This is a genomic window from Aeromonas sp. 601039 (genome assembly GCF_049174415.1).
Taxonomy (GTDB): domain Bacteria; phylum Pseudomonadota; class Gammaproteobacteria; order Enterobacterales; family Aeromonadaceae; genus Aeromonas; species Aeromonas veronii_A.
The window spans coordinates 1-57,671 of record NZ_JAAKTL010000018.1; the positions used below are offsets into that span (position 1 = coordinate 1).

56 protein-coding genes (1 of these 56 running past the window's edge) are annotated in these 57,671 nt (G+C 57.3%); 52 read left to right on the forward strand and 4 right to left on the reverse strand.

Features of this window, described 5'->3' with window-relative positions; translation table 11 throughout:
• Positions 1–138 precede the first annotated feature (138 nt).
• Both G5195_RS14795 and G5195_RS14800 read right to left on the reverse strand, forming a co-directional pair.
• A complete protein-coding gene (locus G5195_RS14795) occupies positions 139–1,014 on the reverse strand; it encodes a patatin-like phospholipase family protein (RefSeq protein WP_100654262.1) in 876 nt (291 codons plus the stop codon).
• Positions 1,015–1,060: 46 nt separating this feature from the next.
• Positions 1,061–2,599, reverse strand: a complete 1,539-nt coding sequence (locus G5195_RS14800) for a sensor domain-containing diguanylate cyclase (protein WP_421222771.1) — start codon at positions 2,597–2,599, stop codon at positions 1,061–1,063.
• Between the two features lie 199 nt (positions 2,600–2,798).
• Here G5195_RS14800 and G5195_RS14805 point away from each other — a divergent pair, with 199 nt between their 5' ends.
• From G5195_RS14805 to G5195_RS15005, 41 genes are all read left to right on the forward strand, one after another.
• Entirely contained in the window at positions 2,799–3,848 is a 1,050-nt protein-coding gene (locus G5195_RS14805; protein ID WP_421222773.1) for an efflux RND transporter periplasmic adaptor subunit, read from the forward strand.
• Complete coding sequence (locus G5195_RS14810) at positions 3,848–6,952, forward strand: efflux RND transporter permease subunit (RefSeq protein WP_421222775.1); 3,105 nt, start codon at positions 3,848–3,850, stop codon at positions 6,950–6,952. The genes G5195_RS14805 and G5195_RS14810 overlap by 1 nt, the downstream gene beginning before the upstream one ends.
• A gap of 347 nt (positions 6,953–7,299) precedes the next feature.
• Complete coding sequence (fliE, locus tag G5195_RS14815; RefSeq protein ID WP_042011636.1) at positions 7,300–7,617, forward strand: flagellar hook-basal body complex protein FliE; 318 nt, start codon at positions 7,300–7,302, stop codon at positions 7,615–7,617.
• A gap of 45 nt (positions 7,618–7,662) precedes the next feature.
• Positions 7,663–9,369 (forward strand): flagellar basal-body MS-ring/collar protein FliF, encoded by a 1,707-nt coding sequence (fliF, locus tag G5195_RS14820; RefSeq protein WP_266134068.1) that lies wholly within the window; start codon positions 7,663–7,665, stop codon positions 9,367–9,369.
• Positions 9,362–10,423, forward strand: a complete 1,062-nt coding sequence (gene fliG / locus G5195_RS14825) for a flagellar motor switch protein FliG (protein ID WP_216951816.1) — start codon at positions 9,362–9,364, stop codon at positions 10,421–10,423. Before fliF ends, fliG begins: the two co-directional genes overlap by 8 nt.
• Positions 10,424–10,491: 68 nt before the next feature.
• Positions 10,492–11,316 carry a flagellar assembly protein FliH gene (gene fliH / locus G5195_RS14830; protein WP_421222777.1) on the forward strand — a complete coding sequence of 275 codons (825 nt, stop codon included), beginning with the start codon at positions 10,492–10,494 and terminating at the stop codon, positions 11,314–11,316.
• A gap of 52 nt (positions 11,317–11,368) precedes the next feature.
• The gene (gene fliI, locus G5195_RS14835; protein ID WP_421172543.1) at positions 11,369–12,700 is read left to right on the forward strand and encodes a flagellar protein export ATPase FliI; all 1,332 of its coding nucleotides are present in this window, start codon (positions 11,369–11,371) and stop codon (positions 12,698–12,700) included.
• A 27-nt stretch (positions 12,701–12,727) separates the two neighbouring features.
• On the forward strand, positions 12,728–13,168 hold the full coding sequence (gene fliJ / locus G5195_RS14840) for a flagellar export protein FliJ (protein WP_421222779.1): 441 nt from the start codon (positions 12,728–12,730) through the stop codon (positions 13,166–13,168).
• 67 nt (positions 13,169–13,235) lie between these two features.
• Entirely contained in the window at positions 13,236–15,170 is a 1,935-nt protein-coding gene (locus G5195_RS14845) for a flagellar hook-length control protein FliK (protein WP_421222781.1), read from the forward strand.
• A 57-nt stretch (positions 15,171–15,227) separates the two neighbouring features.
• On the forward strand, positions 15,228–15,743 hold the full coding sequence (fliL, locus tag G5195_RS14850; protein ID WP_227341088.1) for a flagellar basal body-associated protein FliL: 516 nt from the start codon (positions 15,228–15,230) through the stop codon (positions 15,741–15,743).
• A gap of 7 nt (positions 15,744–15,750) precedes the next feature.
• Complete coding sequence (gene fliM / locus G5195_RS14855; RefSeq protein WP_005343961.1) at positions 15,751–16,821, forward strand: flagellar motor switch protein FliM; 1,071 nt, start codon at positions 15,751–15,753, stop codon at positions 16,819–16,821.
• A 49-nt stretch (positions 16,822–16,870) separates the two neighbouring features.
• Positions 16,871–17,263 (forward strand): flagellar motor switch protein FliN, encoded by a 393-nt coding sequence (gene fliN / locus G5195_RS14860; RefSeq protein WP_005343964.1) that lies wholly within the window; start codon positions 16,871–16,873, stop codon positions 17,261–17,263.
• Entirely contained in the window at positions 17,260–17,640 is a 381-nt protein-coding gene (gene fliO, locus G5195_RS14865) for a flagellar biosynthetic protein FliO (RefSeq protein WP_216951810.1), read from the forward strand. Before fliN ends, fliO begins: the two co-directional genes overlap by 4 nt.
• The gene (fliP, locus tag G5195_RS14870; RefSeq protein WP_216951809.1) at positions 17,627–18,400 is read left to right on the forward strand and encodes a flagellar type III secretion system pore protein FliP; all 774 of its coding nucleotides are present in this window, start codon (positions 17,627–17,629) and stop codon (positions 18,398–18,400) included. The genes fliO and fliP overlap by 14 nt, the downstream gene beginning before the upstream one ends.
• A gap of 25 nt (positions 18,401–18,425) precedes the next feature.
• On the forward strand, positions 18,426–18,695 hold the full coding sequence (gene fliQ, locus G5195_RS14875; protein ID WP_005334727.1) for a flagellar biosynthesis protein FliQ: 270 nt from the start codon (positions 18,426–18,428) through the stop codon (positions 18,693–18,695).
• Positions 18,692–19,489 carry a flagellar biosynthetic protein FliR gene (fliR, locus tag G5195_RS14880; protein ID WP_216951808.1) on the forward strand — a complete coding sequence of 266 codons (798 nt, stop codon included), beginning with the start codon at positions 18,692–18,694 and terminating at the stop codon, positions 19,487–19,489. The genes fliQ and fliR overlap by 4 nt, the downstream gene beginning before the upstream one ends.
• The gene (flhB, locus tag G5195_RS14885; protein ID WP_216951807.1) at positions 19,482–20,612 is read left to right on the forward strand and encodes a flagellar biosynthesis protein FlhB; all 1,131 of its coding nucleotides are present in this window, start codon (positions 19,482–19,484) and stop codon (positions 20,610–20,612) included. Before fliR ends, flhB begins: the two co-directional genes overlap by 8 nt.
• Positions 20,613–20,719: 107 nt before the next feature.
• Complete coding sequence (gene flhA / locus G5195_RS14890) at positions 20,720–22,825, forward strand: flagellar biosynthesis protein FlhA (RefSeq protein ID WP_421222783.1); 2,106 nt, start codon at positions 20,720–20,722, stop codon at positions 22,823–22,825.
• 16 nt (positions 22,826–22,841) lie between these two features.
• On the forward strand, positions 22,842–24,266 hold the full coding sequence (flhF, locus tag G5195_RS14895) for a flagellar biosynthesis protein FlhF (RefSeq protein WP_421222785.1): 1,425 nt from the start codon (positions 22,842–22,844) through the stop codon (positions 24,264–24,266).
• A gap of 34 nt (positions 24,267–24,300) precedes the next feature.
• Positions 24,301–25,143, forward strand: a complete 843-nt coding sequence (locus G5195_RS14900; protein WP_408082997.1) for a MinD/ParA family protein — start codon at positions 24,301–24,303, stop codon at positions 25,141–25,143.
• Positions 25,136–25,855 (forward strand): RNA polymerase sigma factor FliA, encoded by a 720-nt coding sequence (locus tag G5195_RS14905; RefSeq protein ID WP_216951804.1) that lies wholly within the window; start codon positions 25,136–25,138, stop codon positions 25,853–25,855. Before G5195_RS14900 ends, G5195_RS14905 begins: the two co-directional genes overlap by 8 nt.
• A 111-nt stretch (positions 25,856–25,966) precedes the next feature.
• Complete coding sequence (gene cheY / locus G5195_RS14910; RefSeq protein ID WP_041234108.1) at positions 25,967–26,350, forward strand: chemotaxis response regulator CheY; 384 nt, start codon at positions 25,967–25,969, stop codon at positions 26,348–26,350.
• A 12-nt stretch (positions 26,351–26,362) separates the two neighbouring features.
• Positions 26,363–27,103 carry a protein phosphatase CheZ gene (locus G5195_RS14915; RefSeq protein WP_216951803.1) on the forward strand — a complete coding sequence of 247 codons (741 nt, stop codon included), beginning with the start codon at positions 26,363–26,365 and terminating at the stop codon, positions 27,101–27,103.
• Positions 27,104–27,114: 11 nt separating this feature from the next.
• Entirely contained in the window at positions 27,115–29,343 is a 2,229-nt protein-coding gene (locus tag G5195_RS14920; protein ID WP_216951802.1) for a chemotaxis protein CheA, read from the forward strand.
• 32 nt (positions 29,344–29,375) lie between these two features.
• Positions 29,376–30,491: a protein-glutamate methylesterase/protein-glutamine glutaminase gene (locus G5195_RS14925; protein WP_227341083.1), complete on the forward strand. Its 1,116-nt coding sequence runs from the start codon at positions 29,376–29,378 to the stop codon at positions 30,489–30,491.
• 2 nt (positions 30,492–30,493) lie between these two features.
• Positions 30,494–31,231, forward strand: a complete 738-nt coding sequence (locus G5195_RS14930; protein WP_227341082.1) for a flagellar motor protein — start codon at positions 30,494–30,496, stop codon at positions 31,229–31,231.
• Between the two features lie 2 nt (positions 31,232–31,233).
• Positions 31,234–32,154 (forward strand): flagellar motor protein MotB, encoded by a 921-nt coding sequence (locus G5195_RS14935; protein WP_216951800.1) that lies wholly within the window; start codon positions 31,234–31,236, stop codon positions 32,152–32,154.
• A 4-nt stretch (positions 32,155–32,158) separates the two neighbouring features.
• Positions 32,159–32,953, forward strand: a complete 795-nt coding sequence (locus G5195_RS14940) for a ParA family protein (protein WP_005334696.1) — start codon at positions 32,159–32,161, stop codon at positions 32,951–32,953.
• The gene (locus tag G5195_RS14945; RefSeq protein ID WP_421209526.1) at positions 32,950–33,822 is read left to right on the forward strand and encodes a chemotaxis protein CheW; all 873 of its coding nucleotides are present in this window, start codon (positions 32,950–32,952) and stop codon (positions 33,820–33,822) included. The genes G5195_RS14940 and G5195_RS14945 overlap by 4 nt, the downstream gene beginning before the upstream one ends.
• 69 nt (positions 33,823–33,891) lie before the next feature.
• Entirely contained in the window at positions 33,892–34,380 is a 489-nt protein-coding gene (locus tag G5195_RS14950) for a chemotaxis protein CheW (protein WP_005343991.1), read from the forward strand.
• Between the two features lie 28 nt (positions 34,381–34,408).
• Positions 34,409–34,786 (forward strand): DUF2802 domain-containing protein, encoded by a 378-nt coding sequence (locus G5195_RS14955; protein ID WP_168769852.1) that lies wholly within the window; start codon positions 34,409–34,411, stop codon positions 34,784–34,786.
• Between the two features lie 293 nt (positions 34,787–35,079).
• Positions 35,080–35,715, forward strand: coding sequence for a cytochrome c biogenesis heme-transporting ATPase CcmA (ccmA, locus tag G5195_RS14960; protein ID WP_216951798.1), 636 nt, complete (start codon positions 35,080–35,082; stop codon positions 35,713–35,715).
• 5 nt (positions 35,716–35,720) lie between these two features.
• Positions 35,721–36,389 (forward strand): heme exporter protein CcmB, encoded by a 669-nt coding sequence (gene ccmB, locus G5195_RS14965; RefSeq protein WP_421222789.1) that lies wholly within the window; start codon positions 35,721–35,723, stop codon positions 36,387–36,389.
• 171 nt (positions 36,390–36,560) lie between these two features.
• A complete protein-coding gene (locus G5195_RS14970; RefSeq protein WP_216951796.1) occupies positions 36,561–37,301 on the forward strand; it encodes a heme ABC transporter permease in 741 nt (246 codons plus the stop codon).
• A gap of 2 nt (positions 37,302–37,303) precedes the next feature.
• Positions 37,304–37,510, forward strand: a complete 207-nt coding sequence (gene ccmD / locus G5195_RS14975) for a heme exporter protein CcmD (RefSeq protein WP_216951795.1) — start codon at positions 37,304–37,306, stop codon at positions 37,508–37,510.
• A complete protein-coding gene (ccmE, locus tag G5195_RS14980) occupies positions 37,507–37,998 on the forward strand; it encodes a cytochrome c maturation protein CcmE (protein ID WP_005344003.1) in 492 nt (163 codons plus the stop codon). Before ccmD ends, ccmE begins: the two co-directional genes overlap by 4 nt.
• Positions 37,995–39,950, forward strand: a complete 1,956-nt coding sequence (locus tag G5195_RS14985) for a heme lyase CcmF/NrfE family subunit (protein ID WP_421222791.1) — start codon at positions 37,995–37,997, stop codon at positions 39,948–39,950. Before ccmE ends, G5195_RS14985 begins: the two co-directional genes overlap by 4 nt.
• The gene (locus G5195_RS14990; RefSeq protein ID WP_279505510.1) at positions 39,947–40,477 is read left to right on the forward strand and encodes a DsbE family thiol:disulfide interchange protein; all 531 of its coding nucleotides are present in this window, start codon (positions 39,947–39,949) and stop codon (positions 40,475–40,477) included. Before G5195_RS14985 ends, G5195_RS14990 begins: the two co-directional genes overlap by 4 nt.
• A gap of 11 nt (positions 40,478–40,488) precedes the next feature.
• Entirely contained in the window at positions 40,489–40,968 is a 480-nt protein-coding gene (locus G5195_RS14995; protein ID WP_227341076.1) for a cytochrome c-type biogenesis protein, read from the forward strand.
• Positions 40,965–42,233, forward strand: a complete 1,269-nt coding sequence (gene ccmI, locus G5195_RS15000; RefSeq protein ID WP_005344011.1) for a c-type cytochrome biogenesis protein CcmI — start codon at positions 40,965–40,967, stop codon at positions 42,231–42,233. Before G5195_RS14995 ends, ccmI begins: the two co-directional genes overlap by 4 nt.
• A gap of 86 nt (positions 42,234–42,319) precedes the next feature.
• Entirely contained in the window at positions 42,320–43,132 is an 813-nt protein-coding gene (locus G5195_RS15005) for an MlaA family lipoprotein (protein WP_005344013.1), read from the forward strand.
• Between the two features lie 113 nt (positions 43,133–43,245).
• Here G5195_RS15005 and sodB read toward each other — a convergent pair whose 3' ends face one another.
• Complete coding sequence (sodB, locus tag G5195_RS15010; protein ID WP_005344015.1) at positions 43,246–43,830, reverse strand: superoxide dismutase [Fe]; 585 nt, start codon at positions 43,828–43,830, stop codon at positions 43,246–43,248.
• A 288-nt stretch (positions 43,831–44,118) separates the two neighbouring features.
• Here sodB and G5195_RS15015 point away from each other — a divergent pair, with 288 nt between their 5' ends.
• From G5195_RS15015 to G5195_RS15040, 6 genes are all read left to right on the forward strand, one after another.
• Complete coding sequence (locus G5195_RS15015) at positions 44,119–44,463, forward strand: Grx4 family monothiol glutaredoxin (RefSeq protein WP_421222796.1); 345 nt, start codon at positions 44,119–44,121, stop codon at positions 44,461–44,463.
• Between the two features lie 360 nt (positions 44,464–44,823).
• Entirely contained in the window at positions 44,824–45,828 is a 1,005-nt protein-coding gene (tdcB, locus tag G5195_RS15020; RefSeq protein WP_421222798.1) for a bifunctional threonine ammonia-lyase/L-serine ammonia-lyase TdcB, read from the forward strand.
• Positions 45,829–45,839: 11 nt separating this feature from the next.
• Positions 45,840–47,171, forward strand: a complete 1,332-nt coding sequence (gene tdcC / locus G5195_RS15025) for a threonine/serine transporter TdcC (protein WP_236344694.1) — start codon at positions 45,840–45,842, stop codon at positions 47,169–47,171.
• Positions 47,172–47,377: 206 nt separating this feature from the next.
• Complete coding sequence (tdcD, locus tag G5195_RS15030) at positions 47,378–48,586, forward strand: propionate kinase (RefSeq protein ID WP_421222800.1); 1,209 nt, start codon at positions 47,378–47,380, stop codon at positions 48,584–48,586.
• A gap of 44 nt (positions 48,587–48,630) precedes the next feature.
• The gene (gene pflB / locus G5195_RS15035) at positions 48,631–50,925 is read left to right on the forward strand and encodes a formate C-acetyltransferase (protein WP_421222802.1); all 2,295 of its coding nucleotides are present in this window, start codon (positions 48,631–48,633) and stop codon (positions 50,923–50,925) included.
• Between the two features lie 69 nt (positions 50,926–50,994).
• On the forward strand, positions 50,995–51,384 hold the full coding sequence (locus tag G5195_RS15040; RefSeq protein WP_216979249.1) for a RidA family protein: 390 nt from the start codon (positions 50,995–50,997) through the stop codon (positions 51,382–51,384).
• Positions 51,385–51,490: 106 nt separating this feature from the next.
• On the opposite strand, the gene G5195_RS15045 is transcribed toward G5195_RS15040, so the two are convergent.
• Entirely contained in the window at positions 51,491–52,702 is a 1,212-nt protein-coding gene (locus tag G5195_RS15045) for an RsmB/NOP family class I SAM-dependent RNA methyltransferase (protein WP_216979248.1), read from the reverse strand.
• Positions 52,703–52,924: 222 nt separating this feature from the next.
• Here G5195_RS15045 and G5195_RS15050 point away from each other — a divergent pair, with 222 nt between their 5' ends.
• The 5 genes from G5195_RS15050 to G5195_RS15070 form a co-directional block, all read left to right on the forward strand.
• Positions 52,925–54,940: a reprolysin-like metallopeptidase gene (locus G5195_RS15050; RefSeq protein WP_421211549.1), complete on the forward strand. Its 2,016-nt coding sequence runs from the start codon at positions 52,925–52,927 to the stop codon at positions 54,938–54,940.
• Positions 54,937–55,260, forward strand: a complete 324-nt coding sequence (locus G5195_RS15055; RefSeq protein WP_005344032.1) for a hypothetical protein — start codon at positions 54,937–54,939, stop codon at positions 55,258–55,260. The genes G5195_RS15050 and G5195_RS15055 overlap by 4 nt, the downstream gene beginning before the upstream one ends.
• Before the next feature lie 171 nt (positions 55,261–55,431).
• On the forward strand, positions 55,432–56,070 hold the full coding sequence (gene pdxH / locus G5195_RS15060; RefSeq protein WP_216979246.1) for a pyridoxamine 5'-phosphate oxidase: 639 nt from the start codon (positions 55,432–55,434) through the stop codon (positions 56,068–56,070).
• A 36-nt stretch (positions 56,071–56,106) separates the two neighbouring features.
• Positions 56,107–56,721, forward strand: coding sequence for a glutathione S-transferase family protein (locus G5195_RS15065; RefSeq protein WP_216979245.1), 615 nt, complete (start codon positions 56,107–56,109; stop codon positions 56,719–56,721).
• Positions 56,721–57,671: the 5' portion of a GNAT family N-acetyltransferase gene (locus G5195_RS15070; RefSeq protein WP_421222806.1), read on the forward strand. 687 nt of this gene lie beyond the right edge of the window; 951 of the gene's 1,638 nt are visible here — the first part of the coding sequence; its start codon is at positions 56,721–56,723; its stop codon lies off the right edge, out of view. Before G5195_RS15065 ends, G5195_RS15070 begins: the two co-directional genes overlap by 1 nt.

Genomic DNA, 57,671 nt, shown 5'->3' on the forward strand with positions numbered 1-57,671 from the left:
GTCCGTTTCACACCTTGTCCCATCGGGTTCTCCATTTATTGGGGGGAAATGTGTAAACCATATTCAGGACGGGACAAAGTTGAAAAAAAAAGCGCCGAATGGCGCTTTTTCCATGTGTAAACCGCTGCATGTCGACAACTAACTGCCCAGCAACCCGAGGCGGCCCAGTTCATCCTTGAGCTGATCGAGATTGCGCTCGACACAGGCTTCCCCCTCGTTGATAGCATCGCTGGCGCGATGAAAATCCATGATGGAGAAGCTGCCAAGGCGCGGGCAGAGCTGGATCTCCGGCGGGTCACCGGCCATCCGGGCGCGGGTGATCCGCTCCTGCATGATGTTGATGGAGCCACTCATCACGCTCCACAGACCGGGGGTGGCTGGCGCGGATTCACCGCGATTGAGCCACTGGCTGAGCAGACCGCCGCTGCCGGGTTGATCCGGCTCGTCGGTCCAGGGTTGGTGCATATCGGTGTTGAGGTTGACCGCAATCACCACCTCGGCCCCCATGGCGCGGGCCAGCGAGATGGGCACCGGATTGACCACGGCGCCATCGACCAGCCAGCGGTCGTTGATCCGGGTCGGGGTTAGGATCCCCGGCATACCACAGGAGGCGCGCACCGACTGGCGCAGCGGGCCCTGTTGCAGCCAGATCTCGCGGCCGGTATCGAGCTCGGTGGCGATGCAGGCGAAGGGGATGGGCAGGCTCTCGAGATCGGGATCCCCCAGATGGCTGGCGGCAAGACCAAACACCTTTTCGCCGCGAAACAGACCGCCGGAGAGGGCCGGGTCGAGCAGGCTGACCACCTGCAGGCGGGTAAAGCCGCGCACCCAGGTTTCCAGCCGATCTAGTTCTCCGGCGGCATAGGCGGCACCGACAAAGCTGCCGATGGAGCAGCCAGCGATCAAATCCGGTTTGATGCCGAGACGTTCAAGGGCGCGGATGACGCCGATATGGGCCCATCCTCTGGCGGCGCCGCTCCCGAGAGCGAGCCCAACGCGGGGTTTACGTGGCACGACAGTCCTCCAAAAAAGGGGTTGAGGGCTCAGCTTACTCCGAGAGTCAGGAGGCGTCATCCTGCCATCTTTCGCTGCGGTTGCGACCGTTGGCCTTGGCCTGATAGAGCGCCACATCGGCGCGGCGTACCGCTTCGTGCAGGGGAAGGTTCTCCTGGTGGGGGAGATAGCCGAGGCTGATGGTGACCTCTAGCTCGGGTTCGATGGCGGCCCAGTCGTGATCTGCCACCGCCTTTCTCAGCCGCTCCGCCAGCTCGCCGAGCTGCGTTGCATCTGCGCGGCCAATCAGCAGCAGAAACTCTTCGCCCCCCCAGCGGATCAGGCGATCTGTGGGCCTAAGTTGCTGCTGGCAGATCTGCACCAGCCGGATCAGCACGATATCGCCGACTGCATGGCCGAAGTTGTCATTGACCCGTTTGAAGTGATCCGCATCGAACATCAGGATCCCCGCTTGCAACCGGGCCAGCTCTCCCGCCTGCTCCAGCAGCACCAGATAGTGGCGGTTGAAGGCGCCGGTGAGGGCATCGTGGCAGGAGAGGTAATTGAGCCGCTCGTTGAGGCGATGGGATCTCAGGTTGGAGAGGGCGGCCAGCAGCATAAAGAGGATGGCGAGCAGGGTCGGCGTGGACTGGCAGAGCATGGCCCACACCAGCGGCAGCAGGGTGACGTTGTGCACCAGTCGCAACGGGGTATCTGGGATTGCCATGGTCAGCTGCAATGTGCCTTGCCGCCATTGATATTCGCCGGTCGGTTCGGTGTTTTGCGGCGCCACGGGTTGGCGCGCGCTGCTGGCCAGCACCTGGTGGTACTGATTGAGCAGCAGATATTCCCCCAGCGCCGGGGTCATCTGATCGAGCTGCTGCTGCAGGCGGGCGAGCAGCACATCCATGTTGATCATTCCCACCAGAGTTCCCTCTTTGTAGAGGGGCTGGGACATGGTGACCATGGGGCCGCGCCCGATAAAGTCCTCATAGGGGCGCGAGAGAACGGTCTTCTTGTCCGGATTGGTGCTGTGCAGCGCATCTTGCCAGAAGCTCTTCTGGTAGATGGTGGGATAAAAGCGAAACCGGCTGGAGGGTTGCCAAGGGTAGAGATAGATAAAGTTGTCCACACCGGTGAAGTAGACCCAGGCGATCTCGTTGCCAAGGCGCTGGCTGGCGGTGGCAAGCAAGGGGGAGAGGCTCAGGGCCAGATGAATGCGTGCCTCACGCTCGCTGCCGGGGGGCGGCAGCGGGCCATCACCGGTGAGGTTGCCTGCCAGTCCGGCCGGCAAATCACCGGGGAGCTTGTCGAGAGCCAGCCCCTCTGGCAGCGCCTCGATATGGCGATAGAGCTGGCGGGTGAGCACCGACTGGGGGTCGCTGCGCAGTCGCTCCTCAGCCTGCCCGCGCATCGCCTCCAGAAATACTTCGGTCCGTTTGAACCGATCCCGCAGGTAGATGGCACTGTTGAGGGTATCGCTTTGATAGAGGCGTTCAATCTGTTTCAGGCTTTGCCACAAAGTCAAACCAATCAGCAGGATGACCACGGCGAACAGGAGCCAGGTCAGGCGTGTGAGAAAACGGTGGCCAGACATGTTGGGCATAGGCAGTCAGTCGGGTTGCGAAGGAAATTGTCGTTAGTGTATGCGATGTGGTGTGAAAACAAACTGAACTACCTGAAACCGGGTGAGTTCACCATGCACCTGTTACGTTTTGTCACATTTATACATAGTCACGGCATAGTCTGGGGCTAAAATGGCCCCCACTCAGATTTCCCCTTCTTAACACTTCATGGATTGTTTGATGAAAATGCGTATCTGGATTGGCCTCGGCCTGCTCTCTCTGGTAGCGGCCATCTGGTGGGCGGTTGGCCACTTGCAACCAGCAGCCAAAGCCCCTTCCCGCGAGATAAATATTCGTACCCAGACCGTCGAGCAGAGTCTGGCCGAGCCGACTCTCAAGCTGGTAGGTAAACTGGCGGCCAACCACTCGGTGGTGATCACTCCCGAGGTGACCGGGCGCCTGGTCAAGATTGCGGTGCAGTCGGGTCAGCAGGTCAACAAGGGCGATACGCTGGTCGCGCTGGATGCGGGCAAGCAACAGGCGGAGCTGGCCGAGCAGAGTGCCAGTCTGCGCGACGAGAATCGCAAGCTGACCGAAATGCGCAAGCTGGTCGCCCGTGGAGCCGTCACCCAGTCGGTGCTGGAGGGGCAGGAGGCCACCGTTGATCAGGTGCAGGCGCGGGTCGATGCCGCCCGTTACGAACTCTCCCTGCGCACTCTCACCGCTCCCTTTGCCGGTACCGTGAGCCTGATTGATTTGAGCGAAGGGGCCCTGGTCAATAGCGGCGATACCCTGCTGCACCTCGACGATATCGACACCCTGCGCCTCGATCTGGCAGTGCCGGAGCGCTACCTTTCCCTGCTGCGCCCCGGCATGGCGGTGACAGCGACCAGCGCAGCCTGGCCGGATCAGCGCTTTAACGGCACCCTCACCACCCTCGATAGCCGTATCTCCAACGAGACCCAGAACATCAAGGCGAGGGTCGAGTTACCCAATAATAACGGCCAGTTGCGCCCGGGCATGCTGCTCAACGTGGAGCTCTTGCTCCCTTCCCGCCAGCTCACTCTGATCCCTGCCCAGTCGGTGGAGTACGCCGGCGAGCAGCGTTTCGTCTATCGCCTTGAGGCCGATGGCCGGGTCAAGCGGGTGCCAGTGGTGCTCGGCGAGACCGAGGGTGAGACTGTCTGGGTTACCGAGGGGCTGAAAGTCGGCGATCGCATCGTGGTCGAGGGGCTGGTCAACTTGCGTGATGGTGCCAAGGTGCACGATCTGGCGGAGGTAAATGGCTGATGTGGCTCTCCGATATCTCAGTACGCCGACCGCTGGTGGCGGTGGTGCTCAGTGCCCTGCTCAGCGTGTTCGGTCTGGTCGCTTTTAGCAAATTGACGGTGCGGGAGATGCCGGACGTGCAGATCCCGTCGGTCTCCATCACCACCACCTATGAGGGCGCGGCTCCCGCAGTGATGGAGAGTCAGGTCACCAAGCCCATCGAGGATCAGCTCTCCGGCATCAGCGGTATCAAGAATATCAACTCGGTGACCCGCAAGGGGCGCTCGATGATCACGGTGGAGTTCAAGCTTGGCTGGAACATGGTGGAGGGGGTCTCCGATGTGCGCGACGCCCTGACTCGCGCCAAGAGCAAGCTGCCGGAGGATGCCGACGAACCGCTGGTGACCAAGGATAGCGGCAGCGGTGATGTGGCGGTCTGGCTCAACTTCAGCAGCAGCCAGATGGATCGTACCGCCATGACCGACTACGCCACCCGGGTGCTGGTCGACCCCTTGAGCCTGGTGGACGGGGTGAGTGAAGTGGCGCTCTCCGGCGATCTGACGCAGGTGATGTATGTGCGGTTGAGGCCGGCCGATATGGCGGCCCGCGGCGTGACGGTGGCGGATGTGCAGGATGCCCTCAAGCGCGAGAACATCGAGCTGCCGGGTGGCGAGATCCGCAACAACTCCATGACCATGTCGGTGCAGATTGCCCGGCTCTACCACACCGCCGAAGATTTCCAGCAGTTGCAGGTCCGTACCGCGACCAACGGTCAGAGTGTCTATCTGGCCGATATTGCCGATGTGGAGGTGGGAGCCAAGAACGAAGACAGTGCCTACCAGCGCAATGGTAAGGAGAGTCTGGGTATCGGCATCGTCGCCCAGTCCACCGCCAACCCGCTGGCGGTGGCACAGGGGGTGGAGAAGAAGCTGGTGGAGATGCAGCGCTTCCTGCCGGAGGGGGCCACCCTTGAGGTTGACTACGACTCCACCATCTTTATCAAGCAGGCCATCGACGAGGTATATGAAACACTGGCCATCTGTGCCGTGCTGGTGGTGGCAGTGCTCTATCTGTTCCTCGGGCAGGGGCGCACCACACTCATTCCGGCCATCACGGTCCCGGTATCGCTCATCTCCGCCTTTATCGGCGCCTGGTATCTCGGTTTTTCCATCAACCTCATCACCCTGCTGGCGCTTATTCTCGCCATCGGTCTGGTGGTGGATGATGCCATCGTGGTGGTGGAGAACATTCACCACCATCTGCAGCGGGGTGAGCCCCCCCTGCTGGCGGCTTGGCACGGCACCCGCGAGGTGGGCTTTGCGGTCATCGCTACCACCGCCGTGCTGGTAATGGTCTTTATTCCCATCGCTTTTATGGATGGTATGGTGGGCAGGCTCTTTACCGAGTTTGCGATGTTGCTTTCGTTGGCGGTGCTCTGCTCCTCGCTGGTGGCGCTGACCCTCACGCCAGCCATGGGCTCCTGGCTGATGCGCCCGCTCGACAAGCCGAACCGGCTGACGGCGGCTCTCGATCGCACTCTGGGCTGGGTGGAGGGGCACTATCGTCACCTGCTGCAGGGGCTGCTTCGTCGCTCCCGCTGGATGCCGCTGGCGCTGCTGCTCTGTCTGGCCGGTATCGGTGCCCTCTTTACCCAGCTGCCTAGCAGTCTCACCCCGACCGAGGATCGCGGTGTGGTCTTCGTCTTCGTCAAGGGGGCGGAGGGGACCAGCATCGAGCGGATGAAGCGCAACATGCAGCAGGTAGAATCGACCATCATGCCGATGCTGGGCCAGGGGGTGGTCAAGGCGATGAGCTTCAGTACCCCCGCCTTTGGCCGCGGCGGTGATCAGACCGGTATGGTGATTATCCAGCTCACCGACTGGGCCGAGCGCGACATCACCGCCACCCAGTTCTCCCGCTCGCTCGGCGCCAAGCTGTCGGTTATTCCCGACGTGATGATCCGCACCTTCCAGCCAGGCTTTCGTGGCGGCTCTACCGCTGCGGTGCAGTTCGTGCTGCAGGGCAACGACTATGCCGAGCTCTACCAGCAGGGGCTGGCGCTGCAAAAAGCGGCGCAGGCGAGCGGCCTGATGATAAGCCCGGATCTCGACTACGCCGAGAAAACGCCGGAGCTGCAGGTGACCGTCTCACGTGACAGCGCCAGCCAGCTCGGCATACCGGTCTCCACCGTTGCCAGCACTCTGCAGGCGATGCTGGGCGGGGTGAGCAAGACCACCTATGTGGACAGGGGCGAGGAGTATGACGTCTACCTGCGCGCCAACCAGAAGGAGTTCAACGGCATCTCGGATCTCGGCCGCATCTACCTGAAGGCGGCCAATGGCGAGATGGTGAGCCTTTCGACGCTGGCGACCGTCAAGCAGGTGGCGACCGCCAACCGCCTCAACCACTATCAACGCCAGAAGGCGGTGACCCTGACCGCCGATGTGGCACCGGATCACACTCTGGGCGAGGCGCTCGACTTCCTCGATGGCTGGGCCAACGAGCATCTGCCGAGCGGCATGACGGTCGATTACGCCGGTGACTCCAAGGATTACCGCGACAATCAGGGGGAGATGGCGATGGTCTTCGGCCTCGCCCTGCTGGTGGTCTATCTGGTGCTGGTGGCCCAGTTCGAGAGCACCCTCACCCCGACCGTGGTGATGATGACGGTGCCGCTCGGCATCTTCGGCGGTCTACTTGGCCTCTGGTTGACGGGGCAGGAGATGAGCATCTACAGCCAGATCGGGATGATCATGCTGATCGGCATGGTGACCAAGAACGGTATTCTCATCGTCGAGTTCATCAACCAGTTGCGTCAGCGCGGTGAAGGATTCGAAGAGGCGATCATCGCGGGTTCGGTGCGCCGTCTGCGGCCGATCCTGATGACCTCGCTCACCGCCATCATCGGCGCTGTGCCGCTGATGCTCTCCATGGGGGCTGGCTACGAGAGCCGGATGGCGGTGGGGACCGTGGTCTTCTTCGGTCTCTCCCTGGCGACCCTGGTTACCCTGCTGGTGGTGCCCGCCACCTACCACCTGATCGCCCGTCACGCCAGCATGACCGGGCAGCGGGATCAGCAGGTAGATGAGGCGCTGGCCGCCAGGGGGGACACTTCTGAGCCATAACGGCAGTGTCCGATGCCAGCTTTGACTGGGGCCGCGGAGCGTATCAGTCCGCACCCGCAAGCGTGCAGAGCCCGATAGCCGGCTCTGCACGCGCCATCCCCCCGGACTGATAGCCCGTCGAGTGGTTAATCTTCACAACAAACCACTGGTCAAGTGGCTCGACAAACATCACGGTTCTACGGTGTGGCCGGTTACGGAGCCGTGCCGTGCGTGAAGCGGCCTATTCCCCGATCCCCCTCATCATCTCTTTTTCCCCTCCATTTCTGCGGCTTGAGATCGTTTTTACCTAATTGGCACTTTTATTGCTTTTGGTCCGTCAGCGTCAATGATTTGTCTGGGGACAGAAAATGGAAATTAGTGCAAGCAGCCTGATGCAAGAGATGCAGGCTCTCAAGGTAGAGGCCGGTGCAACCCCGCTGTCACAGCCTGGCCGTCAGGTGACCTCCGATTTTGGCCTGCTGTTGCAGCAGGCGCTCGGTAACGTCAACGAGTTGCAGGGCGCAGCCAATGATCTGCGCACCCGTTTCGATATGGGCGACAAGTCGGTGGATCTGGCCGAGGTGATGATCGCGGGCCAAAAATCCTCCATCGCCTTTGAGGCGACGGTGCAAGTGCGCAACAAGATGGTTGATGCCTACAAAACCATCATGAATATGCCGGTCTGAGCGATGACCGTGCATCATGACATGTCAGCAATAAGGACATAAATCGTGGCTACTGACCAAAATGGCGATCTGCTGATAAACGATGAGGGCACCGCCGCCCTCGATGCCAACGAGCAGAAGAGCTCGGCACTGGGATTCTTGTCCAATACCGATGTACTGCGCCAGATCACTCTGATCCTGGGGCTTGCCATCTGCCTGGCCATCGCCGTCTTCATCCTGCTGTGGGGCAAGGAGCCGGATATGCGCCCTCTTGGCACCTATACCACTCAGGAGCTGGTCAAGACCCTCGACTTCCTCGATCAGCAGAAGATCCCCTATGAGGTCGATGGCAAGAGCGTGCTGGTCAGTGCCGAGAACTTTGCCAGTATCCGGTTGGCACTGACCCGGGCCGGCCTCACCAATGCGGCCGATGTAGCCAATGGTGGAGAGGATATTCTGCTCAAGGACTCCAGTTTCGGTGTCAGCCAGCGGATGGAGGCCGAGCGCCTCAAGTTGAGTCGCGAGCGCCAGTTGGCGAGCGCCATTGAACAGTTCCAGAATGTGGCCAAGGCCCAGGTGCTGCTGGCCATCCCCAAAGATAACGTCTTTGCCCGCAACGAGCGCAAGCCCAGTGCTACCGTGGTACTCAACCTGAAAGGGGCGGCACTGGGGCAGGGGGAGGTGGACTCCATCGTCGATATGGTGGCCTCTGCGGTACATGGCCTGGAGCCGACTCGTGTCACCGTCACCGACCAGAATGGCCGCCTGCTTAATTCCGGCTCCCAGGATCCCGTCTCTGCCCAGACGCGCAAGGAATTTGCGATGCAACAGAAGCAGGAGCTGGAGTACAAGCAAAAAATTGACGCCATTCTGATCCCGGTGCTTGGCGCCGACAATTATACGGCGGAAGTGGATCTCTCCCTCGACTTCTCCCAGCAGGAGCAGACCCGCAAAACCTACAACCCGGATCTGCCTGCAGTGCGCTCCGAGATGACGTTGGAAGAGAACAGCTCCGGCGGCAGCAATGGCGGAGTGCCGGGGGCTCTCAGCAACCAGCCCCCTGCCGCGTCCAATATTCCTGAACAGGCCACTGGCGGTGATGGGGCCAGCGCTGCTGCCTCGGGGCGTTCTCGCAAAGAGGCGACCCGCAACTTCGAACTGGATACCACCGTCAGCCATACCCGGCGTCAGATGGGGGGCATTCGCCGCATGACCGTCTCGGTCGCGGTGGATTACAAGGCGGTGCCCGGTGCCGACGGGGCTGTGACCCGCGAAGCGCGCACCCAGGCGGAACTCGATACCCTGCGCCGTTTGCTGAGCGGTGGCCTTGGCTTTGATGTGACCCGTGGTGATACCCTCGAGGTGGTCGCCATTCCGTTCAATCGTCCCGAGCTTGATACCGTGGCCGAGGTGCCGCTCTACGATCAGCCCTGGTTCTGGCGTGCGGTACGGATTGCCGCCTCGGTACTGGTGATTATTGTCTTGATCGTCACCGTGGTTCGCCCCATGCTCAAGCGGTTGCTCTATCCGGATGCCAAGCCGGAAGGGGAAGTTGACTTTGACAACCACACCGTATTGGGTGGTGACGACGAGCTCAGCTTGCTGGCAGCCCAGGTTGAGGGAGAGCAGGTATTCGGGGTGCGCGATGGCCAGCTGAAACTGCCGGATCTGCACCGTGACGAAGATTTGCTCAAGGCGGTGCGTGCGCTGGTGGCGAACGAACCGGATCTGGCCGCTCAGGTCATTAAAGAGTGGGTAACCAAAGATGCCTGAAGAAACTAAAAGCCAGGTGACCGGCAACGACATTACCGACAGCCAGCGCCAGTTGCTGGATCAGATGTCCGGTATGGAGATGGCGGCTGTATTGATGTTGAGCCTCAACGAAGAGGATGCCGCCCAGATCTTCCGCCATCTCGAACCCAAGCAGGTGCAGCGGCTCGGTATGTCGATGGCCTCCATGTCCGATTTCAGTCACGATCGGGTGGCGGCGGTGCACCGTCAATTCATCGACGATATCCAGAAGTACACCAACATAGGTATCGGTAGTGAAGACTTTGTGCGCAAGGCGTTGGTGGCGGCCCTTGGCGAGGACAAGGCGAGCAACCTGGTGGACCAGATCATTCTCGGTTCCGGCGCCCGTGGCCTCGATTCGCTCAAGTGGATGGATGCCCGTCAGGTGGCCAGCATCATCCAGAACGAACACCCGCAGATCCAGACCATAGTGCTCTCCTATCTGGAGCCGGAGCAGTCCGCTGAGATCCTGAGCCAGTTCCCGGAGCAGGTGCGCCTCGATCTGGTGATGCGTATCGCCAACCTCGAAGAGGTACAACCGGCGGCACTGCAAGAGTTGAACGACATCATGGAGAAACAGTTCGCCGGTGCGGCCGGTGCCCAGGCAGCCAAGATGGGCGGCCTGAAGGCAGCCGCCAACATCATGAACTATCTGGATACCAATATCGAAGGCCAGTTGATGGACTCCATCCGCGAGTCGGACGAAGAGATGAGCCAGCAGATCCAGGATTTGATGTTCGTGTTCGAAAACCTCATCGATGTGGACGATCGCGGTATCCAGACTCTGCTGCGGGAAGTGCCTGGGGATCTGTTGCAGCGCGCCCTCAAGGGGTCCGACGATCAGATGCGCGAGAAGATCTTCAAGAACATGTCGAAACGGGCGGCAGAAATGCTGGCAGACGATCTGGAGGCCATGGGGCCGATCCGGGTCTCCGAGGTGGAGGCTGCCCAGAAGGAGATCCTCTCCATCGCCCGCCGTCTGGCGGATGCCGGCGAGATCATGCTGGGTTCCGGCGGTGGCGAGGAGTTCCTCTAAGCCATGGCCCATAAACCGAATTGCGATGCCAAACCCGCATCAGGCAGTGGTGAGGAGCCGCGCAAAGCATGAACAACAAACTGCGTGGGTATGTGCTCCCCGAGGGCGATGATGCCCGGGTTGAGACCTGGGGCTGGCCCGAGATGGAGGTCGAGGTAGAGGCGGGAGCGCCTACCAATGCCCTTGGCCTGGCCCCTGACTGGTATCAGCAGGAAGAGGAGGTGGTGGAGCCGGAGCCCGAACAGGAGCCGGCCCCCAGCATCACCGCCGAAGAGCTTGAAGCGATCCGTCAGGCTGCCTGGGAAGAGGGGATGGCCGAGGGGCGCGAGTCCGGTTATGCCAAGGGGATGGAAGAGGGCAAGCTGGAAGGATTGCAACAGGGCCACTCTGCCGGTCTCGAACAGGGGCGCGAGGAGGGGCTGGCTATGGGGCGCGAGCTGGTGGAGCAGGAGATCGCCCACTGGCAGGGGCTCGCCGCCCGCCTTGCCAATCCGCTTAACGAGCTGGATCAGGCGGTGGAGCAGCAGTTGGTCTCGCTGGTGATGCAACTGGCTCGTGCGCTTATTCGTCACGAAGCGGAGACCTCCCCCCGCATTCTGCTGGAGGCGCTTAAAGAGGGGCTGGCCTTGCTGCCTGCCGCCGAACAGGGGGTGACTCTGATGCTGCATCCCGACGATATCGCGCGAATCGAACAGGCATTTGGCGCCGACGAGTGCGCCAAGCGCCACTGGCGATTGCAGAGCGATCCCACCCTCTCCCCCGGCGATCTGCAATTGGCTACCGAGCTCTCCAGCATCGATTTGACCCTCTCCGGGCGCATCGATCAGTTGCTGCGCAACTTCTTGCGGGACAATGCGTCGCAGAAACCGGCTTCGCAGGATCCACGCCCATAACCGATGCCGGACGTTGCTGTCCGGCTGCACTTTTTAGCTCTCAGGAGGCCAGATGAGCGGCTCGCTACTGAACCGGTTGCAAGGGTACAAGGTACGCGACAGCGCCCCCAAACCGCCGGTCGCCGGTAAATTGACCCGGGTGGTGGGGCTGACCCTCGAAGCCATCGGCTGCCGTGCCGCCATCGGTGCCCTCTGCCGTATCGATACCCTTGATGGGACGCTGGAGGCTGAGGTGGTCGGCTTCTCTGGCGATCGCCTCTATCTTATGCCGAGTGAACAGCTCAAGGGGGTGATCCCTGGTGCCCGTGTGGTGCCCATCACCGAAGAGCACGGTATTCCTGTTGGCATGAACCTGCTTGGTCGGGTCATCGACGGCATCGGCCAGCCGCTTGATGGCCTCGGCCCCATTATCTCGTCCCGGACGGTGCAGTTTGCCCAGCACCGCATCAACCCGCTCTCTCGTCGCCCGATCCATCAACCGATGGATGTCGGGGTGCGCGCCATCAACGCCGTGCTGACGGTCGGTCAGGGCCAGCGGATGGGGCTGTTTGCCGGTTCCGGTGTCGGTAAATCGGTGCTGCTGGGCATGATGACCCGCGGCTCGGTGGCGGATGTGGTGGTGGTCGGCCTCATCGGTGAACGGGGCCGGGAAGTTAAAGAGTTTATTGAAGACATTCTGGGAGAGGAGGGCCGTGCCCGCTCCGTGGTGGTAGCGGCTCCCGCCGATGCCTCGCCGCTGATGCGGCTCAAGGGGTGTGAAACGGCGCTGGCCATCGCCGAGTATTTCCGCGATCAGGGGCTTAATGTGCTGCTCTTGATGGACTCTCTTACCCGTTACGCTCAGGCCCAGCGTGAGATCGCGCTGGCGGTGGGCGAGCCGCCAGCGACCAAGGGCTATCCACCGTCGGTATTTGCCAAATTACCGGCGCTGGTGGAGCGGGCAGGCAACGGCAGTGACGGCCAGGGCTCCATCACGGCATTCTTCACCGTATTGACCGAGGGGGATGACCTGCAAGATCCCATTGCCGATGCGGCGCGGGCGATCCTCGATGGCCACATAGTGCTGTCGCGCGAGCTGGCCGATGCGGGCCACTATCCGGCCATTGACATCGAGAAATCCATCAGCCGGGTCATGCCCATGGTCACTTCACCTGAGCACATGGAGTTGGCGCGCACCCTCAAGCAGTTTTACTCCCTCTATCAGCAGAACCGGGATCTCATCACCATCGGTGCCTACAGTCAGGGTTCCGACCCCCGCATCGACCGCGCCATCATTCAAAAACCCTACCTGGATCAGTTCTTGCAGCAGGGGATGCGCGAGGTCATTCACTACGATGATGGCCTGCAAGCCTTGCAGATGGTGGCGATGCCCTTGATGCGTTGATGACGGTTGGGAAGAGAGGGTGCGACTATGAGTAAAGGGTTGCTATTGTTGGCAGAGCGGCTGGCTGAGGCAGAGCAGCAGTGTGCGCTGGCGCTGGTGAAGGCGCAGCAGGATCTCAAGCTGTTTATGGATCAGCAAAATGCCCTCAACCAGTACCGCCAGATCTACCACCAGCAGTGGACCGATCGCGGTTTACAAGGGATTTCGCCCCAGCAAAACAGCCAGTATCACGCCTTTATCAACAAGCTTGAGCAGGCGGCGACCCAGCAATACGAAGGGGTGCTGCAGGTGCGTCAGGCGCTGGAGCAACGTCGTGGAGAGTGGCTGGCTGCCCAGCAGCGACGCAAGGCGGTAGAGCTGTTGCTGGAGAAGCAGGCGCGCCGCAAGCAGCAGAAAGCTCTGCGTCAGGAGCAGAAGATGCTGGATGAGTACGCCATGTTGCGGCGTTTTCATCAATCTGGCCTGTAACTTGCTTTGATCTGGACATTGTCGGCGGCCATCTCGTAGGGGGCCGCCAGAATTCAGGGATGCCATCATGATGCAGACAGTGTTGACACAAACGCCTTCGGCTGCGGCCAACGGATTGGACAAAGCGCCTCTGAGCAGCTCAGTCGAGAGCAATGGCATCGATCTGGGGGGGCGCGACAGCAAGGGTGATTTCGCCACTCTGATTGCCAAGGCCCGGAACAGCGAACAGGGCGCCGCCGAGGCTACTCAGGGCGATAAAAATGTCCGATCAGCCAAATCTTTGGCGACCGAGGGCGCCTCTCCCAAAGAGGAGGCCAGCAAGGAGCAGGAGCCTGGCGCCGACAACAAGGCGGAGGAGCTCCCTGCCACCGACTTTCTGCTCCGTCTGCAAGACTCCCTCAAGCTCGATACCTCGCTAGTGACACCCCAACTGGCGGTGGCGGCCCAACAGAGCGCCACTGCGGCAGACGGCAATCCGTTGCCGCAAGAGGGTGCGCTGGAGGGGATTGCGCTTGATGAAAGCGAGCAGTCCCCTGCAACTGTCAGGACTGTACGCCAACTTGCCGATCAGTCCGGGGCGCAGTCGCTTCTGGCTACGACTGGTAAATCATCCCTTGAAACTCCGGTTTCACTCTCTGCAGGAGGAGTGATTGAGCAGGGCGACGCCTCGACCGCCGTACTGTCCTCCGCTCCCAACACTTCTGAGGGGAAGGATGCCGCCGCCACCCAAGATGGTCAGCCCGGGGAGAAAGTCTCTGCCAAGGGTGAAACTCTCGGGGCAGATGGCAAGCTCACCAAGCCCCTTACGGGGGCTGAGCGGATGGCCCAACTGGCCAGGGTGTTGCCGGTTGAGGCGTCCGCCAATGCGGCAAATAGTGGTGAGTCACCCGCAGTGAAAGAGGGAGATGACAGCAAATCCGACCCCGCTGCCAGCAGCGTCGTGACCGGCAAGGGACAAGCTGCTCAAGCCGCGACTCAGGGGGCGGTGCTCAAGGCATTCGGTGAGGGGGGCAAACAACCAGATGCGGGTAGCTCAACCACTTCTACTGCCGTAGAGAGCATCGCTAATGGGGCTGGCAAGGGAGCTGATAAGAGTAGCGCCGAGGGGGGACAGCAGGCAGCGACAACCACATCCTCCAATCCAGGTGCGGCGCAAGTGACGACAGTGCAAAGTGCCACAGCCCAGAGCAGCGTGACGCCAAATGTGACGACTCAGACCGATAGCGCTGCCGCACCCGTGATGGTGGCGCCGCAGCAGGTGTTGGCGCAGGCCGAATCTCAGGGGCCGCAAGCACCGCTGTCGAGCATTTCAGCCGGGATCAGGCAGATGGAAGTGACGGGCACCGACGAGGTGCGCAAAGCGGTTTCGCTTGAGGTAAAACCGAAGGCCGGTGAGTCTGAGAAGAGTCTTGTCGCTACGACATCGAGCAGCGAGAGCAGCCAGAGCCAGACTGTACAGCATGGCCAGAACAGCCAGCCTCAGCCCCAGGTGGCCGACAGCCGGGCGCCCGCCGCTGAGGGCACGTTGCGCCGTGAACCGCAGAATTTACCCCATTTGAAACTGTCTAGTCAGGAAGCACCCGCCGAATTGCACCAGAAGGTCAACCTGATGCTGGCCGACAAGCTGCAGCAGGCCGAGCTTCAGCTAGACCCCATCGGCCTTGGCAAGATGAAGATCAAGATCCAGATCGACGCATCCAGCCAGGCGAGCGTCCATTTTGTAGTCCAGCACGGACAGACCCGTGAGATGCTGGAGCAGGCGATGCCCCGTCTGCGTGAAATGCTGGCGGGGCAGGGGATCCAGCTTGGCCAGACCCAGGTGCAGCAGCAGTCACAACAGTCACCGCAGCAACAACAGCAGGGTCAGTCGGCGTTTGCCGGGCAGGGACAATCAGGAGAGGGACACTCCGGTCATAGCCATCTTGACGGGGAGGTCACTACGACCAACCCCAATTTGTCGGTGGAATCGACAAACGGTTCAGGAATAGATTTCTATGCTTGATGCAATCCCGAGTAAGTTTATGATATCGAACAAGTTTGAGACTAGGGTGGACAAGGGATGGCTGACGATAACGAATTGACGCTAAAAGACCCGGCTGCGGGCAAGAAAAAGAAGCTGATTATTATCATTGCCCTGGCGGTCATTTTGCTGGGCGGTGGTGGAGCTGGCGCTTGGCTTATGCTGTCCGGCTCGGATACCCCCCCTGCCGAAGCGGCGGAGGGTGCTGAGGCCAAACCCAAGGTGGAAGCACCCCAGCCATCCCTTTATGTCGGGATGCCGCGTCCCTTTGTCTTCAACGTCGCGGGAGCCCAGCGGGATCGACTGGTGCAGATCAAGATCCAGCTGATGGTGCGCGGCACCGCCGACGAGACGCTGGCCAAACAGAATATACCCCTGATTGAAGGCACCTTGCTGCGGGTGTTCAGTGCAGCCAGTGCCGAACAGCTGATGACCTTTGAAGGCAAGGAGAAGCTGCGCAAGGATTCACTGGAAGAGTGCCGTCGGGTGCTTAAGGACCTGGTCTCTTCCCCCGTTATCGAACAAGTGCTGTTTACCGGCTTTGTAATGCAGTAGGTGAAGCGTGAGCGATCTGTTAAGTCAGGACGAAATTGATGCCCTCTTGCACGGTGTCGATGATGTCGAAGAGGAAGAGATAGGCGGCGCCGGAGACCCCGGCGTTGCCCAGTTTGACTTCTCCTCCCAGGACCGCATCGTCCGTGGCCGGATGCCGACCCTGGAGCTGGTGAACGAACGTTTTGCTCGCCACATGCGGATCAGCCTGTTCAACATGATGCGTCGTACCGCCGAGGTCTCCATCAACGGGGTGCAGATGCTGAAGTTTGGTGAGTATGTTCACACCCTGTTCGTGCCGACCAGCCTCAATATGGTGCGTTTCCGGCCATTGAAAGGAACCGCACTCATCACCATGGAGGCACGACTGGTTTTCATCCTAGTGGAGAACTTCTTCGGTGGTGACGGGCGCTACCACGCCAAGATTGAGGGGCGCGAGTTCACGCCGACCGAGCGACGGATCATCCAGATGCTGCTCAAACTGGTGTTTGAGGATTACAAGGATGCCTGGGCGCCGGTGATGGACGTAGGGTTCGAGTATCTCGACTCTGAAGTGAACCCGGCGATGGCCAACATCGTCAGCCCGACCGAAGTGATTGTGGTGAGCTCGTTTCACATCGAACTCGATGGTGGCGGCGGCGATTTCCACGTGGCCATGCCCTACTCCATGCTGGAGCCGATCCGTGAACTGCTCGATGCCGGTGTGCAGAGTGACAAGGGTGACACAGACGTGCGCTGGAGCAAGGCACTTCGTGACGAGATCATGGATGTAAAGGTCGAGTTGAGGGCCAAACTGCTGGAGACCGAACTCACTCTGCGTGAACTGATGGAGCTGCAGCCGGGAGATATTATTCCGGTCGACATGCCCGAACATTTGCTGGTCTACGTGGAAGATTTGCCCACCTTCCATGCCAAGATGGGGCGGACCAAGGAGAATGTGGCACTCAAGATCACCGACAAGCTCAAGCGCCCGGAAGGGGTCAAGACCGAGATGCATCTGGTGACCCGGGGTGGTGTACGTATCGATGGTGAGGCCGAGCTTGAAGAGCTTGAGCGCAGCATCGAAGAACAACAGCGTTAATCGACGGTTTGCAGTTATTGATCGTCACGAAGTGGTATAAGGAAACAAGATGAGCGGAACAGAGGAAGAGGATCTGATGGCTGATGCCTGGGCGGCAGCACTGGAGGAGCAGGTGACGGCGGAAGCCAAACCGGCCCCGCTGGAAGAGCTCAAGGACGATGCCCCCATCAGTGCCGAGGAGCGGCGCAAGCTTGACACCATTCTGGATATTCCGGTCACCATCTCGATGGAGGTCGGTCGCAGCCAGATTAGCATTCGTAACCTGCTGCAGCTCAACCAGGGCTCGGTCGTGGAGCTGGATAGGGTGGCGGGCGAGCCCCTCGACGTGCTGGTTAACGGTACCCTGATCGCTCACGGCGAGGTGGTGGTGGTGAACGACAAGTTCGGTATTCGCCTGACCGACGTCATCAGCCAGATTGAACGGATTAAGAAACTCAAATGATGCGTCTGCTGCTGTTGTGGCTGCCATTGCCGGTGTTTGCCGAGGTGGGGGGGGCCGCCAACCCTCCCAGCCTGAGCTCCTGGCTGCTCTCCAGCCTGATGGTGATCGGGCTTATTCTGGTGCTGGGTTTCTTGCTCAAGAAGAGCAAAATTGCCACCGCCATGGGGGGCGGGCAGATGAGAGTGATTGCTACGCTGCCTGTGGGCTACAAGGAGAAGTTGCTGGTGGTCAAGGTGGGTGAGCAGCAGCTGCTGGTCGGCGTAACGCCGCAGCAGGTCAACTTTCTCTATCGGCTGGAGGAGCCGCTGGACGAACAGCAGCCGCAGGCGTTTTCCCAGCAGCTGGGTAAGTTGATGGGCAAACATGAAAAAAACTAACGGCTTGTTGTGGCAAAGCGGATTGCTGGCCAGCCTGTTGATTTCGCTGTTTTGCGCCTGGCCTGCGCTGGCGCAGGACGGCATGTCGGCAGTGACCGTCAAGACCATGGGGGATGGCTCTCAGGAGTACAGCCTGACCCTGCAGGTGCTGGCGTTGATGACGGCACTTTCATTCCTGCCGGCAATGGTCATCATGATGACCTCGTTTACCCGTATCATCATAGTGTTGGGTATCTTGCGTCAGGCGATCGGTCTGCAACAGAGCCCCTCCAATCAGGTGTTGATCGGCATCGCCCTGTTCATGTCGTTCTTCATCATGTCGCCTGTGCTGGATCGCATAAATGACGAGGCACTGCAGCCCTATCTGGCCGAAACCATTGAGGCCAAGGAGGCGCTGGAACGGGCTGAATTGCCCATCCACCAGTTCATGCTGGCCCAGACCCGGATCAAGGATCTCAATACTTTTATGGAGATCGCCAACGTGCAGGTGGAGAAGCCTGCCGATGTGCCGCTGCGGGTGCTGATCCCGGCCTTTGTCACCAGCGAACTGAAAACAGCCTTCCAGATTGGCTTTATGCTGTTCTTGCCGTTTCTGGTCATCGATCTGGTGGTCGCCAGTATCTTGATGGCGATGGGGATGATGATGCTCTCGCCGATGATCGTCTCATTGCCTTTCAAACTGATGCTGTTTGTGATGGTGGATGGCTGGAACCTGATCCTGGGTTCGCTGGCCAACAGTTTCGGACTGGGTGCCGGTTAACCGGTCCCATGCAAGGAGCCCGAACATGAGTCCAGAAACCTTTGTCGATGTATTTCGTGAGGCGCTCTGGCTGGTCAATATCATGGTCAGCGCCGTGATCCTGCCCAGCCTTGCTATCGGGTTGGTGGTAGCCATCTTTCAGGCCGCCACCTCCATCAACGAACAGACCTTGAGCTTTCTGCCCCGTCTCATCGTGACCCTTTTGGCCCTAGGGATTGGTGCTCACTGGGGAATGCAGAGTCTGATGGACTTCTTCATCCTGATGGTCAATCAAATTCCCGAGGTGGTGGGGTGACCTATACCACCGCTCTGATCATGGAGTGGTTGTCGTCCATTCTCTGGCCACTGGCTAGAATAAGCAGCCTTTTCATGGTGATGGCGGTATTTGGCAGCCGGCTGGTCGCCGCTCGGATCAGGTTGGGGCTGGCGGTAGCCGTGACGTTTCTGGTTGCTCCTCTGCTCCCTCCCATGCCCCCAGTGGAGCTCTTCTCTGCCGGCAGTTTTCTGGTCTTGGGCCAGCAGCTGCTGATCGGTATTGCGCTGGGGTTGATGACCCAGTTTCTGATGGAAAGCTTCGTGATGGCGGGGCAGGTGATAGCCATGCAAACCAGTCTGGGTTTTGCCACCCTGGTGGATCCGATGAATGGCCAGTCGGCCCCTGTGGTCGGTCAGTTTTATCTGATGCTGGCGACTCTGGTATTTCTGGCGCTTGATGGTCATCTGGTGATGCTACGCCTGGTTATCCTCAGTTTTGAGACGCTACCCATCTCCGATAGCGGTCTGTCACTCTCTTCTATGCAAACCCTGAGCGCGTTCCTGGGGGTCATGTATCAGGCCTCGCTGGTGATGGCCCTCTCTGCCATCGTGGCGCTGTTGCTTATCAACTTCGCTTTTGGCGTGATGACCCGGGCAGCCCCCCAGCTCAATATTTTCAGTATCGGTTTTGCCGTCAGCATGATGTCGGGTTTGCTTATCCTCTGGCTTACGATCGGCGGGTTCCTCGGCCATTTCGACACCTTGTGGGAGCGGGTGCAGGAGGTCAGTTGCGAGCTGATTGACACCCAATGTTTCGGAGGTGTCAATGGCTGATACCGACCAGGAACGTACCGAACAACCCACGGGCAAACGACTGCAACAGGCCCGTGAAAAAGGGCAGATTGCACGTTCAAAGGAGCTGGGAACAGCCAGTGTGCTGTTGTCAGCCGTATTTGGCCTGCTGTTTATCAAGGGTTACCTAGCGAACGCCATGCTCAAGGTGGTGACCATGGGCTTCACGCTGAACAGAGAGCAGGCTTTCGATCCCAATGCCATGGTTGCCATGGTGCCGGCGCTGCTGGGGGAACTGGTGTTTCCGCTCGGATTGCTATTCGCTCTGGTCGCTATTGCAGCTTTTATCGGCAATATCCTGATGGGGGGGATGAACTTCTCCACTGAAGCAATGATGCCGAAATTCAGCAAGATGAGCCCCATCAGCGGGTTCAAGCGGATGTTTGGGGTGCAGTCACTGATTGAGCTGGTCAAGTCCATCGCCAAGGTGGTGTTCATCACCCTGTTTGCCTGGTGGATGCTCTCCAGCCAGTTTGATCATCTGCTCAACCTCTCCATGGAGGGATTCCCCGGTGGGATTATAGATGCCCTCGACCTTTTTTTGTGGATGCTGATCATTCTTTGCTGTGCCCTGTTGCCTATTGTGGCCATCGATGTGCCGTTCCAAAAATGGAACCATATGCGTCAGCTCAAGATGACCAAGCAGGAGGTGAAGGACGAGTTCAAGGATAGCGAGGGTAAACCCGAGGTAAAGGGCAAGATCCGCCAGTTGCAGATGCAGATGGCGATGCGCCGGATGATGGGGGATGTACCCAAGGCTGATGTGGTGATCACCAACCCGACTCACTACTCGGTAGCGCTCAAGTATGATGCGGGCAAACCCGGTGCTGCGCCCAAGGTCTTGGCCAAGGGAACTGATGAAATTGCAATGAAGATCAGGGAGATAGCTAGAGAATACGAGATACCCATCATGCCGTCACCGGCCTTGACCCGGGCTATCTACCACTCTACCGAGTTGGGCCACGAGATCCCGGAAGGGTTGTTTGCGGCGGTTGCCCAGGTTCTGGCCTATGTCTTCCAGCTCAAGAAATTCCGCCGTGGCCAGGGGCGCCGTCCTCAGCCGCTGGCTAAAGATCTGCCCATTCCGACCGAATATCGCAAATGACAAAGTTCTGACGTTGTCAAAATAAATTCATTGCATTTCAATGTGTTGCATTGTTGGCTTAATGTTTGCTTTAATCTGTCACCAGCAGGTTGACATTGAGAAGAGCGATGGAATTCAAGGCAGTATTGGGCCAGTTAAAACAGTCTCGGGGAGTATTGAGCAAAGGCCTTGGTACCCCTCTGCTGGTATTGGCCGCGCTCGGCATGGTGGTGTTGCCCATCCCGCCACTGATGCTGGATGTGCTCTTCTCCTTCAACATTGCGCTCTCTATCGTGGTGCTGCTGGTATCCGTCTATACCCGGCGCCCCCTCGAATTTGCTGCTTTCCCGACCGTATTGCTGCTGGCCACCTTGCTGCGGCTGGCATTGAACGTGGCCTCGACCCGGGTGGTGTTGCTGGAAGGTCACAATGGCAGTGCAGCGGCAGGCCATGTGATCGAGGCATTCGGTAATGTGGTGATCGGCGGTAACTATGCAGTCGGCATCATCGTCTTTACTATCCTGATGATCATCAACTTTGTGGTTATCACCAAGGGGGCCGGGCGGATCGCGGAAGTGAGCGCCCGTTTTACTCTGGATGCGATGCCGGGCAAACAGATGGCCATCGATGCCGATTTGAATGCCGGCCTCATCAACCAGGAAGAGGCGAAGAAGCGTCGCCAGGATGTGACCCAGGAAGCGGACTTCTATGGCTCTATGGATGGTGCTTCCAAGTTCGTCAAAGGGGATGCCATTGCGGGCATCATGATCCTCTTCATCAACATCATCGGCGGCTTTATCATCGGGATGATGCAGCATCATCTTACCTTCAGGGAGTCTGCCGAGATCTATACCCTGCTGGCGATAGGTGACGGTCTGGTGGCGCAGATCCCCTCCCTGTTGCTCTCTATCGCCGCCGCCATCATAGTGACCCGTCAGAATACCGATCAGGATATGGGCACGGCGGTATTGGGCCAACTGTTCGACAATCCCAAGGCCTTGATCATCTCTGCCGGTATCCTGCTGATGATGGGACTGGTGCCGGGGATGCCGCACTTCGCCTTCCTGAGTCTGGGGGCGATCGCTGCCGCTGGAGCCTGGTGGCTGCTGCGCCGCGAGAAGCTGGCGGTAGCCAAAGCAGCCAGCGGCGAGTTGATGCCGACCAGTACTGACCAGCCATCGTATGAACAGAAAGAGTTGAGCTGGGACGATGTGATGCCGGTAGACATCATCGGGCTGGAAGTGGGTTACCAGCTAATCCCGCTGGTGGATCGCAATCAGGGGGGCGAACTGCTCAACCGGATCAAAGGGGTGCGCAAGAAACTCTCGCAAGAACTGGGCTTTCTGGTGCCTGCCGTCCACATCCGCGACAACCTGGATCTGGCACCAAATCAATATCGCATCACCTTGATGGGAGTCAGTACCGGCGAGGCCAGCGTCTACCATGATAAAGAGATGGCCATCAACCCGGGGCAGGTATTCGGCCAAATTCAGGGGATTGCTACCCGGGATCCCGCGTTTGGACTTGAAGCAGTGTGGGTAGCCAAGGAGCAGGTGTCACAGGCGCAGACCCTGGGGTATACAGTGGTGGATACTGCGACCGTAGTTGCCACCCATTTGAGTCAGATCTTGACCAACCATGCCTCACTGTTGCTCGGCCATGACGAGGTACAACAACTGCTCGACATGATTGGCAAACACCAGAGCAAGTTGGTCGAAGGGCTGGTGCCGGAAGTGATCAGCATGGGTAACCTTGTGAAGGTATTGCAGAATTTGCTCAATGAAGGGGTGCCAATCCGCGATATGCGCACTATCCTGCAGACCCTGGTTGAATACGCGCCGCGCAGTCCGGATCCGGAAGTGCTCACCGCGGCTTGCCGGATTGCCCTGCGTCGTCTGATTGTGCAGGAGATTGCCGGCCCAGACCCAGAGCTACCGGTGATAACATTGGCACCTGAATTGGAACGTATATTGCATCAATCCCTGCAGGCGGGTGGAGGTGATGGTGCCGGTATTGAGCCGGGTCTGGCGGAGCGAATGCAGCGCTCGCTGGTGGAAGCCACTCAACGACAAGAATTGGAAGGCCAACCGGCCGTGCTTCTGACATCGGGGATCTTGCGCAATACCCTGGCAAAATTTGTCAAGAATGCCATTCCTGGGTTGCGTGTTCTGTCTTATCAGGAAGTGCCCGACGACAAGCAGATCCGCATCGTCAGTGCGGTAGGGCAGAACTAGTTAGCGGAGACGATGGGTGAAGATTAAGCGGTTTTTTGCCAAGGACATGCGAACGGCTCTGGCCGAGGTCAAGGAGACGCTCGGGCCTGACGCTGTCATCATGTCCAACAAGAAGGTCACCGGAGGGGTAGAGATAGTCGCCGCAGTCGATTATCAATCCCAGGTTCCGGGGCCCAAAGATGCGCCGGTTCGCCGTCAGCTGAACGATGAGAGTGTCAATATTTCGTCTGCTGCTCGGCAGATGACCCGCCCCGAGCCCACAAAGGTTCAGGAACAGAACGAACATTATGCCGATACCCTGGCAGCCTTGCTGGCGCGCCAGCAGAAGCTCAAGCCGGGCAATGGGGCGCCAATGGGCAATACCCAATCGGCCGGTCTGGCCGCTGCCAATGCAGCGCCCAGAACATTGGCCGAGCAGGGGCAATGGGGCGCCGCCCCGGAACCTGTCAAGCCCAAAGCCCGGGTTGCCTCCGCCCAGCGTTCTTCTCAACCTGCTCAGCGGGATCAGGAGATGGAGGGGATGCGCAAGGAGATGGCCAGTATCCGCAAATTGCTGGAGCACCAGATCTCCGGTCTGATGTGGCAGGAAGTTGAGCGACGTGAGCCGATGCGGGCTCTGCTGATCAAGGAGCTCAAAAAGATGGGCTTTGACGATGCGTTTGCCGATCAACTGGCGGGGCTGATCCCTGAAGACATGCCCATCCATCAGGCGATGGCCCAGTTGGCGGAAGTGTTGACGGCTCAGCTCAAGATCAGCGAGGACGAGATTTTACGTCAGGGGGGCGCCGTTGCCCTGCTGGGGCCGACCGGGGTGGGCAAGACCACCACCATCGCCAAATTAGCCGCCCGTTTTGCCATGAAGTATGGTGCCGAGCAGGTGGCCCTTATCACCACTGACAACTACCGGATCGGTGCTCATGAGCAATTACAGACTTATGGCCGGATCATGGGCTGTCCGATACGTCAGGTGCGTGATGCCGAAGAGCTGGCCAATGCCCTCTATCAGTTCCGCCACCGTCGGCTGGTATTGATCGATACGGCAGGCGTGGGGCAGCGGGATATCCGGCTGACCGAGCAGCTCGATACCCTGGTCAAGAATGCCAAGGTGAGGATCCGCAGCTATCTGGTGATGTCGGCAACCTCCCAGCGTCGGGTAATGCAGGAAGCGGTTGACCATTTCCGGCGCATTCCCTTGAGCGGCTGCATACTTACAAAGTTGGATGAGAGTCTGAATCTGGGCGAAGTAATTAACGTGTGTATCCAGAATGCCTTGCCTATCAGTTACATCACGGATGGGCAGCGGGTTCCGGAAGATATTCAGGTTGCCAATGCGGCGCAGCTTGTCGGCGCGGCCATGGGCTCGCTGGAGCGAGAAACAGAAGAGCCCTATTTCTGGGGCACAGGCTTTGGCGAGGCCGAAGATTCGGAGTTTTATGAGTAACATGTATATGGATCAGGCGAGTGGTCTGCGCAAAATGCGTCAAAACAATCGAGTAAAAGTGATCGCCGTTTCCGGTGGTAAAGGTGGCGTGGGCAAGACCAACGTGACCCTGAACGTGGCCGGAGCCATGGCGGCCCAAGGCAAACGGGTAATGGTGCTGGATGCTGACCTTGGTCTGGCCAACGTCGACGTCATGCTGGGGCTGCGGGTTCATCGCAATCTCTCTCACGTGCTGGCAGGTGAGTGCACTATCGACGACATTATCGTTGAGGGACCGTATGGCATGATGATTGTGCCTGCAACCTCGGGGACCCAGTCCATGGTCGAGCTTTCACCGGTACAACATGCCGGACTGATCCGCGCCTTCAGCGAGATGAAGACCCAGGTCGATATTCTGATGGTGGATACGGCGGCGGGGATCTCGGACATGGTGTTGAGTTTCACCCGTGCTGCGCAGGACATCATGGTGGTGGTGTGTGACGAGCCGACTTCCATTACCGATGCCTATGCCCTCATCAAGATCCTCTCCAAAGAGCACGGTGTATTTCGCTTCAAGGTAGTGGCAAATATGGTGCGCAGCCTGCGTGAAGGGCAGGAGCTTTTTGCCAAGCTGACCCGGGTAACCGATCGTTTCCTCGATACGTCACTGGAACTGGTTGCCTGCGTGCCTTATGACACCAATCTGCGTGCAGCCGTGCGCAAGCAGAAACTGATTGTCGAGGCGTTTCCCAAGTCGCCGGCGGCTTTGGCTTTCCGCGCATTGGCCAACAAAGCAGCTAGCTGGCCGGTACCAAACCAGCCTGGCGGTCATCTGGAGTTTTTCCTGGAGAATCTGTTGCAGACTCAGGCCACCACACAGGAAGGTTCCCGTGAATAAAGCCCAAGCGTACTTGCGTCATCAGGATTCCTATCTGCTGGTAGAGCGCCATGCTCCACTGGTCAAGCGGATTGCCCAGCATTTGCTGGCTCGCCTGCCAAGCAGTGTCTTGCTGGATGACCTGATACAGGCAGGTATGATTGGGCTGCTCGAAGCGTCACGGAACTTTGATGGTAGCAAGGGAGCCAGTTTCGAGACCTATGCCGGGATCCGTATCCGTGGTGCCATGCTGGATGAGATCCGGCGTGGTGATTGGGTGCCCCGTTCCGTGCATCGAAACAGCAGAGCGATTGCCGAAGCGATCGAAAATGTGGAGCAAGCCAATGGACGGGATGCTCGCGACGCGGAAGTCGCAGCGCAAATGGGGGTCTCTCTCGCTGATTATCATGTCATGCTGCAGGATGTCTCCTGTGGCAAGATCATCGGTATCGAGGATCTGGGGGTCAGTGAGGATGTGATCGGTAACCCTGATGAAGCTCCGTCAGGCTCGGGGTTTGATGAACTGGCCACAGAACGATTTCAAATTCAACTGTCGGAGCAAATTGGTCGCTTACCGGAGAGAGAAGCCCTGGTTCTCTCTCTTTACTACGATGAAGAGCTGAATTTACGTGAAATTGGCGAGGTTTTGAATGTGAGTGAGTCGCGCGTGAGTCAGATACATAGTCAGGCAATGCACAGACTACGCGCTCGTTTGAGAGATTGGCATCTATAAGTGTTTGTACTGGCTACACTGAGATGAAACTCTAAGGCATAATCCGCATGACACAACCCGTTTTTAGCATCATGTAAGTGAGCCACTGAGGTGGCTATTGAGGAGGGAATTTTGGACAAGAACATGAAAATCCTCATTGTTGACGATTTTTCAACGATGCGCCGGATTATCAAGAACTTGCTTCGCGATCTTGGGTTCAACAATACCCATGAAGCGGATGACGGCAACACAGCATTGCCGATGCTGAAAAATGGTGATTTCCAGTTTGTGGTTACCGACTGGAACATGCCAGGCATGCAAGGTATCGACCTGCTGAAAGCCATTCGTGTCGATGAAAAGCTCAAGCATCTGCCGGTACTGATGGTGACGGCAGAAGCCAAACGCGAGCAGATCATCGAAGCCGCGCAAGCCGGCGTTAACGGTTATATCGTCAAGCCTTTCACTGCAGCAACGCTCAAAGAAAAACTCGACAAAATTTTTGAACGCCTTGGCTAAGGAGCAGCAGGGATGATGGCCAAAACGAAAGCAATGATTTCGCTCGACCAGGCAAGGATGCTTGTTGCTCATCTGGAGCAAGGTGAATTCGAGCTGGCCGATGAACTGCTTGCCAATGTATGTGCCCCCAACGCAGCCGATCTGTTTGAAAAAGTTGGTCAGCTGACCCGACAACTGCATAACTCACTTCAAGAATTTCGTCTCGACCCCCGAATTCCCGATTTGGCCACCCATGACATTCCCGATGCGAGGGAGCGCCTCAATTACGTCATAGATATGACCGACAAGGCTGCTAATCGCACCATGGATGCGGTAGAGGCCAGTCTGCCAATAGCGGATCGCCTGAATGATAATATCCAGCTGGTGATGCCCAACTGGAATGCACTGATGTCCAGAGATATGAGCGTGGGGCAGTTTAAGTCCTTATGCCATCAACTTGATGATTTCATTAAGGCTTCTGAGTCAGATGCCGATAAGTTACGACAACTGCTGACAGAAATTCTGATGGCACAAGACTTTCAGGATTTGACAGGCCAGATGATCCGCAAGGTCATAAAACTGGTTCAGGAAGTTGAAACAAAATTAATAGAAATGCTGACTATGTTTGGTGAGGCTGCAGCTGAGCATTCAACTCGTACTCTCCCTGTGAACGGGATTGAAGCCGAAGGCCCAATCATGAATCCAGAGGCGCGTGCCGATGTAGTCAATGGTCAGGATGATGTGGACGATCTGCTGTCTAGCTTGGGATTCTAATGGAGTGACGCATGGCCTTCGAAGTTGATGAAGACATACTGCAAGACTTTCTGGTCGAAGCATCCGAAATATTGGAACAGTTGTCTGAGCAACTGGTCGACTTGGAAAAGCGGCCTGATGACAAGAATCTGTTAAATGCCATCTTTCGCGGTTTCCATACCGTAAAAGGTGGTGCCGGTTTCCTGTCTTTGGGGGAGTTGGTTGACGTATGCCACGGCGCTGAAAACGTATTTGATATCTTGCGTAATGGCAAGCGAACCGTGACTGCCGAACTGATGGACGTGATCCTGCAAGCGCTGGACGCCATAAACGTCATGTTCGCCCAAGTACAAAACCGTGAAGCGCCAAGTCCTGCGTCTGATGATCTGCTCCATGACCTCCACGAGTTGTGCAAGCCTGAAGGAGAAGAGCAACTCCGAACCGCGACAAGTGGCGCTATTGCCATGGAGCAGGAGGCTGTCACTCCTGTTGTTGAGGTTGTCTCCGACCCCGAGGTTGTTGAACCGATAAACCAGGCCAGCGATCCTGCTCCTGTTAACGGGGGCGGATCCATAGACGAGATTTCAGCTGATGAATTCGAGCGTCTGCTGGATGAGCTGCATGGCGTGGGGGGCACACCAACCAAGAGTGCGGCAGGAGCGACTGTTGCTGGCGAATCTGGCGATATAACCGATGATGAGTTTGAGGCCTTGCTGGATCAACTCCATGGTCAGGGACAGCACATGGGGGCGCCAGAGGTGAATCCTCTGAAGTCGGTGCAAAAAGAGGTGGACGAGCTTATCGATGATGATGAGTTTGAACGCCTGCTTGATGAATTGCATGGTCGTGGCCAAGGTCCTCAGAGTAGTATGGCACCTGCCGCACCTGCCGCACCTGCCGCACCTGCCGCACCTGCCGCACCTGCCGCACCTGCCGCACCTGCCGCACCTGCCGCGGTGACTGCGCCCAAACCGACAACACCTGTAGCCAAACCTGTACAGGCTGACCCCGCAAAACCTGCCGAAGCAGCCAAGGCATCAGCGCCTGCCGCCAAGGCTACGCCAGCTCCTGCCGAAAACAGTGCAGTGCAAAGCGATACGACGGTGCGGGTGGATACCAAGACCCTTGATGTCATTATGAACATGGTAGGTGAGTTGGTACTGGTTCGTAACCGGCTGGTGAGTCTGGGTATTGCCAGTAATGATGAAGAGATGTCAAAGGCGGTTGCCAATCTGGATGTGGTAACGGCTGACCTGCAAGGTGCGGTGATGAAAACCCGCATGCAGCCAATCAAGAAGGTATTTGGTCGTTTCCCGCGCGTGGTGCGTGATCTGGCCAGAACCCTCAAAAAAGAGATTGAGCTGGTGATGGTTGGGGAAGAGACCGACCTCGACAAAAACCTGGTGGAGGCGCTCGCCGATCCTCTTGTTCACCTTGTTCGCAACTCCTGCGATCACGGGGTCGAAATGCCGGATGTGCGGGAGAAAGCGGGCAAGCCGCGGCAAGGGACGATCACCCTTAGCGCCTCCCAGCAAGGCGATCATATCCTGCTTTGCATTGAGGATGATGGCGCCGGGATGGACCCGGAAAAACTCAAGTCTATTGCCATCAGCCGCGGTGTGCTGGATGCAGATACTGCCGCGCGCATGAGTGATAACGATGCCTATAACCTGATCTTTGCCCCCGGATTTTCGACCAAGTCCGAGATCTCCGATATCTCTGGCCGTGGTGTCGGAATGGACGTGGTTAAAACCAGTATTGTCAGCCTCAATGGGTCAGTGCACATCGATTCTACCTGGGGTAAAGGCACCCGTCTCGAAATCAAGGTTCCGTTGACGCTAGCCATTCTGCCGACCCTGATGGTTGAAGTGGGTGAGCAGACCTTCGCGCTTCCCCTTGGTTGTGTGAACGAGATTTTCCATCTGGATCTGAAGAAGGCCAATATGGTCGATGGTCAGCTCACCATCATTGTGCGTGATAAGGCGATTCCCCTCTTTTATCTACACAAGTGGTTGATCCGTGGTACCAACAAGCGCTCACGTCAGGATACCGGGCATGTGGTGATCGTGCAGATTGGCACTCAGCAAATCGGGTTTGTGGTCGACAGCTTGATTGGTCAAGAAGAGGTGGTGATCAAGCCGCTCGATAATCTGCTGCAAGGCACCCCGGGGATGGCTGGTGCAACCATTACCAGCGATGGCGGTATTGCCCTTATTCTGGATGTACCGAGTCTGCTCAAAGCATATGCGCGTAGACATTAATCGCTCAGGCCCAAGGAGTTAGAAAAATAACAATGGCAGTCAAGGTATTAGTTGTCGACGATTCGAGCTTCTTTCGCCGCCGGGTGAGCGAGATAATCAATCAGGATCCCATGCTGACGGTGATAGATACTGCTCAGAATGGGCGTGAAGCCGTAGACAAGGCCATGTCGCTGCGCCCTGATGTGATCACCATGGACATCGAGATGCCCGTGATGGATGGCATCAGTGCAGTGCGGGAGATCATGGCCAAGTGTCCAACTCCCATTCTGATGTTCTCCTCCCTGACTCATGAAGGCGCCAAGGCAACGCTGGATGCACTGGACGCCGGTGCTCTTGACTTCTTGCCCAAAAAATTTGAAGACATTGCCAGAGACAAGGACGAAGCGGTCAGACTGTTGCAACAACGGGTGAAGGAGATCTCCCGCAAGCGCTTCCTGATGACATCCGCTGCTCGCCCCAAAGCACCTGAACCGGTTGCTCGTGCTCCGCTGGGTAGCACTGCGCCCAGATCTTCAGAGCGTCAGCCTGACCTGCAACGCACTGTGCCAAGTGCCTCATTCAAGCGAAGTGGCAAGAGTTATCAATTGGTGGCGATCGGGACTTCTACCGGCGGCCCGGTAGCCTTGCAAAATGTGCTGACCAAGTTGCCAGGGGATTTTCCTCACCCAATATTGCTTATCCAGCATATGCCTGCCACCTTCACCGCAGCTTTTGCTGCCCGTCTAAACGGGTTATGCCAGATAGGTGTCAAGGAGGCCGAGGATGGAGACGTCCTCAAACCGGGCCATGCCTACCTGGCCCCCGGTGGCAAGCAGATGCTGTTGGAGGGTCGTGGTGCAGGCGCCCGTATTCGCATCGTTGATGGCAACGACAAGGTAAATTACAAGCCTTGCGTGGACATTACCTTTGCCTCTGCTGCCAAGACCTATGCCGACAAGGTATTGGCGATTGTGCTAACCGGTATGGGGGCTGATGGCCGTGATGGTGCCAGACTGCTGAAAGAGCAGGGCTCTACAATCTGGGCTCAGGATGAGGCTTCCTGCGTGGTATATGGCATGCCTCAAGCGGTTGCAAAGGCAGGTATTGCCAGTGAATCACTTCCTCTGGACAAGGTGGCCCAGCGTATTCTGGTTGAGTTGGGGCGCTAATCATGGGCTTGCTCGGTCTGCTCCTCGCACTGGGGGCTATTGCTATTGCCCAGCTGTGGCATGGTGGCTCCCTGTTGACGTTGTTGGACGGGCCTGCTTTTCTCATTGTTCTTGGCGGTACAGTTGGTGCCGTTACATTGCAGACCCCTGCCAAGTTTGTTTTGCTGGCATTGCGCCAGTGTCTATGGATTTTCAATCCGCCACGGCAGGATCTCTCTGCCCAGGCTGAACGGCTACAATCCTGGGCTGCCTTTGCACGCCAGCAGGGGCTGCTGGCCCTCGAAAATCAGGCTGAGCAGGAGGAGGACCATTTTACCCGCCAAGGGTTGAACATGATTGTCGATGGTGTCTCCACGGAGGATATTCGCATGTTGCTCGAAGCCGATATCGATATCGAGCAGGAGCGTAATGAACATGCGGCCCGGGTGTTCGAAGCCATGGGGGGATATAGTCCGACTATCGGGATTATCGGCGCTGTCTTGGGCCTTATCCAGGCCATGTTTCATCTTGAAGAGCCATCTGCTCTGGGGGCTGGCATCGCAGTGGCATTTGTGGCAACCATCTATGGTGTCGGGTTTGCCAACCTGATCTATCTACCGATAGCCAACCGGTTGCGAGCGTTTCACTATCACTATGCACTGTTTCAGGAGATGACCCTGGAAGGGCTGTTAGCCATTGCCCATGGTGAGAATGGTTTACAGGTTGAACGTCGGCTCAGGGCCTATTTGAAAGGAGAGTAGCCATGCGCAAGCGCTATCGTTTGCACTTGCAGGGGCGTGAACACCTTGACCGTTGGCTGGTCTCCTATGCCGATTACATGACGCTGATATTTGCTCTGTTTGTGGTGCTCTACTCTGTTGCGCTGGTGAACAAGGACAAATATCGTGCGGTGATAGATGGCATGAGTCAGGCGTTCAGTGTCATGCAGTCTCGCAGTGATGGTCTGCTGGAGGGGCAGGGCAATTCACTGTTGGAGAATGCTGTTTCTGCCTCCCCCTCGTTGCTGGAAAGCGCAACGTCCCCCTCTCCTTCACTTGCCCCCATTTCTGGTGTCCCTGTGCTGCAAGATGGCACGACACTTGCCAAACTTGATATGCAGTTGCAAGAGAGCATGGGGTCACTGGTGGATGCCGGGATAGTCAAAATGACGCAAGACGAGAACTGGCTGACTGTGGAACTCAGTTCAGGTCTGCTGTTTGGCAGTGGCAGCGCCTTTATGGGACCGAATGCTGCACCGGTAATCAATACTCTTTCAAGTATTCTCAAACCGGTCGATAACTATATAAGGGTCCGAGGATATACAGATAACCAACAGATAAATAATGAAATTTATCGTTCTAATTGGGCGCTTTCTGCTGCGAGGGCCGAAGCGGTGCTCAATGGCTTGATTGCTGATGGCATCGCACCCCAGCGTCTGGCCTTTGAGGCATATGGCGAGTTTTCCCCTTTTGCCGATAACAGCACTGAGCAAGGCCGGCTGCAAAATCGCAAGGTTGTGGTCGCAATTTCCAAATTCGCCTGGGTGCCGCCAGCTCCTGTGGCGGTAAAGCCCCCGGTGGTTGCCGAACCGGTTCCTGTGGTGCAGCAGGCGGTGGATGCTGGAGAGATAAAGGTTATCTCTTTGCCCGGTGGCGGCATACGTATAACAACAAGGCAGGATTGATACAGTGATTGTTTGGACGGTTGCCAACCAGAAAGGTGGTGTGGGTAAAACCACCACAGTGGTCTCGCTTGCCGGGATCCTGGCCCAGCGTGGTCAGCGAGTGCTGTTGATTGACACCGATCCTCACGCCTCGCTGACTGCATATCTTGATTTTGATTCAGATCGTCTGGATGGAACCCTCTATGAGTTGTTTCAAGCTGTCAAACCGACAGCCGAGCTTGTCAATAAACTGACGCTCAAGACCAAGTTCGAGAATATCAATTTACTACCCGCATCTATTACCCTGGCGACTCTTGATCGGGTAATGGGAAATCGTGAGGGAATGGGGCTGGTGCTGAAGCGGGCGCTGCTGCGCATTCAGGATCAATATGATTATGTGCTGATCGACTGCCCGCCTGTGCTTGGGGTGATGATGGTCAATGCGCTGGCTGCCTGCGATCGTATTCTTGTGCCGGTTCAGACCGAGTTTCTCGCTCTCAAAGGATTGGAGCGGATGATGAAGACATTCGAGATCATGCAGCGTTCCAAGCGTGACAAATTCCGTTATACCGTGATCCCGACTATGTTCGACAAGCGCACCCGTGCCTCTCTGATGACCTTGAAGTCGATCAAGGATCAATATGGAGATTCAGTGTGGAATGCGGTGATCCCTATTGATACCAAGTTTCGGGATGCCAGCTTGCTGCATATCCCCCCGTCTATCTATTCTCCCGGGAGTCGTGGAACCTATGCCTATGAGACGCTGCTCAACCATCTTGATGCCCTTGAGCGGCAACGGGTTCATGAGGTGACGGCATGAGAGATACCATTCAAGTACGGGCGATGGATGACTATTTCCACTCCCTGCTGCTCGATGAGCCGCTGGTGCTGGATGAGGTGGAAGAGGTTCAATCCGCCCCTGTTTTACAGTTGCAACGTCAGCCCCACAGCGTCCCCGAGGTGGTTGCTGCACCTTATTTGGAAAGTGATCCACGCCTTGCCCAGCTTGGCGAACTGTTGGCTCAGGTGGGACAAGTTCAGTTTGAAAATGATGCCTTCACCCAGGAGGTGACACTGACGGCCCCATTGGAGATTGTGGCCGAGGAGTCATTGTTGCCGGTAGAGCCTGAATGGCCTGAGGAGGTGCTGCTGCCCGAAGTTGCAGAGCCCCACACCACCATCTTGACTGAAACTGCGCTGGAGGTTGCTCCGGTAGAAGCCACTGAACCTGTCACTTGGGAGAATATCGATACCGGTAAAGAGTTTCAGGCCCTCTTTTTTGAAGTCGCGGGCGTGACGTTTGCGGTGCCGTTGACCGAGCTTGGTGGTATTCACCAGTTGGGCGAGATCACCTCCCTGTTTGGCCAGCCGGGCTGGTACAAGGGGATCATGACCTCTCGCGAGCAGAAGATGAATGTGGTCGATACCGCCCAGTGGGTCATGCCGGGTCAGCATCTCGAGATGGATGATTACAAGTATCTGATTATGCTTGGTGAATCGCCGTGGGGATTAGCCTGCCACCATCTCAAAGGGACTGAATTGTTACACCGTGACCAGGTTAAATGGCGCCATCAGGAGGGCAAGCGCCCTTGGTTGGCGGGCATGGTCAAAGAAAAAATGTGTGCCCTGTTACACGTTCGTGAACTGCTCTTGTTGCTGGAGCGTGGGGTTAACATAGAAGGTCGCTGATAACTTCTGCAATCGAGCTGTTTTATTGCTAGTTTTAGCAGTAGACGTTTTCATAAAAGGAATAAAAACATGACAGAAAAGCGCAATATCGCACAGAATCTGGCCGAAGATGAAGTGCTGCAATGGGTAACCTTCCAGCTGGAAAACGAAACCTACGGCATCAATGTGATGCAGGTTCAGGAGGTGTTGCGCTACACCGAAATTGCACCGGTGCCGGGTGCGCCTGAGTACGTACTGGGGATCATCAACCTGCGTGGCAATGTGGTGACTGTCATCGATACCCGTTCCCGTTTCGGTCTGCCTTCCGGCGATGTGAGCGAAAATTCCCGGATTGTGATCATCGAAGCCGAGAAGCAGGTGATTGGCATCATGGTCGACAGCGTGGCAGAAGTGGTATATCTGAAATCTTCCGAAATCGATGCTGCTCCAGCTGTAGGTACCGAAGAGAGCGCCAAGTTCATTCAGGGGGTCAGCAACCGTGATGGGCAACTGCTGATCCTGGTTGACTTGAACAAGCTGCTCTCCGATGAAGAGTGGGAAGATATCGGTTCCCTCTGATAAGTAAGGTGATGTTTTGATAATCGAGATGGTTGCCTTGGGGTTGTCCCTGATTGCCTTGGCGTTTGCCTCTTATATCTGGTTCAAGAGCAAGCGTAGCAAGCAGGAGTCCGAGGCTAGTGTGGCAACGCTGCAAGGTCAGTTGGAAAGCTTGCGCAAGCAGATGATGGAGCTTCATACCGGCGCCATCGGCATGGGACAGCGGTTACAGTCGGTAGAAGGGGCGATGCAGCAGGTCAATGAACGCCAGCAAGAATTGACCATGCAGGATCCCGAGCGACGGCTTTACAGTCGAGCGGCCAAGATGGTCGAACTGGGCGCCGACCTTGATGAGGTCATGAGTGAGTGCGAGTTGCCAAAGGCAGAAGCCGAGCTCTTGATATCGTTGCGAAAAGGCCGCTCTTGATGATTCAGGAAGGCAACTTGCCTTCCTGAATTTTTTCTGTTGCATGTATGGCGCTCTTTCATGGAGCGCCATGTACAGTGATCGAGAAGAATAGTTATTTGCTAATACTGGTTTGTTATGAGGTTTCCAGTTTGATCTATTTGGATGCCTTTGATTGTCATCATTTTCCACGCCTATTTTTCCTTGTGCGCGATCTTCTCCACAAAAACAGTGGATGAAGGGCATCTTGGAAAAGACGTATTCCAATACTGTGTTAAGATGCAAGCCGCTTCATTTTCTCTGAAAAAATCTCCATGCTGCTTCAAGTTAACAATCTGAGCTGCGTGCGTGAAGATCGCACTCTGTTTGAACATCTCTCCTTTGCGGTAGTTCCCGGTGATCTGGTGCAAATTGAAGGTCCCAACGGGGTTGGCAAGACCAGCCTGCTGCGTCTGCTGACTGGCCTGTCTCAGCCGTTTTCCGGTGAAGTGTGCTGGAATGGTGAAAATATTCGCCATTGCCGTGATGAGTACCATGCCAATCTGCTCTATCTCGGTCATCAGCCCGGGGTCAAAGCTGCCTTGACTCCGCTCGAAAATCTCGCCTTTTATCAGAAGCTGCATCATGTATCCCGGCAGACAGTGGATTTGTGGCAGGTGCTTGCCCAGGTTGGGTTGGCCGGTTTTGAAGAGAACCCGACCGGACAGCTCTCGGCAGGTCAACAGCGTCGGGTGGCTCTGGCCAGGCTCTGGCTCAGTGACAAACCGGCTCTCTGGATCCTGGATGAGCCTTTTACCGCCATTGATAAGCAGGGGGTCAAGGTGCTGGAGAGGTTGTTTCTGGCTCATGCCGAGCGGGGGGGGATGGTGATCCTCACCACTCATCAGGATATGACGCTGATGCAGGGTCGACTGAAAACACTCTCGCTTACGCCCTTGCTGCAGGAGTAGTTTCGATGTTGCGTGCCGTCATGTATTTGATCCACCGCGAGTTATTGATGGCCCTGCGCCAGCGTGCAGATATTCTTAACCCGCTCTGGTTTTTCCTTATTGTCATCACCCTGTTCCCACTCGGTATCGGCCCTGAGCCCAAGTTGTTGGCTCGCATTGCTCCCGGCATCATCTGGGTGGCAGCCTTGCTGGCGGCCATGCTGTCGCTGGAGCGACTGTTTCGCGACGACTTTGGCGACGGTTCGTTGGAGCAGATCATGTTGATGCCCCATTCACTCGGGTTGCTGGCGCTTGCCAAAGTGATTGCTCACTGGTTACTGACTGGATTGCCGTTGCTGCTGATTTCGCCCTTGCTGGCAATTTTGCTATCGCTGGATATGAACAGTTATCTGGCGGTAGTCGCCACTCTGGCACTCGGCACACCGGTGCTGAGCCTGCTCGGTGCAGTCGGGGTTGCCCTGACGGTCGGGTTGCGCAAGGGCGGAGTGCTGCTCAGTCTGCTTATCCTGCCGCTCTATATTCCGGTACTGATTTTTGCCACCTCTGCAATTGATGCGGCGGGGATGGGCTTGCCCTATGGCGGACAGCTTGCCATTCTGGCCGCCATGCTGGTTGGTGCCCTGACGCTGACGCCGTTGGCCGTTGCGGCCGCATTGAGGGTCAGTCTTAACTGATGATCTATTGGTAGAACGCAACATGGTTTCACATGGAGCATTCTTTTCCAGAAATAAAGTTGCGATGGATCAAGCGGATTGCCGCTTATTGCTTTCGAGGTATTTGATGTTATCCCGAGGTCAGTATGTTAGGCCTCGCCAAACAATTAATAACAAAAAGGTTTGTGAGTTATGTGGAAATGGTTGCACCCTTACGCTAAACCCGAACGGGCCTATCGGCTGGCTGGGACCCTGTTGCCCTGGTTTGCTGTGATAAGTCTGCTATCGTTCATCATCGGCACTGTCTGGGGACTGGCTTTTGCACCCGCCGATTATCAGCAGGGTGACTCTTTCCGGATCATCTATATCCATGTTCCTTCCGCCATTCTTTCGATGGGGGCCTACTCCACCATGGCAGTTGCCGCCTTTATCGGGCTGGTATGGCAACTGCGGATGGCGGACATGACGGTGGCGGCTATCGCACCTGTCGGCGCTGTGTTCACTTTTATTGCACTGTTTACCGGTGCCGCCTGGGGCAAGCCCATGTGGGGAACCTGGTGGGTGTGGGATGCACGGCTCACCTCTGAGCTGATCCTGCTGTTTCTCTATCTCGGCGTGATTGCCCTCTACAACGCCTTCAGTGACAAGGTGGTTGCTGGCCGTGCTGCCGGCATTCTGGCACTGGTGGGGGTGATCAACCTCCCCATCATTCACTACTCGGTGGAGTGGTGGAACACCTTGCACCAGGGGGCCACTATCACCAAGTTTGACAAACCCTCCATCTCTCCCGAGATGCTTTGGCCACTGCTCATCATGATCCTGGCGTTTGTTGCCTTTCTCGGGGCCCTTACCCTGATGCGTTTTCGAAACGAGCTCTTGATGCGGGAGTGGCATCGTCCCTGGGTTCAAGAGATTGCCGAACAGGAGAAGTAAGCATGCACTTTGCCTCATTCAGTGACTTTTTGGCGATGGGCGGTTACGCCTTCTACGTCTGGCTCTCCTTCGGTCTGACCCTGCTCTGTCTGGTCGGTATCATCATTTCTACCCGCATGAAAACCCGTCGTCTGTTTAATGAGTTACGCAGCAAGCAGGCACGCGAGAGCCGTCGCAAGGCGGCCCGGCAGATGGAGAACACCCTATGAACCCGAGACGCAAAAAACGCCTCACCATCATTCTGGCCATCACCCTGGGCCTCGCCACCGTGAGCGGCCTAGTGCTTTACGCCCTCAGTCAGAATATCGACCTCTTCTATACCCCGAGCGAGCTGGTGGAAGGGAAGGGGCCGGACAAGATCAAACCGGAAGAGGGGCAGCGCCTGCGCATTGGTGGTCTGGTGGTCCCCGGCACTGTCAAGCGCGATCCGAACAGCCTCAAGGTTAGCTTCAACCTGATCGACAATGGTGGTCATCAGGTGATGGTGCAATTTGATGGCATCCTGCCGGATCTGTTCCGCGAGGGGCAGGGGATTGTGGCGCAAGGAACTCTCAAGGATGCCACCACGGTCGAAGCGTTCGAGGTACTGGCCAAACACGATGAAAACTACATGCCGCCAGAAGTGGCCGATGCCACCAGTGGCATGCACTTCAAACCGGAATACACCGATGCGCAGTTGAAGGGGAATAAGCCATGATCCCGGAATTAGGACAGTTTGCGCTGATCCTGGCCTTTGCCACCTCCCTGTTGCTGGGTAGCTATCCGCTGCTTGGCGCAAGTCGGGGGCGTCTTGGCATGATGTCGGCGGCTCGTCCGCTCGCCTATGCCCAGTTTTTGTTGCTGCTGCTGTCGTTTCTCTGCCTGACCTGGGCTTTTATCGATAACGACTTTACCGTGCAGTATGTGGCCACTAACTCCAACAGCCTGCTGCCGCTCGCCTATCGTATCTCGGCGGTGTGGGGGGCCCACGAAGGTTCCCTGCTGCTGTGGGTACTGACCCTGGGTGGCTGGACTGCGGCGGTAGCCATGTTCAGCCGCCGTCTGCCGCTCGATGCGGTGGCGCGGGTGCTCGGCGTGTTGGGGCTGATCTCGGTCGGTTTCACCGCGTTCGTGCTGTTCACCTCTGATCCCTTCACCCGCACCTTGCCCTATTTTCCGGTCGATGGCCGTGACCTCAATCCGCTGCTGCAGGATCCGGGTCTGATCTTCCATCCGCCGATGCTCTACATGGGTTATGTAGGATTCTCGGTGGCATTTGCCTTCGCCATAGCCTCATTGATGACCGGTCGTCTTGATGCAACTTGGGCCCGCTGGTCGCGCCCCTGGACCATGGCGGCCTGGGTATTCCTGACCCTCGGCATAGTGCTCGGCTCCTGGTGGGCCTACTACGAGCTCGGTTGGGGCGGCTGGTGGTTCTGGGATCCGGTAGAAAATGCCTCCTTCATGCCCTGGTTGGCGGGTACCGCTCTGCTGCATTCGCTGGCGGTGAGCGAGAAGCGCGCCACCTTCAAGGCGTGGACCGTGCTGCTGGCCCTTTCGGCCTTCTCGCTGAGCCTGCTCGGTACCTTCCTGGTGCGCTCCGGCGTGCTGGTGTCGGTGCATGCGTTTGCCTCCGACCCGACCCGCGGCCTGTTTATTCTCGGCTTCCTGCTGGCGGTGATCGGTTCATCCTTGCTGCTGTTTGCCTTTAAAGGTTCGCAGGTGAAAAGCCACGGCAAGCATGAGCTGTGGAGTCGCGAAACCCTGCTGCTTTGCAACAACATCATGCTGGTGGCTGGCCTGCTGACTGTGCTGCTCGGCACCTTGCTGCCGCTGGTGCACAAGGAGCTGGGGCTGGGGAGCATCTCTATCGGTACTCCCTTCTTCAACCATATCTACAGTTGGCTGATCATTCCGTTTGCCCTGCTGCTGGGGGTTGGTCCGCTGTTTCGCTGGCGCCGCCAGGAGCTTGGCGAGCTCAAGGGCAAGGTGATTCTTGCGCTGGTGCTGAGCCTGGCAGCAGCCCTGCTGTTGCCGCTGATCTTTGCCGAAACCTTCAAGCCGTGGGCGGCGGTAGGGATTGGTCTGGGCGCCTGGATCATCGTCACCAGCGCGCAGGAGACCTGGGTGCGCGCGACCCACAAGCACAGCTTTGCGGTCGGTGTGCGCAAGCTTGGCAACAGTCACTGGGCTATGATCCTTGGCCATGTGGGGCTGGCAGTCAGCATCATAGGTATCGCCTGCACCCAGAACTACAGCATCGAGAAGGATCTGCGGATGCAGGCGGGTGATCGGGTGCACTTTGCCGATTACGAGTTCGTTTTTGCCGGGATCAAAGAGAAGAACGGCCCCAACTACGATGGCTTCAAGGGCGTGCTGGAAGTGCACAAAAATGGCAAGCAGGTCGCCCTGCTCAAGCCCGAGAAGCGGATGTACACAGTGACCCGGATGCCGATGACCGAAGCGGCCATCGATGCCGGTTTCACGCGAGATCTTTATGCGGCCCTTGGCGAGCAGCTAGACAACAATGCCTGGGCAGTGAGGATCTACTACAAGCCGTTCGTGCGCTGGATCTGGTTCGGCGGCGTCTTTATGGCTATCGGTGGCGTGCTGGCGATGCTCGACAAGCGTTACCGTTTCGGCCGTCGTGAGGAGGAAGCCAAGGCATGAACAAAAAGCTCTGGTTGTTTTTAATTCCCTTTATCGTTTTTTTGCTGGGGGCTGTGTTCCTGTTCAAGGGGCTCTACTCCGATCCCACCAAGCTCGAATCTGTGATGGTGGGCAAGGAGGTACCGGTGTTTACCCTGCAGGACATTTACGATCTGAACAAACAGCACGATCGCAGTATCCTGACCGGTCGCCCCATGCTGCTCAACGTTTGGGCCACCTGGTGCCCGACCTGCTACGGCGAGCACACCTACCTCAAACAGTTGGCAGGGCAGGGCATTCCCATCATCGGCATGAACTACAAGGATGAGCGCGACAAGGCGATCAAATGGCTGGCGGAGCTGGGCAACCCCTATCTGGTCAATCTCTATGATCCGGACGGCATGCTGGGACTGGATCTTGGGGTGTACGGCGCGCCGGAGACCTTCTTTATCGACAGCAAGGGGATCATCCGTTATCGCCACGTGGGGGATATCAATCCCGAGAACTGGGTGTCGACCCTCAAACCCATCTTTGATGCCATGAAGTGAGGGGCGTGCTGATGAGAGTATTTATTGCTTCCCTGCTGCTGTTGCTGGGATGGGTGGTACAAACGCCGGTCATGGCTGCTATCGATGTCTACACCTTCGACAACGACAATCAGGAGCAGGTCTTTCGCGAACTGACCAAAGAGCTGCGCTGCCCCAAGTGCCAGAACCAGGATATCGCCGATTCCAATGCGGGGCTGGCCAAGGACTTGCGTGACAAGACCTACCAGATGGTGCGCGAGGGTAAGGATAAAGAGGAGATCGTGGACTATATGGTTGCCCGCTATGGCAACTTTATCCTCTATAACCCGCCCCTGATGGCATCGACCCTGATCCTCTGGCTTGGCCCGCTGTTAGTGATCGTTATCGGCATCGGCGTGGTGGTGATACGTAGCCGACGCTCTGCGGCAACGTCAGAGCCTGTGGAAAGCACCCTGAGCGATGAAGAGCAGCGTCGCCTGGCCGAGCTGCTCAAAGAGGAAGAGAAACAATGACCGCCTTTTGGATTGTGATTGCGGCCCTGCTGGTGCTGGTGAGTCTGGCTCTGGTGTTACCGTTGTGGCGCAGTGAGGGGAACCAGAGCATCAGTCGTTCGGCGCTCAACAAACAGCTCTATCGTCAGCGCTTGCTGGAGATCGGCGAGGAGCGAGAACAGGGTGTGCTTGCCGAGGAGCCCGATTCGCTCATCGAGTTGCAGCGCAGCCTGCTGGATGATATTCCCGATGTGGAGCAGACCGCCCGCAGTGGCAAGAGTCTGAGCTGGATCCCGGGTGTTCTGGTGCTGGTGGTGGTGAGCCTGGGAATCTACTACAAGCTGGGTTCATGGCAGGAGGTGAGCCGCTGGCAAGACGCCAGCAGCCGTCTTGGCGAGCTCAGCAACCGAATACTGGTTGAGCGCGATGCCAAGGTAACCGAGCAGGATCTGCTCGACTTCACGCTGGCACTGCGTACCCGCCTCAAGGATGAACCGAACGACTATCGAGGCTGGTTGCTGTTGGGGCGCTTGGCACTGGATGGCAATGATCCCGAGATGGCCAACGATGCGCTGTCGCGTGCCTACAAGCTTGCTCCCCAGAAATCGCTGGTGGCGGTGCCCTATGCCCAAGCGCTGATGATGACGGGGGAGGAGGTGCAGGCCGATGCACTGCTGCGTGCAGCCATCGCGCAGGAGCCTGATAATATCGAGGCGCGCTCCGTCTATGCCTTTATGGCGCTGCAGAAAGAGGACTTCCAGACCGCCCTCGATCGCTGGCAGGCGATGTTGCCCTTGATGGAAAAAGGCTCTCCCCGTTATGTGATGGTTGAGCGCTCCATGGAGTATGCCCGCACGCAGCTCAAGCAGCGTGGCATAGAGGTGACGAATTCAGGCGCAGCCAAAACGGGAACAGAGCAGGTAAAGCAGTCTGACGTTAATGAGGGAGAGTTCCCCATCCACATCACGCTGGCTGCGGGCATCCAGATGCCGGAAGATGCTCATCTCTTCGTCTTTGCTGTAGTGCCCAACGGACCACCCATGCCCATCGCGGTGAAACGTATCGCTGGGCCAACCCTGCCTGTCACCCTTTCACTGGGGGATGGTGACGCCATGATGGAGGGCAGCAAGCTGGAAGCGTATCCAGAACTGCAGTTCAAGGCACGTCTTTCCCGCGGTGGCAATGTGATGAACAAGGAAGGAGCCTTCGAAGGGGTATCCGTTCCGGTCAAGACGGCCGAGATCCCTACTGCTCCGATTGACATCCGTATCGATCACGCCCTCTAATATGTCCTTTGAATAACCCGGCTCCTTGATAGGGGCCGGGTTATCTATACTTCTGATAAATCAAAATAAAACGTCAGGACAATCATATGTATCTTCGTTCAGGGGCCATACTGGCAGCCCTCTTGCTGGCTGGTTGTGCCGGTGGCCCGCCCAAGCCTGGCCCAGAGAGTCTGGATCTCAATCCCGGTATGAATCGTCCGGGCGCCACCAGTACGGCGGCCGACCCGCGTGATCCCTTCCAGGGAGCAAACCGGGCCATGTGGGCGGTCAATTATGATGTGCTGGAGCCCTATGTAGCACGTCCTGTGGTACATGCTTACGCTCGCTATATTCCGGTGGGGGTGAAGGATGGCATTGCCAACTTTGTTGCCAACTTTGATGAACCGAGCAGCATGGTGAACCACCTGATCACCGGCGACTTGAAAGGAGCGGGTACCAACCTGGGGCGTTTTACCATCAACACCACGGTCGGTCTGCTGGGTATCTTCGATGTGGCCAAACATGCCGGTCTCGAGCGCAACAAGCTGGAGATGGATACCGTACTTGGCAAGGCTGATATTGGTAATGGTGCTTACATCATGGTGCCTGTTTACGGTCCGACCACCACCCGGGAGCTGGTCGGTGACACCATTGATACCATCTATTTCCCCTATGCCTTGCTGACTATCCCGTTAAGGGTTACCCATTGGGTACTGGATGGTTTGGGTAATCGCGCCAAGCTGATCGATCAGGAGCGGATCATCGACAACTCCCTCGACCCCTATGCGCTAACCAAGGACTTCTATCTGCAGTACAGCCAAGGCAAGGTGACGGGCAAGCAGGCTGAGCTGAAAGCGTCTCAGCAAGAGCAGGCCGACGATGCCAATCTGGATGAATATATGGACGAGTTGGACCAGTAAGTGGGCCATCCCGATATGTAAAAAGGCGCCTGCGGGCGCCTCTTTCATTTCAGCTGCTATATAGAGATAAAAAAACGCCCCGCAGTGCGGGGCGTTTTGGCAAGCGAGGCTTATTAGGCAGCCAGATTCTTGGCCACAAATTCCCAGTTAACCAGAGCCCAGAAGGTTTCCATGTACTTCGGACGCAGGTTGCGGAAGTCGATGTAGTAGGCGTGTTCCCACAGGTCAACGGTCAGCAGCGGGGTGGTACCGGCTTCAGTCAGCGGGCAACCTGCGTTGGAGGTGTTAACGATAGCCAGAGAGCCGTCAGCTTTCTTCACCAGCCAGGTCCAGCTGGAGCCGAAGTTACCGATGGCTGATTTGGTGAAGGCATCCTTGAACTCGGCGAAGGAGCCGAATGCCTTGTTGATGGCATCAGCCAGGGCGCCAGTCGGCTCACCACCGCCATTCGGGGAGAGGCAGTGCCAGTAGAAGGTGTGGTTCCAGATCTGGGCTGCGTTGTTGAAGATGCCGCCGCTGGAGGTCTTGATGATCTCTTCCAGAGACTTGCCTTCAAACTCGGTACCCGGCACCAGATTGTTCAGGTTGACCACATAGGTGTTGTGGTGCTTGCCGTGGTGATATTCCAGAGTTTCCTGGGAGATGTGCGGTTCCAGAGCGTTGATTGCATAGGGCAGAGCGGGAAGTTCGAATGCCATTTTCTACTCTCCATTGGCTGGACCGTGCGAAGGCGACGGTTGCAAGACATTGCGTACTCTTTTCTATATCTGAAAAGAGTTGTTTTTAAAATGATGGGGCTGAGTAGCCCAAAGCCAAGGGATTGTAGCAGTATCAAAGATGGCCTAACAACTCTTGATTGGCGCCATGATCGCGATCAAGCCTGAGTAGGTTCTTTGCACAATTCGAGCCGAGTCACCCCTTTGTCAGTTTGTGCTCTGGCAAGATTGCAGTAGAATGGCCGCCGAAATCGCTCTAGTGAGGCACCTATGGAAACTATTGAAAAGATTAAGCAGCAGCTGGCTGACAACCCCATCATCCTCTATATGAAGGGATCCCCCAAGCTACCCAGCTGTGGCTTCTCTGCCCAGGCCTCCCAGGCACTGATGTCCTGCGGCGAGCCGTTTGCATATGTTGATATCCTGCAAAATCCGGATATCCGTGCTGAATTGCCGAAGTTTGCCAACTGGCCGACATTCCCGCAGTTGTGGGTTGAAGGTGAGCTGATCGGCGGCTGTGACATCATGATCGAGATGTTCCAGGCTGGCGAGTTGCAGAGTCTGATCAAAGAGACTGCTGCCAAGTACAAGAAAGATGGTGCAGCAGCCGAGTAATCGGTCCTGTGTTGTCGATAGGGAGCCACATCGGCTCCTTTTTTTATTATCCCGGTTCTGGCAGGCAAGAAACTGATCACCGGTTGCAAAAAGCAACGCGATTGCCCTGAAAAATCTAATCTTTGCCGCTTTGTTTTGGAGTTGTTAACCATATTGATTTTCCAATCTACGATTACTTTTTTTAATAATTTTGGATTCAAGTGTCGCTGTCATCACATTTTTTGATAATTTCACCGTTACGCAGTCTCTTTGTAGATTTTTTTGTGTTTATGCTCACATTAATTGCAAGTGATAGAACCTAGTATCGCTTCGCCCAGTGAAATAAAACCCTACAAATTAATAAATAAAAAGAGATTTGCGATGAAGATGTATAGCAATCTGCCCATTGGTCTTCATGATATTACCGAAGCCAAAAAAAGACTGACCAACCATATATACAAGACCGCGCAATTACCCTCTAACTATATCAGTGAACGTTGTCATGGCGAGGTTTACCTCAAGCTTGAAAACATGCAACGTACTGGCTCTTTTAAAATTCGCGGTGCTTTCAACAAACTCAGTTCATTAAGTCTGGAGGAGCGTCAAAAAGGTGTTGTCGCCTGCTCTGCCGGTAATCATGCGCAGGGGGTATCTTTGTCCAGTGCCATGCTGGGAATTGATGCCAAGGTGGTCATGCCTTGCTGCGCACCCAAATCAAAAATTGCTGCAACCAGCGATTATTCGGCGGAAGTTATTCTGCATGGCAATAGTTTCAATGACACTATTGCCAAAGTCAGCGAAATCGTGGAAATGGAAGGTCGCGTATTTATACCCCCTTTTGACGATGCAAAAGTGATTGCCGGCCAAGGAACCATTGGCCTGGAAATTATCGAAGATTTGTATGATGTCGATAACATCATAGTGCCGATTGGCGGCGGTGGTCTGATTGCCGGTGTTGCCATGGCCATCAAATCCATCAACCCGACTATCCGTGTGATTGGCGTGCAGTCGGAGAATGTTCACGGCATGGCGGCTTCATACTACGCAGGCTCCATTACCAATCATAGAACCAGTAGCACGCTGGCTGATGGCTGTGACGTGGCAAGACCCGGCACCCTGACCTATGAAATTGTCAAAGAGCTGGTCGATGACATTGTTCTGGTGACTGAAGATGATATTCGTCACAGCATGGTTGACCTGATTCAGCGCAACAAGGTGATTACCGAAGGGGCGGGAGCTCTGGCCTCGGCAGCACTGCTCAGCGGCAAACTCAAGCATTATGTCGAAGGCAAAAAGACCGTCAGCATTATTTCGGGTGGCAATATTGACCTGACCCGGATCGTCGAAATTATCGAACAGAACAATATCCGTCAATTTAGCCTGTAAGGAATACAGTCATGATCTTGGATAGTGTCGTTAGCAGCAGTAAAGAGAGTGTCAAAGCATGGCGTAAATCGGATACAACCTGGGGACTCGGTCTGTTTGGTACAGCGATCGGTGCAGGTGTTCTATTTTTCCCCATTCGGGCCGGATATGGTGGCCTGATACCAATATTAATCATGTTGGTGCTGGCTTACCCTATTGCATTTTATTGCCACAGAGCGTTGGCCAGATTATGTCTTTCCGGCAGTAACCCATCGGCAAATATTACCGAGACCGTTGAAGAGCATTTTGGCAAAATGGGCGGGGTGGTAATTACCTTCCTCTATTTCTTTGCCATCTGCCCACTGCTGTGGATATATGGTGTGACAATCACCAATACCTTCATGGCATTCTGGGAACATCAACTGCAAATGGCGCCGCTCAATCGGGGTGTTGTCGCCCTTGGGCTGCTGCTGTTGATGGCCTTCGTGATCTATTTCGGTAAGGATCTGATGGTTCGCGTAATGAGCTATCTGGTCTTTCCCTTTATTGCCAGTCTGATCGTTATTTCTCTCTCCCTCGTTCCTTACTGGAACAGTGCCGTCTTTGATCAGGTCAACCTGAGCGAGATATCCATGTTTGGTCACGACGGTATTCTGGTCACCGTCTGGCTGGGGATCTCCATCATGGTCTTCTCCTTCAACTTCTCGCCGATTGTCTCCTCTTTCATCGTTTCCAAACGGGAAGAGTATGAGCAGGAGTTCGGTCGCGATTTTACCGAGAAACGCTGCTCCAAAATCATCTCCGGTGCCAGCATGCTGATGGTTGCCGTGGTGATGTTCTTTGCCTTCAGCTGTCTCTTTACCTTGTCGCCGCAAAATATGGCGGACGCCAAGGCCCAGAACATTCCGGTGCTCTCCTATCTGGCCAACCACTTCTCCTCGATGACGGGCAGCAAGTCTGCATTTGCCACCACCCTGGAGTATGCGGCCTCCATCATTGCGCTGGTTGCCATCTTCAAATCCTTCTTCGGCCACTATCTGGGAACGTTGGAAGGGTTGAATGGCCTCATCCTCCGCTTTGGCTATCAGGGCGACAAAAGCAAGGTTTCCAGTAAAAAGCTGAACATGATCAGTATGTTGTTCATCATGGGCTCTACCTGGCTGGTTGCTTATGTCAATCCCAACATCCTCGACCTGATTGAGGCAATGGGGGCGCCGATCATCGCTTCCCTGCTCTGTCTGCTGCCGATGTATGCCGTCAACAAGACACCGGCACTGGCAAAATATAAAGGTCAGGCCAGCAACCTGTTTGTCACCATCATCGGTGTGCTGACCATCCTGAATATTGTTTCCAAGCTGTTCTGAAAACCTTTTCTGCAAGTCATCAGCCATTCAGACCCTGACCCCTTGGCGGGGTCTGCATGGCGTAGTCAGAAGCGCGCAATAACCGGTTCTTGGTTGGCCCAATTATTTGGGCCGAGGGCAAGGCTATCCGTTATTTGGCCACTAAACACAGTTGCAAAGATGCTCTGACTGCAGTGACTCGACAGCATAAATATCGAGGCGATGTAATGAAGTTTGATTCGTTGGTTCTGGTTATCAATTGCGGCTCTTCGTCGGTCAAATTCTCGGTACTGGATAGTAAAACCTGCGAGGTGGTGATCTCCGGGATGGCCGATGGTATTGAGACGGCCCATCCCCAATTGCAAGTGGGTAAAGCGCCCGCAATGTCATTACCTGAAAATAACCACACCTGTGCATTGGCTGCCATCGCGGCGGAATTGAAAAAACGGGATCTGCGTGATGCCATTGCACTGGTGGGTCATCGAATTGCTCATGGTGGGAGTGAATTTAGTGAAGCCGTGATCATTGATGAACATGTATTGGCCAAAATCAGGCAGGTCTCGCCACTGGCCCCGCTGCACAACCACGCCAATTTGAGCGGCGTGATGGCCGCCCGCCAGCTATTCCCCGACCAGCCCCAGATTGCGGTATTTGATACCGGTTTTCACCAGACCCTGAAGCCGGAAGCCTATATCTATGCGCTGCCTTATCAATATCTACAGGATTACGGCGTGCGCCGCTATGGCTTCCATGGCACCTCCCATCGCTATGTTGCCGAGCAGGCCTGCGTATTTATGGGGCTGGATGAGCAGTATGCCGGTCTGGTCATCGCCCATCTGGGCAATGGCGCTTCTATTTGTGCAGTGCAGGATGGCAAGAGCGTCGACACCTCGATGGGGATGACGCCGCTGGAGGGGCTGATCATGGGCAGCCGCAGCGGTGATATCGATTTTGGCGCGCTGGCCTATATCGCCAGCAAGACGGGGCAATCCATCGAGGATATCGAGCGGGTATTGAACAAGCAGTCCGGCCTGCTGGGTATTTCGGGGCTCTCCTCCGATATGCGGGTATTGGAAGCTGCCTACCACGAAGGACATCCCGGGGCGAAATTGGCCATTCACGCTTTTGTCCATCGTATTGCCCGCCATATCGGCGGCCATGCCACCTCATTGCGCCGGCTGGATGCCGTTATTTTCACCGGCGGTATTGGCGAAAACTCGGCCTTTATCAGAAAGCTGGTATGCGAACGACTTCAGGTATTTGGCGTAGCGATCAGCGAGCCGTTTAACCAGCGTCCCAATAGCGAGGGTTGTCGGATTATTTCGGCGGCAGAGTCCATGGTGCTGGCGGCGGTTATTCCCACCAATGAAGAGAAAATGATCGCGCTGGATGCCATTCGTCTGGGGCAGCAGGTTCGTCAGGCCGAGTGCGTCTGACATCTTCCACTGTAGTGTCATGAGTAGTGAATGAGGTTTATTTGATGAAAGTTGATATGCAATTGGATCAGGATAAATTCCGTCAGGCATGGCAAGGGTTTGCCGGTGAAAACTGGAAGCACGAGATCAACGTCCGTGATTTTATCCAGCAGAACTACACCCCCTATGAAGGTGACGAACAGTTTTTAGCAGATGCGACCGAAGCGACCACCACTTTATGGAACAAGGTGATGGAGGGGATCCGTATCGAGAATGCCACCCACGCACCGGTCGATTTTGATACCAATATTGCCACGACCATCACCGCCCACGGGCCGGGTTATATCGAGCAGGGGCTGGAAAAAATAGTTGGCCTGCAAACCGACAAGCCCCTTAAAAGAGCGCTGCACCCGTTTGGTGGCGTAAATATGATCCGCAGCTCTTTTGAAGCATATGGCAGGGAGATGGATCCCGAATTTGAATATACCTTCAGCGAATTGCGCAAAACCCACAATCAGGGGGTGTTCGACGTCTACTCTCCCGAGATGCTGCGCTGCCGAAAGTCAGGGGTATTGACCGGTTTGCCGGATGGTTACGGCCGCGGTCGCATTATCGGAGATTATCGTCGGGTCGCGCTTTACGGCATAGATTATCTAATCCGTGAGCGGGAACTGCAGTTTGCCGATCTGCAACCGGCTCTCGAGCGGGGAGAGCAGCTGGAGCAGGTGATCCGCCAGCGCGAAGAGCTGGCCGAGCACAAGCGGGCACTGGTGCAGATCAAGCAGATGGCGGCCAGCTACGGCTTTGACATATCCGGGCCGGCGCGCACTGCCCAGCAGGCGGTGCAGTGGCTCTACTTTGCCTATCTGGCGGCGGTGAAGTCGCAAAACGGTGGCGCCATGTCCCTCGGCCGTACCGCCACCTTCCTCGACATCTATATCGAGAGGGATCTGAAGGCGGGGCTCATCAGCGAGCAGGATGCCCAGGAGCTGGTCGATCATTTCATCATGAAGATCCGCATGGTGCGCTTCCTGCGTACTCCCGAGTTTGACTCCCTCTTCTCCGGCGATCCCATCTGGGCGACCGAGGTGATCGGCGGTATGGGGCTGGATGGCCGTACTCTGGTGACCAAGAACTCCTTCCGCTACCTCCACACCCTCAAGACCATGGGGCCGGCGCCCGAGCCCAACCTCACTATCCTCTGGGCGAAAGGGCTGCCGCGGGCCTTCAAGACCTATGCCGCCCGCGTCTCCATCGATACCTCATCCCTGCAGTATGAGAACGATGACTTGATGCGCACCGACTTCGAGAGCGATGATTACGCCATTGCCTGCTGCGTGAGCCCTATGGTGATCGGCAAGCAGATGCAGTTCTTCGGTGCCCGTGCCAACCTCGCCAAGACCCTGCTCTATTGCATCAACGGCGGGGTGGACGAGAAGCTGAAGATCCAGGTTGGTCCGAAAGTGGCGCCTATCATGGACGAGGAGCTGGATTACGACACTGTCATGGCCAGCCTCGACAGCTTTATGGATTGGCTGGCGGTGCAGTACATCAGCGCGCTCAACCTTATTCACTACATGCACGACAAGTACAGCTACGAGGCCTCGCTGATGGCGCTGCACGATCGCGATGTCTATCGCACCATGGCCTGCGGCATTGCCGGTCTGTCGGTAGCGGTCGATTCGCTGGCGGCCATCAAGTACGCCAGGGTCAAGCCGGTGCGCGATGCGGACGGGCTGGCAGTCGATTTCGTGATTGAGGGGGAGTATCCCCAGTACGGCAACAACGACGAGCGGGCCGACTCCATCGCCTGCGAGCTGGTCGAGCGCTTCATGAAGAAGATCCAGGCGCTGCCGACCTACCGCAATGCGGTGCCGACTCAGTCGATCCTGACCATCACTTCCAACGTGGTCTATGGCCAGAAGACCGGTAACACCCCGGATGGCCGCCGTGCCGGTGCGCCGTTTGCGCCGGGGGCCAACCCGATGCACGGTCGGGATCGCAAGGGGGCGGTCGCTTCGCTCGCCTCGGTAGCCAAACTGCCGTTCAAATATGCCAAGGACGGGATCTCCTACACCTTCTCCATCGTGCCGGGGGCGCTCGGCAAGGAGCCGGCTAATCGCGAGAACAATCTGGTGGGGTTGATGGATGGCTACTTCCACCATGAGCGGGATGTAGAAGGGGGTCAGCACCTCAACGTCAACGTGATGAATCGCGAGATGCTGCTGGATGCCATCGAGAATCCGGACCAGTACCCCAGCCTGACCATCCGGGTCTCCGGCTATGCGGTGCGCTTCAACGCCTTGACCCGCGAGCAGCAGCAGGACGTCATCTCCAGAACCTTCACCAACATGATCTAACTCTCATGCCCGGAGTGAGCCGGCTTGCTCCGGGCCTACTTTTTGTTTGTCAGCACGAGGAAGTAACAGATGCGACAGGTTATCAGTACCAAAGCGGCGCCTGGCGCCATCGGCCCCTATGTGCAGGCCACCCGGATTGGCAACATCCTCTATACCTCCGGTCAGATCCCGCTGGACCCGGTGAGCGGCGACATTGCGGAGGGGATCGAAGCGCAAACCCTGCGCTCCCTGCAAAACGTCAAGGCGATTGTCGAGGCGACAGGCGGCCAGGTGCGCAATATCTTCAAGACCACGGTGTTTGTCTCCGATCTGAACGACTTTGCCGCGGTCAACCGGGTCTACAACGACTTCTTCACCGAGCACGATGCCATGTATCCGGCGCGCTCCTGCGTGGAGGTGGCCCGCTTGCCCAAGGATGTGAAGATCGAGATAGAGGCGATTGCTGCGCTGGAGTCCTGACGCGGCGATCCTTATCAATAAAAAGAGCGGCAGCCCGAGGGCTGCCGCTCTTTTTTCATCGAACCCGCCGTGCGCGATAAGGGCGCAAGGAGCAGATCACGCTGGATCAGGCGATCCGTTCGATACGAGCCATGTAGAAGCCGTCGAAGCCGGTCTCGGCCGGGCTTACGGTGTGATCGTCACGCAGACGGAAGTTCTCGTTGGCAGCGAGGAACTTGTCCACCTGCTGACGGTTCTCCTGGGGCAGAATGGAGCAGGTTGCATAAACCAGCAGACCGCCCACCTTCACCATCTGGCTGTAGCGCTGCAGGATCTCTTCTTGCAGTGCGACCAGTACAGGCAGACGCTCGGCGGTATCACGCCACTTGGCATCCGGATTGCGTTTGAGTACGCCAAGACCGGAGCAGGGCACGTCCAGCAGTACGCGGTCGGCGCTCTCTTTGAGGCGCTTGACGGTCTTGCTGCTGGTGATGACCCGGGTCTCCACATTGTGGGCACCGGCGCGGCGGGCGCGTTGCTTGAGGTTCTCCAGCTTCCACTCTTCCACATCCATCGCCAGCAGGCGGCCTTTGCCCTGCATCATGGCGGCGATATGCAGAGTCTTGCCACCGGCACCGGCGCAGGCGTCAATGACACGCATACCCGGGGCAACTTCCAGAGCTGCCGCAACCAACTGAGAGCCAGCGTCCTGTTGTTCGAAGCAACCATCAGCAAAGGCCTTGGTGCGGAACAGGGCTGCGTCGGAAGTGACCTGCAGGGCCGTCTCCACACCTTCAACCGGAATAGTGGTGACCTGCTCTTTGGCCAGAATGGCCTGCAGCTCATCACGGGTGCACTTGAGGGTGTTGACCCGCAGGTAACGCTTGGGCATCCAGGCCAGGGCAGCACGCTCGGCAGGCCAGGCTTCACCCAGCTGTTCGTTGCCCAGTTTCTCCAGCCAGCTCGGGCAACCATCCATCAGCACCGGGTTCTTCTTCGCCTCGGTCAGACGGCGGCGGAAGGCCTCTTCGTTGAAGCGATCCAGCGTCGGGTTGTTGGGCTGGGCGATTTTGTGGAAGGCGTGCCAGCTGTGCAGCAGCGGCCAGACATTCTTCTCGGCCTGACGCACCTGAATACCTGTCAGAGCACAGTAGAGGCTCAGCCGACGCAACAGGTCGCCGGTGACCAGGGCAATCCTTGCCTGTTCTTGCGGTTTGAGTTCGATGCCTGAGAAGTGACGGGCATAGGCACGGTCGAGGGTAAGACCCTGACCGAGCACATCGTCAATAATGGCAACGACCAGATCCCCGAAACGGGGCAACAGTGGGGATTTGAGCATGAGATTAACCTTGGCCAGATAAAGATGAACTGCACCTTTGTGAAGAGGGGCTGTTCTAAAATTGACAAATCCGCGCAATGATAGGGGTTAGACGGGGTTGGCGCAACACTCCCACTCGGGAATGGTGGAAAGGGTTGCTTCAGCTTTGTATTGATGTGGCCGAATAAAAATAAAGTACAGGCCGCAATTCAGGCGATTGCATTAATACAAGGACTAAAAACAATGCATGTGACGAAATACTCTAGGGTGGCCTTGCTGGTTGCCAGCATGCTGGGCTCAACCAGCCTGATGGCCAGCGAATGGAGCACGGTTGCCGCCAGAGCAACAGCTGACGAGGGTTATGAGGTACGGGCTCATCAGTTCCGGGTCGCCAAGGTGCCGCTCGACTATTTTGCCGGGTTGCAAGCGGGGGCCAGCAAGCTGACCTTGCCACTGCCTGATGGGGGGGAGGTTACCTTTGCACTGGAAGCTTACAATGTACTGCCCGCAGACCTTGCAGCCAAGTATCCTCAGATCCGCACCTTCAAGGGGTACAACCCGGCTCATCCGGTTGATACTGGACGCTTCGATCTGGGGCCGCAAGGTTTTCATGCCATGTTCAGCCATCAGGGCAAGATGGTGTTTGTCGATCCGCTGCGCAATGCCGAGGGGTATGCAATTTACTACCAGCAGGATGCCTACAGCCGACTGGAAGAAGACGCCGACAAGGTGATCGGGGCTGACGCCAAAACGTTGGCTCGCAAGGTGCAAGTGGATGGTAATGTTCGCAAACGTTACACCATCGCTATCTCGGCCGCAGGTGAGTACACCCAATATCATGGCGGCTCCCAAGTGCTGGCCCTGGCGGCCATTACTACCCTGCTCAACCGGGTCAACGAGGTGTACCAGCGAGATGTGGGGGCCGAGTTCGTGCTGGCCAGCGGCAACGATTCTGTGATTTTTACCGATCCGGTAACAGACCCTTTCTACAACGGCGATAACCCTGACTACGTGAGCGGCGTGAGCAGCATCTATGAGGCTGATGACACCAGCAAGAACGTCCTGGTACAGGGAGAAGCCTTCGCCAATGGTGAGCTGGGCGCATTCGATATCGGGCATGTGGTCAATACCGGGGGAGGTGGCCTGGCCGGGCTCGGCGTGCTGTGCACCGCGGACAAGTCGGCCGGGATGACGGGCTCCGATAAGCCGGTGGGGGATGCCTTCTTTATCGACTACGTGGCTCACGAGATCGGCCACCAGTTCGGTGCCGACCACACCTTCAACGGCACCACTGGCAGTTGCGGCGGTGGCAATCGGGAGGCGGCACAAGCCTGGGAGCCGGGCAGCGGTACTTCTATCATGGCCTATGCCGGGATCTGCGGGGACGAGAACATCCAGCCCCACAGCGATCCCTATTTTCACAGCAAATCTATCGAGCAGATGCGGGCGCACATGGCGACCGTGCCGGCCTGTGGCACCACCCTGAATCTCGTCAACAACACGCCCCAGGCGGTGGCCGGAGCCAGCCATATCATTCCCGCCAACACGCCATTCGTGCTCAAGGGGGCCGGCGCCGATTTGGACAAGGATCCCCTGACCTACACTTGGGAGCAGATTGATCTGGGCGACCCGTCCAGCAGTGCTCTTGACATGATCGATGACGGCTCCCGTCCGTTGTTCCGCTTCGTGTCGCCGACCGGCTCGCCGGAGCGGATTTTGCCGAGCTTGCCATCCCTGCTCTCGGGCTCGCTCGCCAAGGGCGAGGCATGGCCCACCACTAACCGGGATCTCAACTTCCGATTGACGGTGCGTGACGGCAAGGGCGGTGTCGCCAGCGACGACATGAAGGTCCAGGTGATCAACACTGGCAGTGCCTTCCGATTGACCGCCCCGATTGGGGTGGCATTGACGCCGGGGGCAAGCCTGGCTGTCAGCTGGGATGTGGCCGGCACCACGCTGGCGCCGATCAGCTGCAGCAAGGTAGACCTGTTCATCACCCAAAACGAGGGAACCAGCTGGAGCAATCTGGCGGTCAGCCAGCCCAACAGCGGCGCCGCCACTGTCACCCTGCCGGCGGATCTGGCCAGCTCTGCCCGCCTGAAGGTGGCCTGCAGCGACAACATCTTCTTCGCGATCAGTCCCTCCAAGCTGCCGGTTGTCCAAAGCGGCGGCAGTTCGGGCGGTAGCGGCGGCGGTGGTGCCCTCGGTCTCTGGACTCTGGCGCTGGCCCTGCTGGGTTGGCAACGGAGGCGCGGATGAGGGTTGGCTGGCTGATGCTGGTGTCCCTGCTTGGCGGCTGTCAGGCCGACGCCGATACTCTGGAGCAGGCGGTCAGCGCCAGCCTGGCAAAGCAGGATTACCGGTTGATCGTGCGGGCCGGGCGCGGCGAGGTGGCGCCCGGCATCGCGCCGGAGCAGCAGGCCTCGGCCAAGGCGCGCTGCGGTGTGCGCTACCTCGACGGTCTGGGGGATGTCATCAAGCCCGGACAGGAAGAGGCCCAGGCCAAGCTGGCGGCCTATGCGGCCGATTACAACCGGCGCATGCTGGCGCATTGTCCTGCTGTCGCTGGCAGGCAATAAGCCTGCGCGTACCAAGATCGTGCGAAGGGTATATCAAGGAGGGAGGCGTGAGCCTCCCTCTTTTTTTGCAGCAGCCATTTGCTGGTCACAAGGCTTGTACCCATGGCGTGCTCGTCGCACAATGCCAGCACGCATGGCCGCATGGGCGGCAAAGAGAGAAGGAAAATCAAGATGATGGATGTTGCTGATCTGCGTCGGGAGTATACCCGTGGCGGGCTGCACCGGGCCGATCTGCCGGCCGAGCCGCTGGCGCTTTTCGAGAAGTGGTTGGCACAGGCTTGTGAGGCCAAACTGACCGATCCCACCGCCATGGTGGTGGCGACCGTCGATGCCGATGGTCAGCCCTGGCAGCGTACCGTGCTGCTCAAGCACTACGATGCCCAGGGGATGGTCTTTTACACCAACATGGGCAGCCGCAAGGCGCAGCAGCTGGAAGGCAATCCCCGTATCAGCCTGCTCTTTCCCTGGCATACGCTGGACAGACAGGTGCATGTGACCGGTCGGGTGGAGAAGATGAGCACCTTCGAGGTGATGAAGTATTTCCACAGCCGTCCCAAGGATAGCCAGATTGCCGCCTGGGTCTCCAAGCAGTCGACCCGCATTTCGGCGCGCGGTGTGCTGGAGGCCAAATTCCTCGAGCTCAAGCAGAAGTTTGCCAATGGCGAAGTGCCGCTGCCGAGCTTCTGGGGCGGTTTTCGGGTGCGGATCGACACGGTCGAATTCTGGCAGGGGGGTGAGCATCGCCTGCACGATCGTTTCTACTACACCCGCGATGGGGATGGCTGGCATATCGAGCGTCTGGCTCCCTGAGTGCGCTGTTCAAATCTGTTTTCACAAGGAGTGTGTATGCGTCTGTATGGTGATCTGCGTTCCGGCAACTGTTACAAGGTGTGGCTGCTGGCCCGCTGGCTGGAGCTGCCCCTTGAGTGGGTAGAGGTCGATATTCAGGCGGGGGATACCCGTACCCCTGCATTTTTGGCCATGAACCCCAACGGCAAGATCCCGGTGCTGGAGATGGGTCAGGGCGATACGCTGGCGGAATCCAATGCCATCCTCTTCTATCTGGCGCAAGGTAGCACCTTGTGGCCAACCGATCCGCGCCAGCAGGCCGAGGTGCTCAAATGGATGTTCTTCGAGCAATACAGCCACGAGCCATACATCGCGGTGGCCCGCTTCATCGTTCACTATCTCGGCCGACCCGAGTCGCAGGAGGCGCGTCTCGACGGGCTGAAAGCCGGTGGCGAGAAGGCGCTGGCGGTGATGGAGCAACAGCTGAAACAGAGCCCCTACCTGTGTGGTGATGCGCCGACCATCGCCGATATCGCCCTTTATGCCTACACCCATGTGGCAGAGGAGGGGATCTTCTCTCTGCAGGGGTGGCCCGCTATCCGTAGCTGGATCGCCCGTATTGAAGCCCATCCCCGTCACCTGACGCTGCCCGCGGCCTGTCAGGCCAGCTGATGGAACTGCTGATCGAGGCCAGTCTGTGGCAACCGCAGTGGGCTGCGCTGTTGCCGCACTGGCAGCAGCAGGGTCATCGCTGGCAGCTGCTACTGGGCAAAGAGGCGGCCGCCGTCCTCGATCAAACCGATGCTCCCTGGGCGAGCAGTCCTCCTGACGGGGTGCTCTGCCCGGGGGCCCTGCTGGCTACTTGGCTCGATGGGGATCTGCTGGCGGATTTTCATGTTGATCCCAGCCGCCAGATCCTGATCAGTGCCTCTACCTCCCTATTGACCCTCGCCAGGGAGCAGGGACTGCTCACCCTTGGCCCTGTGGGGGCCGATCTGCCGCTCACCCCCGAGGCCGATTTGGGCGCCGTGCTCAATCGCCTGCTGGCGCGCCGCGTGACGGTGCCGACCCTGGCTGAGGGGCATCCGCTATCAGGTGTCGTATTGCGACCGCTGCAGGCCGACGATGAACGCGAGATAGTGCGCTACTGCAGCGACGAGGCGCTGGCGCGCTACACCCTCAATATTCCTCACCCCTATCCGCCGGAGGGGGCCCGCGACTGGCTGGCGCTCAGCTGGCGCAAAGCGGCGCTTGGCCTTGGCTGGAGCTGGGCCATCACCTTGCCAGAGGAGCAAGGGGTGGCGCTGGTTGGAGTGATCTCCTTGCAATGGAATGGCGAGCTCGCCTGGTGGGTGGGCGTGCCCTGGCAAAATCGCGGTCTGGCGACCCGGGCCGCTGGTTTGGTCAAGGGGTTCGCCTTTGACCAACTGCAACTGCCTGCGCTGACGGCTCGCCATATGCTAGACAATTTAGCCTCCGGCCGGGTGATGGCAAAACTGGGGATGCACTATCGCGGGCGGCGCCATATCAGCGGTCGTCAGCCGTGCGAGGTGAGCTACTGGCGACTGGATCGCGCTCCCTCCTTGCCCAATCCCTTGCCCGAGGAAATTTCCCGCTGGCTG

Bases quoted from the DNA above. Each gene is read 5' to 3' on its own strand.
- G5195_RS14800 (WP_421222771.1), bottom strand. From the start codon at position 2,599: ATGCCCAACATGTCTGGCCACCGTTTTCTCACACGCCTGACCTGGCTC.
- G5195_RS14805 (WP_421222773.1), top strand. From the start codon at position 2,799: ATGAAAATGCGTATCTGGATTGGCCTCGGCCTGCTCTCTCTGGTAGCG.
- G5195_RS14810 (WP_421222775.1), top strand. From the start codon at position 3,848: ATGTGGCTCTCCGATATCTCAGTACGCCGACCGCTGGTGGCGGTGGTG.
- fliE (WP_042011636.1), top strand. From the start codon at position 7,300: ATGGAAATTAGTGCAAGCAGCCTGATGCAAGAGATGCAGGCTCTCAAG.
- fliG (WP_216951816.1), top strand. From the start codon at position 9,362: ATGCCTGAAGAAACTAAAAGCCAGGTGACCGGCAACGACATTACCGAC.
- fliH (WP_421222777.1), top strand. From the start codon at position 10,492: ATGAACAACAAACTGCGTGGGTATGTGCTCCCCGAGGGCGATGATGCC.
- fliI (WP_421172543.1), top strand. From the start codon at position 11,369: ATGAGCGGCTCGCTACTGAACCGGTTGCAAGGGTACAAGGTACGCGAC.
- fliJ (WP_421222779.1), top strand. From the start codon at position 12,728: ATGAGTAAAGGGTTGCTATTGTTGGCAGAGCGGCTGGCTGAGGCAGAG.
- G5195_RS14845 (WP_421222781.1), top strand. From the start codon at position 13,236: ATGATGCAGACAGTGTTGACACAAACGCCTTCGGCTGCGGCCAACGGA.
- fliL (WP_227341088.1), top strand. From the start codon at position 15,228: ATGGCTGACGATAACGAATTGACGCTAAAAGACCCGGCTGCGGGCAAG.
- fliN (WP_005343964.1), top strand. From the start codon at position 16,871: ATGAGCGGAACAGAGGAAGAGGATCTGATGGCTGATGCCTGGGCGGCA.
- fliO (WP_216951810.1), top strand. From the start codon at position 17,260: ATGATGCGTCTGCTGCTGTTGTGGCTGCCATTGCCGGTGTTTGCCGAG.
- fliP (WP_216951809.1), top strand. From the start codon at position 17,627: ATGAAAAAAACTAACGGCTTGTTGTGGCAAAGCGGATTGCTGGCCAGC.
- fliQ (WP_005334727.1), top strand. From the start codon at position 18,426: ATGAGTCCAGAAACCTTTGTCGATGTATTTCGTGAGGCGCTCTGGCTG.
- flhB (WP_216951807.1), top strand. From the start codon at position 19,482: ATGGCTGATACCGACCAGGAACGTACCGAACAACCCACGGGCAAACGA.
- flhA (WP_421222783.1), top strand. From the start codon at position 20,720: ATGGAATTCAAGGCAGTATTGGGCCAGTTAAAACAGTCTCGGGGAGTA.
- G5195_RS14900 (WP_408082997.1), top strand. From the start codon at position 24,301: ATGCGTCAAAACAATCGAGTAAAAGTGATCGCCGTTTCCGGTGGTAAA.
- G5195_RS14915 (WP_216951803.1), top strand. From the start codon at position 26,363: ATGATGGCCAAAACGAAAGCAATGATTTCGCTCGACCAGGCAAGGATG.
- G5195_RS14920 (WP_216951802.1), top strand. From the start codon at position 27,115: ATGGCCTTCGAAGTTGATGAAGACATACTGCAAGACTTTCTGGTCGAA.
- G5195_RS14925 (WP_227341083.1), top strand. From the start codon at position 29,376: ATGGCAGTCAAGGTATTAGTTGTCGACGATTCGAGCTTCTTTCGCCGC.
- G5195_RS14930 (WP_227341082.1), top strand. From the start codon at position 30,494: ATGGGCTTGCTCGGTCTGCTCCTCGCACTGGGGGCTATTGCTATTGCC.
- G5195_RS14935 (WP_216951800.1), top strand. From the start codon at position 31,234: ATGCGCAAGCGCTATCGTTTGCACTTGCAGGGGCGTGAACACCTTGAC.
- G5195_RS14945 (WP_421209526.1), top strand. From the start codon at position 32,950: ATGAGAGATACCATTCAAGTACGGGCGATGGATGACTATTTCCACTCC.
- G5195_RS14950 (WP_005343991.1), top strand. From the start codon at position 33,892: ATGACAGAAAAGCGCAATATCGCACAGAATCTGGCCGAAGATGAAGTG.
- G5195_RS14955 (WP_168769852.1), top strand. From the start codon at position 34,409: ATGGTTGCCTTGGGGTTGTCCCTGATTGCCTTGGCGTTTGCCTCTTAT.
- ccmA (WP_216951798.1), top strand. From the start codon at position 35,080: ATGCTGCTTCAAGTTAACAATCTGAGCTGCGTGCGTGAAGATCGCACT.
- ccmB (WP_421222789.1), top strand. From the start codon at position 35,721: ATGTTGCGTGCCGTCATGTATTTGATCCACCGCGAGTTATTGATGGCC.
- G5195_RS14970 (WP_216951796.1), top strand. From the start codon at position 36,561: ATGTGGAAATGGTTGCACCCTTACGCTAAACCCGAACGGGCCTATCGG.
- ccmD (WP_216951795.1), top strand. From the start codon at position 37,304: ATGCACTTTGCCTCATTCAGTGACTTTTTGGCGATGGGCGGTTACGCC.
- ccmE (WP_005344003.1), top strand. From the start codon at position 37,507: ATGAACCCGAGACGCAAAAAACGCCTCACCATCATTCTGGCCATCACC.
- G5195_RS14985 (WP_421222791.1), top strand. From the start codon at position 37,995: ATGATCCCGGAATTAGGACAGTTTGCGCTGATCCTGGCCTTTGCCACC.
- G5195_RS14990 (WP_279505510.1), top strand. From the start codon at position 39,947: ATGAACAAAAAGCTCTGGTTGTTTTTAATTCCCTTTATCGTTTTTTTG.
- G5195_RS14995 (WP_227341076.1), top strand. From the start codon at position 40,489: ATGAGAGTATTTATTGCTTCCCTGCTGCTGTTGCTGGGATGGGTGGTA.
- ccmI (WP_005344011.1), top strand. From the start codon at position 40,965: ATGACCGCCTTTTGGATTGTGATTGCGGCCCTGCTGGTGCTGGTGAGT.
- G5195_RS15005 (WP_005344013.1), top strand. From the start codon at position 42,320: ATGTATCTTCGTTCAGGGGCCATACTGGCAGCCCTCTTGCTGGCTGGT.
- sodB (WP_005344015.1), bottom strand. From the start codon at position 43,830: ATGGCATTCGAACTTCCCGCTCTGCCCTATGCAATCAACGCTCTGGAA.
- G5195_RS15015 (WP_421222796.1), top strand. From the start codon at position 44,119: ATGGAAACTATTGAAAAGATTAAGCAGCAGCTGGCTGACAACCCCATC.
- tdcB (WP_421222798.1), top strand. From the start codon at position 44,824: ATGAAGATGTATAGCAATCTGCCCATTGGTCTTCATGATATTACCGAA.
- tdcC (WP_236344694.1), top strand. From the start codon at position 45,840: ATGATCTTGGATAGTGTCGTTAGCAGCAGTAAAGAGAGTGTCAAAGCA.
- tdcD (WP_421222800.1), top strand. From the start codon at position 47,378: ATGAAGTTTGATTCGTTGGTTCTGGTTATCAATTGCGGCTCTTCGTCG.
- pflB (WP_421222802.1), top strand. From the start codon at position 48,631: ATGAAAGTTGATATGCAATTGGATCAGGATAAATTCCGTCAGGCATGG.
- G5195_RS15040 (WP_216979249.1), top strand. From the start codon at position 50,995: ATGCGACAGGTTATCAGTACCAAAGCGGCGCCTGGCGCCATCGGCCCC.
- G5195_RS15045 (WP_216979248.1), bottom strand. From the start codon at position 52,702: ATGCTCAAATCCCCACTGTTGCCCCGTTTCGGGGATCTGGTCGTTGCC.
- G5195_RS15050 (WP_421211549.1), top strand. From the start codon at position 52,925: ATGCATGTGACGAAATACTCTAGGGTGGCCTTGCTGGTTGCCAGCATG.
- G5195_RS15055 (WP_005344032.1), top strand. From the start codon at position 54,937: ATGAGGGTTGGCTGGCTGATGCTGGTGTCCCTGCTTGGCGGCTGTCAG.
- pdxH (WP_216979246.1), top strand. From the start codon at position 55,432: ATGATGGATGTTGCTGATCTGCGTCGGGAGTATACCCGTGGCGGGCTG.
- G5195_RS15065 (WP_216979245.1), top strand. From the start codon at position 56,107: ATGCGTCTGTATGGTGATCTGCGTTCCGGCAACTGTTACAAGGTGTGG.